Annotated in this window: 43 protein-coding genes (2 of these 43 cut by a window edge); 24 read left to right on the forward strand and 19 right to left on the reverse strand. The window is 73.8% G+C overall.

Annotated elements, in window-relative coordinates; all coding sequences use genetic code 11:
- A protein-coding gene (locus ACIBK8_RS30215; protein ID WP_399045252.1) for an AfsR/SARP family transcriptional regulator crosses the window boundary here: on the forward strand, positions 1-2989 show its 3' portion. Its footprint begins 815 nt before the window's first position; 2989 of the gene's 3804 nt are visible here — the last part of the coding sequence; the start codon falls outside the window, past its left edge; its stop codon occupies positions 2987-2989.
- A 104-nt stretch (positions 2990-3093) separates the two neighbouring features.
- Here the strand turns inward: ACIBK8_RS30215 and ACIBK8_RS30220 are convergent, their stop codons facing one another.
- The 3 genes from ACIBK8_RS30220 to panB form a co-directional block, all read right to left on the reverse strand.
- Complete coding sequence (locus ACIBK8_RS30220) at positions 3094-3924, reverse strand: ABC transporter permease (protein WP_399045253.1); 831 nt, start codon at positions 3922-3924, stop codon at positions 3094-3096.
- Entirely contained in the window at positions 3921-4949 is a 1029-nt protein-coding gene (locus ACIBK8_RS30225; RefSeq protein ID WP_399045254.1) for an ATP-binding cassette domain-containing protein, read from the reverse strand. Before ACIBK8_RS30225 ends, ACIBK8_RS30220 begins: the two co-directional genes overlap by 4 nt.
- Before the next feature lie 96 nt (positions 4950-5045).
- Positions 5046-5924 carry a 3-methyl-2-oxobutanoate hydroxymethyltransferase gene (gene panB, locus ACIBK8_RS30230; RefSeq protein WP_393679729.1) on the reverse strand — a complete coding sequence of 293 codons (879 nt, stop codon included), beginning with the start codon at positions 5922-5924 and terminating at the stop codon, positions 5046-5048.
- 152 nt (positions 5925-6076) lie between these two features.
- Here panB and ACIBK8_RS30235 point away from each other — a divergent pair, with 152 nt between their 5' ends.
- The 4 genes from ACIBK8_RS30235 to ACIBK8_RS30250 all read left to right on the forward strand — a co-directional run bounded on the left by ACIBK8_RS30235 (position 6077) and on the right by ACIBK8_RS30250 (position 10956).
- Positions 6077-7693, forward strand: a complete 1617-nt coding sequence (locus tag ACIBK8_RS30235; protein ID WP_399045256.1) for an MFS transporter — start codon at positions 6077-6079, stop codon at positions 7691-7693.
- Positions 7690-8298 (forward strand): TetR/AcrR family transcriptional regulator, encoded by a 609-nt coding sequence (locus ACIBK8_RS30240; RefSeq protein WP_399045258.1) that lies wholly within the window; start codon positions 7690-7692, stop codon positions 8296-8298. Before ACIBK8_RS30235 ends, ACIBK8_RS30240 begins: the two co-directional genes overlap by 4 nt.
- 228 nt (positions 8299-8526) lie before the next feature.
- On the forward strand, positions 8527-9531 hold the full coding sequence (locus tag ACIBK8_RS30245; RefSeq protein WP_399045331.1) for an endonuclease/exonuclease/phosphatase family protein: 1005 nt from the start codon (positions 8527-8529) through the stop codon (positions 9529-9531).
- A gap of 183 nt (positions 9532-9714) precedes the next feature.
- A complete protein-coding gene (locus ACIBK8_RS30250; protein WP_399045260.1) occupies positions 9715-10956 on the forward strand; it encodes an MFS transporter in 1242 nt (413 codons plus the stop codon).
- A gap of 53 nt (positions 10957-11009) precedes the next feature.
- Here the strand turns inward: ACIBK8_RS30250 and ACIBK8_RS30255 are convergent, their stop codons facing one another.
- The 3 genes from ACIBK8_RS30255 to ACIBK8_RS30265 form a co-directional block, all read right to left on the reverse strand.
- Positions 11010-12764 (reverse strand): NAD+ synthase, encoded by a 1755-nt coding sequence (locus ACIBK8_RS30255; RefSeq protein WP_399045262.1) that lies wholly within the window; start codon positions 12762-12764, stop codon positions 11010-11012.
- A 171-nt stretch (positions 12765-12935) separates the two neighbouring features.
- A complete protein-coding gene (locus ACIBK8_RS30260) occupies positions 12936-14579 on the reverse strand; it encodes a multicopper oxidase family protein (RefSeq protein ID WP_399045264.1) in 1644 nt (547 codons plus the stop codon).
- Positions 14580-14665: 86 nt separating this feature from the next.
- Positions 14666-14938: a hypothetical protein gene (locus ACIBK8_RS30265; protein ID WP_399045266.1), complete on the reverse strand. Its 273-nt coding sequence runs from the start codon at positions 14936-14938 to the stop codon at positions 14666-14668.
- A gap of 472 nt (positions 14939-15410) precedes the next feature.
- Here ACIBK8_RS30265 and ACIBK8_RS30270 point away from each other — a divergent pair, with 472 nt between their 5' ends.
- The 4 genes from ACIBK8_RS30270 (at position 15411) to ACIBK8_RS30285 (ending at position 21864) form a co-directional block, all read left to right on the forward strand.
- Complete coding sequence (locus ACIBK8_RS30270) at positions 15411-16148, forward strand: DUF998 domain-containing protein (RefSeq protein WP_399045333.1); 738 nt, start codon at positions 15411-15413, stop codon at positions 16146-16148.
- Between the two features lie 94 nt (positions 16149-16242).
- Complete coding sequence (locus ACIBK8_RS30275; protein ID WP_399045334.1) at positions 16243-17064, forward strand: alpha/beta fold hydrolase; 822 nt, start codon at positions 16243-16245, stop codon at positions 17062-17064.
- A gap of 311 nt (positions 17065-17375) precedes the next feature.
- A complete protein-coding gene (gene glnA / locus ACIBK8_RS30280; protein ID WP_393679723.1) occupies positions 17376-18737 on the forward strand; it encodes a type I glutamate--ammonia ligase in 1362 nt (453 codons plus the stop codon).
- A 103-nt stretch (positions 18738-18840) separates the two neighbouring features.
- On the forward strand, positions 18841-21864 hold the full coding sequence (locus tag ACIBK8_RS30285) for a bifunctional [glutamine synthetase] adenylyltransferase/[glutamine synthetase]-adenylyl-L-tyrosine phosphorylase (protein ID WP_399045267.1): 3024 nt from the start codon (positions 18841-18843) through the stop codon (positions 21862-21864).
- A 14-nt stretch (positions 21865-21878) separates the two neighbouring features.
- Here ACIBK8_RS30285 and ACIBK8_RS30290 read toward each other — a convergent pair whose 3' ends face one another.
- Complete coding sequence (locus ACIBK8_RS30290; RefSeq protein ID WP_399045269.1) at positions 21879-22499, reverse strand: TetR/AcrR family transcriptional regulator; 621 nt, start codon at positions 22497-22499, stop codon at positions 21879-21881.
- Between the two features lie 202 nt (positions 22500-22701).
- Here ACIBK8_RS30290 and ACIBK8_RS30295 point away from each other — a divergent pair, with 202 nt between their 5' ends.
- Together ACIBK8_RS30295 and ACIBK8_RS30300 are read left to right on the forward strand one after the other, a co-directional pair.
- Positions 22702-24201 carry an APC family permease gene (locus ACIBK8_RS30295; RefSeq protein WP_399045270.1) on the forward strand — a complete coding sequence of 500 codons (1500 nt, stop codon included), beginning with the start codon at positions 22702-22704 and terminating at the stop codon, positions 24199-24201.
- 68 nt (positions 24202-24269) lie between these two features.
- Complete coding sequence (locus tag ACIBK8_RS30300; protein WP_399045271.1) at positions 24270-25919, forward strand: amidohydrolase; 1650 nt, start codon at positions 24270-24272, stop codon at positions 25917-25919.
- Between the two features lie 45 nt (positions 25920-25964).
- Here the strand turns inward: ACIBK8_RS30300 and ACIBK8_RS30305 are convergent, their stop codons facing one another.
- Both ACIBK8_RS30305 and ACIBK8_RS30310 read right to left on the reverse strand, forming a co-directional pair.
- Positions 25965-26825 carry a phosphatase PAP2 family protein gene (locus tag ACIBK8_RS30305; protein ID WP_399045273.1) on the reverse strand — a complete coding sequence of 287 codons (861 nt, stop codon included), beginning with the start codon at positions 26823-26825 and terminating at the stop codon, positions 25965-25967.
- Between the two features lie 96 nt (positions 26826-26921).
- Entirely contained in the window at positions 26922-27977 is a 1056-nt protein-coding gene (locus ACIBK8_RS30310; protein WP_399045275.1) for a LacI family DNA-binding transcriptional regulator, read from the reverse strand.
- A gap of 178 nt (positions 27978-28155) precedes the next feature.
- Here ACIBK8_RS30310 and ACIBK8_RS30315 point away from each other — a divergent pair, with 178 nt between their 5' ends.
- The gene (locus ACIBK8_RS30315) at positions 28156-29400 is read left to right on the forward strand and encodes an RNA-guided endonuclease InsQ/TnpB family protein (protein ID WP_399045276.1); all 1245 of its coding nucleotides are present in this window, start codon (positions 28156-28158) and stop codon (positions 29398-29400) included.
- Positions 29401-29440: 40 nt separating this feature from the next.
- Here ACIBK8_RS30315 and ACIBK8_RS30320 read toward each other — a convergent pair whose 3' ends face one another.
- Positions 29441-31075 (reverse strand): glycoside hydrolase family 13 protein, encoded by a 1635-nt coding sequence (locus tag ACIBK8_RS30320; protein WP_399045278.1) that lies wholly within the window; start codon positions 31073-31075, stop codon positions 29441-29443.
- A gap of 224 nt (positions 31076-31299) precedes the next feature.
- Between ACIBK8_RS30320 and ACIBK8_RS30325 the strand changes: the two genes are divergently transcribed.
- The 5 genes from ACIBK8_RS30325 to ACIBK8_RS30345 are packed head-to-tail and all read left to right on the forward strand — an operon-like array spanning position 31300 to position 37063.
- Positions 31300-32574, forward strand: coding sequence for an extracellular solute-binding protein (locus tag ACIBK8_RS30325; RefSeq protein WP_399045280.1), 1275 nt, complete (start codon positions 31300-31302; stop codon positions 32572-32574).
- Positions 32571-33506, forward strand: a complete 936-nt coding sequence (locus ACIBK8_RS30330; RefSeq protein ID WP_399045281.1) for a carbohydrate ABC transporter permease — start codon at positions 32571-32573, stop codon at positions 33504-33506. The genes ACIBK8_RS30325 and ACIBK8_RS30330 overlap by 4 nt, the downstream gene beginning before the upstream one ends.
- A 2-nt stretch (positions 33507-33508) precedes the next feature.
- A complete protein-coding gene (locus ACIBK8_RS30335; RefSeq protein WP_399045283.1) occupies positions 33509-34417 on the forward strand; it encodes a sugar ABC transporter permease in 909 nt (302 codons plus the stop codon).
- A gap of 1 nt (position 34418) precedes the next feature.
- Positions 34419-36023, forward strand: coding sequence for a glycoside hydrolase family 13 protein (locus ACIBK8_RS30340; RefSeq protein ID WP_399045285.1), 1605 nt, complete (start codon positions 34419-34421; stop codon positions 36021-36023).
- Positions 36020-37063, forward strand: a complete 1044-nt coding sequence (locus ACIBK8_RS30345; protein ID WP_399045287.1) for a LacI family DNA-binding transcriptional regulator — start codon at positions 36020-36022, stop codon at positions 37061-37063. Before ACIBK8_RS30340 ends, ACIBK8_RS30345 begins: the two co-directional genes overlap by 4 nt.
- Before the next feature lie 25 nt (positions 37064-37088).
- Here ACIBK8_RS30345 and ACIBK8_RS30350 read toward each other — a convergent pair whose 3' ends face one another.
- From ACIBK8_RS30350 to ACIBK8_RS30375, 6 genes are all read right to left on the reverse strand, one after another.
- Entirely contained in the window at positions 37089-37784 is a 696-nt protein-coding gene (locus ACIBK8_RS30350; protein WP_399045288.1) for a TetR/AcrR family transcriptional regulator, read from the reverse strand.
- 35 nt (positions 37785-37819) lie between these two features.
- The gene (locus ACIBK8_RS30355; protein ID WP_399045290.1) at positions 37820-38935 is read right to left on the reverse strand and encodes a PDR/VanB family oxidoreductase; all 1116 of its coding nucleotides are present in this window, start codon (positions 38933-38935) and stop codon (positions 37820-37822) included.
- A gap of 1 nt (position 38936) precedes the next feature.
- Entirely contained in the window at positions 38937-39851 is a 915-nt protein-coding gene (locus ACIBK8_RS30360) for a metal-dependent hydrolase (protein ID WP_399045292.1), read from the reverse strand.
- Between the two features lie 131 nt (positions 39852-39982).
- A complete protein-coding gene (locus tag ACIBK8_RS30365; RefSeq protein ID WP_399045294.1) occupies positions 39983-41965 on the reverse strand; it encodes a hypothetical protein in 1983 nt (660 codons plus the stop codon).
- Positions 41966-42048: 83 nt separating this feature from the next.
- Positions 42049-42279, reverse strand: coding sequence for a DUF397 domain-containing protein (locus ACIBK8_RS30370; RefSeq protein WP_399045295.1), 231 nt, complete (start codon positions 42277-42279; stop codon positions 42049-42051).
- 49 nt (positions 42280-42328) lie between these two features.
- Positions 42329-45487: an alpha-N-acetylglucosaminidase TIM-barrel domain-containing protein gene (locus ACIBK8_RS30375; RefSeq protein WP_399045296.1), complete on the reverse strand. Its 3159-nt coding sequence runs from the start codon at positions 45485-45487 to the stop codon at positions 42329-42331.
- A gap of 740 nt (positions 45488-46227) precedes the next feature.
- Between ACIBK8_RS30375 and ACIBK8_RS30380 the strand changes: the two genes are divergently transcribed.
- Positions 46228-47028 carry a GNAT family N-acetyltransferase gene (locus tag ACIBK8_RS30380; protein ID WP_399045297.1) on the forward strand — a complete coding sequence of 267 codons (801 nt, stop codon included), beginning with the start codon at positions 46228-46230 and terminating at the stop codon, positions 47026-47028.
- Positions 47029-47090: 62 nt separating this feature from the next.
- Positions 47091-48023 carry a lysophospholipid acyltransferase family protein gene (locus ACIBK8_RS30385; RefSeq protein WP_399045299.1) on the forward strand — a complete coding sequence of 311 codons (933 nt, stop codon included), beginning with the start codon at positions 47091-47093 and terminating at the stop codon, positions 48021-48023.
- 20 nt (positions 48024-48043) lie between these two features.
- Here ACIBK8_RS30385 and ACIBK8_RS30390 read toward each other — a convergent pair whose 3' ends face one another.
- A complete protein-coding gene (locus tag ACIBK8_RS30390) occupies positions 48044-48649 on the reverse strand; it encodes a winged helix-turn-helix domain-containing protein (RefSeq protein WP_399045300.1) in 606 nt (201 codons plus the stop codon).
- A gap of 348 nt (positions 48650-48997) precedes the next feature.
- On the opposite strand from ACIBK8_RS30390, the gene ACIBK8_RS30395 reads away from it, so the two are divergent.
- The 3 genes from ACIBK8_RS30395 (at position 48998) to ACIBK8_RS30405 (ending at position 52061) form a co-directional block, all read left to right on the forward strand.
- Positions 48998-49885 (forward strand): Gfo/Idh/MocA family protein, encoded by an 888-nt coding sequence (locus ACIBK8_RS30395; protein ID WP_399045302.1) that lies wholly within the window; start codon positions 48998-49000, stop codon positions 49883-49885.
- Positions 49886-50059: 174 nt separating this feature from the next.
- Positions 50060-51676, forward strand: coding sequence for an AMP-binding protein (locus ACIBK8_RS30400; RefSeq protein ID WP_399045304.1), 1617 nt, complete (start codon positions 50060-50062; stop codon positions 51674-51676).
- A gap of 112 nt (positions 51677-51788) precedes the next feature.
- The gene (locus ACIBK8_RS30405; RefSeq protein WP_399045306.1) at positions 51789-52061 is read left to right on the forward strand and encodes a hypothetical protein; all 273 of its coding nucleotides are present in this window, start codon (positions 51789-51791) and stop codon (positions 52059-52061) included.
- Positions 52062-52165: 104 nt separating this feature from the next.
- On the opposite strand, the gene ACIBK8_RS30410 is transcribed toward ACIBK8_RS30405, so the two are convergent.
- Together ACIBK8_RS30410 and ACIBK8_RS30415 are read right to left on the reverse strand one after the other, a co-directional pair.
- Entirely contained in the window at positions 52166-52726 is a 561-nt protein-coding gene (locus ACIBK8_RS30410) for a PadR family transcriptional regulator (protein WP_399045308.1), read from the reverse strand.
- A gap of 64 nt (positions 52727-52790) precedes the next feature.
- Entirely contained in the window at positions 52791-54812 is a 2022-nt protein-coding gene (locus tag ACIBK8_RS30415; RefSeq protein WP_399045309.1) for an FAD-dependent oxidoreductase, read from the reverse strand.
- Positions 54813-55204: 392 nt separating this feature from the next.
- Here ACIBK8_RS30415 and ACIBK8_RS30420 point away from each other — a divergent pair, with 392 nt between their 5' ends.
- Positions 55205-56074: an arpA protein gene (locus ACIBK8_RS30420; protein WP_399045310.1), complete on the forward strand. Its 870-nt coding sequence runs from the start codon at positions 55205-55207 to the stop codon at positions 56072-56074.
- A 73-nt stretch (positions 56075-56147) separates the two neighbouring features.
- Positions 56148-57671: the 5' portion of a choline/carnitine O-acyltransferase gene (locus tag ACIBK8_RS30425; RefSeq protein ID WP_399045312.1), read on the forward strand. It continues 321 nt past the right edge of the window; the window shows 1524 of its 1845 coding nt (coding positions 1-1524); the start codon lies at positions 56148-56150; its stop codon lies off the right edge, out of view.

Raw genomic sequence — 57671 nt, forward strand, 5'->3', positions numbered from 1 at the left:
CGACCGTCACAGACCCGTCGGCCCAGGCCCCGGCCCCGGCTCCAGCTCCCGCCCCGGCCCCGCCTCCGACGCGGGTGACGGCTCGGGCCCGGACGCCGCTCCCGGCCGCCCCACCCCGGACGCCCGCCCCCGCGGCATCCCGCACGACGAGGCCGGTCGCAACGGCTCCCCGTACCCGTACGACACCTCCCGCACCTCCCGCCCTGGCGGCGCCCCGGACGACACCCTCCGCCACGGCGCCGCCGCGGACGGCGACGGCGCCCGTCGCCATCCCACCCGCGACGAGGACGCCACCCGCCACGACCCCACCCCGGGCCACCCGGGAGAGAGCACTGCCACCACCGCTCACGGCGTCACCCACCACAAGGGAACCGACACCGGCGGCCACAGAGAGCCCACCGCCCCCACCGCCCCCACCACCTTCGGCACCCTCGGATCCGGTGGCGGGCCGCCCGGGAATCTGCGGGCGCGGCTGACGTCGTTCGTCGGGCGGGACAGCGATCTGGAGGCGTTGCGGGGTGACCTGGCGGCGCACCGGCTGGTGACGCTGCTCGGGCCCGGTGGCGCGGGCAAGACGCGGCTGTCGCAGGAGGGCGCGGAGCGGGCCGCCGCCGCGCTGCCCGATGCCTGGCCGCACGGGGTGTGGCTGGCGGAGCTTGCGCCCGTCGACGATCCGCAGACAGTCGCCGAGAGCGTGCTCACCGTGCTCGGCGCCCGGGAGACCGTGGTGCGCGGCACCACCGCCGAGGGGCTGCGCGCCGCGGCCGACCCCACCGCGCTCGACCCGCTCGGCCGGCTCGCCGAGCACTGCGCCGACCGTCGGATGCTGCTGGTGCTCGACAACTGCGAGCACGTGATCGGCGCGGCAGCCGAACTCGCCGAGCGGCTGCTGGCCGCCTGCCCCGGCGTCACGGTGCTGGCGACCAGCCGCGAGCCGCTCGCCGTACCGGGCGAGGTGCTGCGGCCGGTGGAGCCGCTGCCCGACCCCGTCGCCCTGCGGCTGCTCGCGGACCGCGGTGCCGTCGCACGCCCCGGGTTCAGGACCGACGACGACCCGGCGGCCTGTGCCGAGATCTGCCGGCGCCTGGACGGCCTGCCGCTGGCCATCGAACTCGCCGCCGCCCGCCTGCGGATGCTCTCGCCGCGGCAGCTCGCCGACCGGCTCGACGACCGTTTCCGGCTGCTGACCAGCGGCAGCCGCACCGCGCTGCCCCGGCAGCAGACGCTGCGCGCCGTCGTGGACTGGTCCTGGGATCTGCTGGACACGCCCGAACGGGCCGTGCTGCGCCGCCTGTCGGTCTTCGCCGGCGGCTGCGATCTGGCCCTCGCCGATGAGGTGTGCGCCGACGTGGACGTCGACGGCCGTGAGGTCGCCGCGCTGCTCGGCTCGCTCATCGACAAGTCGCTGGTGGTGGCGGCGCCCGCGCCGGACGGCCGGATGCGCTACCGGCTGCTGGAGACCGTGGGGGAGTACGCGGGCGAGCGGCTCGACGAGGCCGGTGAGCGGGCCGGGGCCGAGCGCCGGCATCTCGTCGCGTACCGCGAACTCGCCCGCGCCGCCGACCCGTTGCTGCGCGGCCCGGGGCAACGGGAGTGGCTGGAGCGGCTGGAGCTCGAACACGACAATCTGCGCACCGCGCTGCGCCGTGCGGTGGCGGCCGGCGATGAGCACGAGGCGCTGTGCCTGGTGCTGTCGTTGCAGTGGTTCTGGTCCCTGCGTGACCACCGTGCCGACGCCCGTACCTGGTCGCGGGCGGCCGGGGCGCTGGGCCCCGACCCGTTCCTGCCGCCCGTCGAGCTCGCCCCCGAGCTGCACGAGCGTCCCATCGACGCGCCGCCGCCGATGAGCGCGGAGCTGCTCCAGGAGGCCCGCCGTGAGGTCCGTCTGGTGGCGATGGCGAGCGTCGAGAGCGACATGGAGGCGCTGCGCAGTCCGCAGATACAGGCGGAACTGGCGGGTGTCCTGGCCGCCTACCGCAGCGGGATGCCGCAGACCTGCCGGGTGCCCGGGGTGATGTGGTACTACGCGGTGCTGCTGTCAGGACGGATCGACCGGCTGGCGGAGATGGCCGACGACGCGGTGCGCGCCTGCCGGGAGTTCGGCTACGAGTGGGAGCTGGCCTTCACCCTCCAGCTGCGTTCGAAGATCCTCAACGACCGTCCCGGCGGGCTGGAGAAGGCGAGCCGGGACGCCGACGAATCGCTGCGGATCTTCGTCGGGATCGGGGACGACTGGGGCGCGGCCGAGGCGCTCGCGGGCCGCGCCGAGGCCCGTGAGGCGCGCGGTGAGTACGCGCGCGCCGCCCAGGACTACCGTGCCGCGATGGCGTACGCCGAGGATCTGGGTGCGCACGATCAGACGCTGCTGCTGCGGACCCGGCTGGCCGGGGTGCTGATCGAGGACGGTCAGGAGGACACCGGTGAGCGGCTGCTGCGGGAGGTGCTGGCGCAGGCCAAGGAGCACAACAGCGGCCGGGACGCGGTGCCGTTCGCGCAGCTGACGCTGGCGATGCGGCTGTCGGTCGCGGGCCGTGTCGACGAGGCGCGGGAGCAGTTGCTCGCGGTGCGGGACGCGTTCGCGCAGCGGGCTCCTGAGCTGTTCCTGGGGCTGGTGGAGTCGGCGCTCGTCGGGACGGACCTCGATCAGGGGCGGCTCGACGGGCTGCCGGAACGGCTCCGTGCGGCGCTGGCGAAGATGCAGGGCGACCTGACCCGGATGGTCGCGCCGGACCTGCCGGTGAGCCAACTGCTCACCGGTGCCCGGCTGATGGTGGCGGTGCGGGGTGCGGCAGCGGGCCCGGACGCGGCGCGGCTGGTGGGTGCGTACGACGCGCTGCGGTCGGCCAGTCATGTGCCGCCGCGCGTCATGCGGGACAGCCGGGCGGCTGCCGAGGCGGCGGCGCGCGGAGTGCTGGGCGATGCCGCGTACGCGGGGGCGTATGCCGAGGGCGGCGGCCTCTCGCTCGAAGAGGCCACCGCTCTCATCTGACGCGAGCCGGGCGAAGGCTGTGACTCCCGGGGGCTCCCCGGCCCCCGGGCGCGTCAGGTTCTGTGGGCGGATCCGGGGAGCCCTCGGACCCGCCGTCCGGCCGGTCAGGTCTTCTTGCGGAACTTGGCGACGGCGAGCGGCATGGTCACCGCGGTGATGGCGACGGCCCAGCCGAGCGTGATCAGGGTGGGGTGCAGGACGGCGCCCTGCCCGTTGATCAGTGCGCGGGCCGAGTCCGCCAGGTTGGAGAGCGGGTTGACCTTGGTGAAGCCCTCCAGCCAGCCGGGCATCGACCGCGTCGGGGCGAAGATCGACGAGCCGAACTGGAGCGGCATCAGGACGAGCATCGCCACGCCCTGCACCGCCTGCGGGGTCTTCATGGCCAGGCCCAGCAGGATGAAGATCCACATGAGGGCGGCGCCGAAGGCCGTGGACAGGGCGATCGCGCCGAGGAACGGGAAGAAGCCGCCCTTGACCTCCAGGCCGAGCAGGAAGCCCATGCCCAGCAGGATCGCGGTGGCGATCAGCATCCGGCCGACCTCGACGACGATCTTGGCTATCAGCACCGACGACCGGGCGATCGGCATCGTACGGAAGCGGTCCATGACTCCCTTGCGGAAGTCCTCGTTGACGCCCGTGCCCACCGCCATGGCGATGTTCATGCCCATCATCGCCATCATGCCGGGCACCAGGTACTGGACGTACTCCTGCTGATTGCCCTTGCCGGCGATGGCGCCGCCGAAGACGTACACGAACAGCAGGATGAAGATGATCGGCATCAGCAGGGCGTCGAACATCGACTCCGGGTCCTGCTTGATCTGCAGGGCGTTGCGCCGGGCCAGTGCGCCGATGTGCCGGACGTTGGCCCGCAGGCCGATCCGGCCCTCGTCGGCGCGCGGCTTCGCCGTGGGCGCCGTCATTGTCGCGGCACTCATGCCGATACCTCCGCGTGCTGCTGGTCCGAATCGTCATCGGGGGAGCCCGCGTCGGAGGTCTTCTGGCCGGTGATGGCCAGGAACACCTCGTCCAGGCTGGGCAGATGGGTGCTGATGCCGGCGAGGGCGAAGCCGCGCGCTCCCAGGAGGGCGATGACCGCGGTGAGCTGTTCGTCGCTGATGATCGGGACGTTGACGACACCTTCGGTGTGGTCGGCGGTGGCGCCCGAGATGCCGTCGAGTCCGGCCTGGGCGACGGCGTCGACCATCCGGTCCAGCTCGCCGGGTTCGGCGGGGCGGATCTGGAGGGTGCGCCCGCCGACCTTCGCCTTGAGTTCGTCGACCTGGCCCTCGGCGATCACCCGGCCGCGGTCGATGACGGTCAGCTCGCTCGCCAGCTGCTCGGCCTCTTCCATGTACTGGGTGGTGAGCAGCACCGTCGCGCCCTCGCGGACCATCCGCTGCACCTCGGCCCACACCTCGTTGCGGGTGCGCGGGTCGAGTCCCGTCGTCGGCTCGTCCAGGTAGAGGACGGCGGGCTGCCCGATCATGGAGGCGGCCAGGTCCAGGCGGCGGCGCATGCCGCCGGAGTACTTGGCGGCGGGCCGCTTGGCGGCCTCGGTGAGGGAGAAGCGTTCCAGCATGTCGTCCGCGCGCCGCCGGGCGTCCTTGCGGGACAGGTCGAGCAGCCGCCCGATCATGTAGAGGTTCTCCCGGCCGGAGAGCTTTTCGTCGACCGAGGCGTACTGCCCGGTCAGGCCGATGGTGCGGCGCAGCGCGCGGGGCTGGCGCACCACGTCGTAGCCGGCCACGAAGGCGGTGCCGGCGTCGGGTGCGATGAGGGTGGACAGGCAGCGGACGAGTGTCGTCTTGCCGGCGCCGTTGGGGCCGAGCACCCCGAGCACGGTGCCTTCCCGCACGTCCAGGTCCACCCCGTCGACGGCTTTCACATCGCCGAAGTGCTTGACCAGACCGCGCACCTCCACGGCGTTCCCGCCCTTGGTGGGTTGTGTCTTTCGCGTCATGCGCACCAAGGTGCCAGCGGCCACCGACAGCGCACCGACAGACTGCCGACAGGGCGGCTGCGGGGGCGGGCGCACCGCCCCCGCAGCCCGTCCCTGCTAGTGGAAGGTGTGCTGCTCGGCCGGGAAGGACCCGCCGACGACCTCGTCGGCGAACTCCTTGGCCGCGCCGCCCAGCAGGTCGCGCAGGGCGAGGTACTGCTTGGCGAAGCGCGGCGCCCGGCCCGCGGTCAGGCCGGCCATGTCGGTCCACACCAGGACCTGGGCGTCGCAGCCGGCTCCCGCGCCGATGCCGACGGTCGGGATGTGCAGCGAGCGGGTGACCTCCGCCGCCAGCTCGGCCGGTACGGCTTCCAGGACGACGGAGAAGGCGCCCGCGTCCTGGACGGCCTTCGCGTCCCGCAGCAGTTGCTGCGCGGCTTCCTCACCGCGGCCCTGGACGGGGTAGCCGCCGAAGGCGTGCACGGACTGGGGGGTGAGGCCGATGTGCGCCATCACCGGGATGCCGGCCGAGACCAGCAACTCCACCTGGTGGGCGGAGCGTTCGCCGCCCTCCAGTTTGACGGCGCCCACACCGGCTTCCTTGACCAGCCGGGTGGCGCTGCGCAGGGCCTGCACGGGCCCTTCCTGGTAGGCGCCGAAGGGCAGGTCGGCGACGATCAGGGCGTGCCGGCTGCCGCGTACGACGGCGGCGGACAGCAGGGTGATCTCGTCCATGGTGACCGGCACGGTGGACTCGTAGCCGAGGTGGCAGTTGCCCATCGAGTCGCCGACGAGGAGGACGGGGATGCCGGCGTCGTCGAAGACCGACGCGGTCATCGCGTCGTAGGCGGTGAGCATCGGCCACTTCTCGCCGCGCTCCTTGGCGGCGGCGATGTCGCGGACGGTGATGCGGCGGGAGCGGGTGCCCCCGTAGAGGGCGGTGTCCCGGCCGGCGGGCCGTGCGGCCGGCTTCAGGGCAGGGGAAAGCTGCGTCATGGTGACGGCTCCTGTTCTCATCTCGAGGCGCCCTGACGGCGTCCCCGGAATCCCCTCCATGCTGGCATGCGGTGGTGCGGCGCGGAAGGGCGTCCCCCGGAATCCGGCGATTACGGAACGGAGTCGTATCGTTACGCTCTACGCTGTGCCGCATGGCCACCTCACCACCCCGCCCGGGTGCCCCCGAAGCCGGCGGTATCCCCGCGCACATCCACCGCCGCCGCTGGGTGGCCCTGTCCGTGCTCATGCTCAGCCTGCTGATCGTGGTCCTGGACAACACCATCCTCAACGTCGCCATGAAGACCATCGCCACCCCCGCGCCCGTCGGTCTCGGCGCCAGCCAGAGCGAGCTGGAGTGGGCGATCAACGCCTACACGCTGCTCTTCGCCGGGCTGCTGTTCACCGCGGGGCTGCTCGGCGACCGCATCGGCCGCCAGAAGATGCTGCTGTTCGGCCTGGCGGTCTTCGGCTTCGGCTCGCTGCTCGCCGCGTTCGCCGCCTCGCCCGCCCAACTGGTCGCCTTCCGCGCCGTGATGGGCCTCGGCAGCGCCTTCGTGATGCCCGCCACCCTCGCCATCCTGATGAACATCTTCGAGCCCGCCGAGCAGCCCAGGGCCATCGGGTTCTGGGCCGGCGGCGTGGGCCTGGCCATCGCGGTCGGGCCGATCGCCGGCGGGCTGCTGCTCACCCACTTCTGGTGGGGCTCGGTCTTCCTCATCAACGTCCCCATCGTGCTGGTCGCGCTGACCGCGGTGGTGCTCCTCGTCCCCGACTCCAAGGACCCCGCACCGGGCAGGCTGGACCCGGTCGGCGTGCTGCTCTCCGTGGTCGGCCTGGTCCTGCTGGTCTACGGGATCATCAGGGGCGGCCGGCTCGCCGACTTCGCCGCCCCCGAGGTCGTCGGCACGACCCTGGGCGGTCTCGTCGTGCTCGCCGTCTTCGTGGCGCACCAAAGGCGCAGCGACCACCCGTCGATCGACATGGGCTACTTCCGCAAGCCCGCCTTCTCGGCCGCCGTCACCGCCATCGCGCTGGTCTTCTTCGCGCTGGTGGGGGTCACGTTCCTGATCGTCTTCTACGTGCAGAGCGTGCGCGGCTACACGCCGCTCCAGTCGGGGCTGCTGATCCTGCCGCTGGCCGCCGCCCAGTTGATCTTCGCGCCGCGGGCCCGGCACGTCGTCGACAGGTTCGGCTCCCGCGCGGTGTGCACCGTCGGCATGCTGGCCATCGTCGCCACCATGGCCGGGCTGCTGCTCCTGGACACCACCACCCCGATCTGGGTGCTGGAGGCACTGTTCTTCCTCCAGGGCATCGGCATGGCGCACATCACGCCGCCGGTCACCGTCTCGATCATGCAGTCCCTGCCGCGCGAGAAGGCCGGCTCGGGCTCCGCGATCAACAACACCTTCCGGCAGGTCGGCGGCACCCTCGGCGTCGCGGTCCTCGGCTCGCTGCTGTCCACGACGTACCGCGACGGCGTCCAGGACACGCTCGACGGCATCCCCCGGCTGTCACCCGGCGCCCGGCACGCGGCCGGTGAGTCCGTCGAGGCGACGCTCGCCCTGGCCGACCGGATGGGCCCGGCCGGAGCGCCGCTGGTGTCCACGGCGAAGGACGCCTTCGTGCACGCCATGCACGTCACCGCGGTCGGCTCGGCGTGCATCGCGCTGGCCGGCGCGGTGGTGGTCGCCGTCTTCCTGCCCAGCAGGTCCCGTGACGAGGCGCCCGCGACGCAGCCGCAGGAGGAACCGGCGGCGGAGGCCGGGTGACGAGCGGGCGGGCGCCGGCCCCCGAGCGCCGCGGGCGTCCGCGCAGCGCAGCCGCCGACCGCGCCATCATCGAGGCCGTCCTGCGGCTGATCGAGGAGGGCGCCGGCATCGGCGAGCTGGCCATGGAACGCATCGCCCGGGAGGCCGGGGTGGGCAAGGCCACCGTCTACCGCCGCTGGCCCGGCAGGGACGCGCTGTTCCTCGACGTGATCCGCTCCCTGGAGGAGGAAGTCCCGCCGCCGGGCGGCGGATCGGTGCGCGACGAACTGGTCCGGCTGCTGGAGTTCCTCCGCAGACACGGGCTGGCCAAGCGCCACTCCGCCGTCCTGCGCACGGTGCTGACGCACGTCCAGGCGCAGCCCGCGGTGTGGCGCGAGTACCAGGAGACGGTGATGCGCGCCCGCCGTGAGGCCCTGCTCGCGGTGCTGCGCCGCGGCATGGCGGGCGGCGACATCCGGGCCGACCGCGATCTCGACGTCCTCGCGGACCTCTTCATCGGCCCGATGCTGTCCCGGGCGCTGCTCGACGCGTCGAAGGCGCTGCCCGACGGTCTCGCCGAGCAGATCGTCGACACCGTGCTGGAGGGGGTGCGCCAGGGCCCGTGACGGGGAAGGAGGGCGGGTGGCGGATCCGTGCGGAGGGCCCACGGCAGGGAGCGGAATATGCCCGTTCTGTGACACCTGGCGCCGAGGCGCCGCTCAGCGGAACCCGGGCCCGTCGCCCGTCCGTCTCCACTTCTAAGAAAGCGCATCACAAGGCATCGCCTAGGGTCGTGAACCACAGGCGAGGCAGCGGAGCAAGGCAGTGAGGACAGCGGAATGGCGCAGGCATACATGACGGAGCCGGGACAGGGCCAGGACCCTGAACGGACCGGTTCCGGAGCCGCCCGCCTGAAGAACTGGTGGCGCCCTGAAGGGATGTGGCGGCGCGGCATCATCCTGGCCGTGCTCGCGGTGCTCGTCGGGCTGTTGATGCTTCTGCACGGCCGGGTTCCCAACACCGTGGGAAACCTGGGCAGTCTGCTGGAGACGTTCCTCCCGTGGGCCGGCATCACCGTCCCGCTGCTGCTGATCCTGGCGCTGCTGCGCCGCTCGGCGACCGCGCTGATCGCGCTGCTGCTGCCGGTCGTCGCCTGGGTCAGCCTGTTCGGCGGGCAGCTCACCGGCAAGTCGGGCAGCGGCGGCGATCTCACCGTCGCCACCCACAACGTCGACGCCGACAACCCCGACCCGGCGGGCACCGCGAAGGACATCGCGGCGGCGGGCGCCGACGTCGTCGCCCTGGAGGAGCTGACCGCCGAGGCGCTGCCCACGTACAAGAAGGGGCTGGCCGCGGCGTATCCCTACAGCGCGGTCAAGGGGACCGTCGGGATCTGGAGCAAGCGACCGCTGTCCGACGCCGCCCCGGTGAACATCAAGATGGGCTGGACCCGGGCGCTGCGGGCGACGGTGACCGCGGCGGACGGCCAGAAGGTCGCCGTGTACGTCGCGCACCTGCCGTCGGTACGGGTCAAGGTCGCGGCGGGCTTCACCGCCAACCAGCGGGACGAGAGCGCCGCCGCGCTGGGCCGGGCGATCTCCCACGACCCGGCGGGCAAGGTGGTGCTGCTCGGCGACCTCAACGGCACCATGAACGACAGGTCGCTGGCGCCGGTCACCTCGCAGATGCGCTCGGCGCAGGGCGCGGCGGGCGACGGCTTCGGCTTCACCTGGCCGGCCGGGTTCCCGATGGCCCGCATCGACCAGATCATGGTCAGGGGCCTGGAGCCGGTGTCGGCCTGGTCGCTGCCGGCCACCGGCAGCGATCACCTGCCGGTCGCGGCGTCGGTCAAGCTCTGAGCCGCCGGACGGGCTCCGGGGCGGGCGCGGGCCGCCTCCCGGAGCCCGTCCGACCTCGGGATTTCACACCTCGTTGACCTGCCGGAATACTGGGCAGGAAAGACTTTGTTCCGTATCAGAACTTACGGACCTCCTTCCTGCCGCGTGTGACGACCCCACGCACCCGTTCCCGAAAGGTTTCTCATGCCCTTGGCTCTGCTCGCGCTCGCGATCTCGGCCTTCGGTATCGGCACCACGGAATTCGTGATGATGGGCCTGCTGCCCAACGTCGCGGACGACCTGGGCACCACCGTGCCCGCCGCCGGCTACCTCGTCTCCGCCTACGCGCTCGGCGTCGTCATCGGCGCCCCGCTCCTGACCGCACTCGGCTCCCGCATACCCCGCAAGCGGATGCTCGTGCTGCTCATGGCGGTCTTCACGGTCGGCAACCTCGCCTCCGCGCTGGCGCCCACCTTCGGCCTGCTGATCGCCGGGCGGTTCCTCGCCGGGCTGCCGCACGGCGCGTTCTTCGGCGTCGGCGCCGTGGTGGCCGCCCGGCTGGTGCGCGAGGGACGGCAGGCCCGCGCGGTCGCCACCATGTTCCTCGGCCTGACCGTCGCCAACATCGTCGGCGTGCCCGCGGCGACCCTGCTCGGCCAGCACCTCGGCTGGCGCGCGACCTTCCTCGTCGTCGCCGCCATCGGCCTGGCCGCCATGGCCGCGCTCGCCCGCCTCGTCCCGCAGCTGCCCGCGCAGGAACGCACCGGGCTCGGCCGCGAACTGCGCGCACTCGGCGACCGCCAGGTCCTGCTCGGCCTGCTCACCACGGTCTTCGGCTTCGCCGGCGTCTTCGCCGTCTACAGCTACCTCGCCTCGACGGTGACCCGGGTGACCGGCTTCTCCCAGGGCACCGTCCCCCTCGTGCTGGCCCTCTTCGGCATCGGCATGACGCTCGGCGCGCTGGTCGCGGGGCCGCTGACCGACCGGGCGCTGCGCCCGGCGCTGTACGGCTCGCTGGCGGCGCTCACCATCGTCCTCGCCGCCTTCCACTTCGTCGCCGAGGTGAAATGGGCGGCCCTGGCCTGCGTCGCCCTCATCGGCGCCGTCGGCTTCATGACCACCACGCCCCTCCAGATGCTGGTCATGAACAAGGCCCGGCAGGCGCCCACCCTGGCCGCCGCCTCCAACCAGTCCGCCTTCAACCTCGCCAACGCGGGCGGCGCCTGGGTCGGCGGCCTGGCCCTGACCGCCGGCTGGGGCTGGACCTCACCGACCCTGGTCGGCGCGGTCCTGGCCGCCGCGGGACTGGCCGTCGCCGTCACCGCGGGACTGCTGGACCGCGGTGAGAGCGCCGCCGCCCACGAGACCTCCCGGATCGTGGCGCGCGGCGGGGAGAGCGCCCCAGAGACCGCGGACAACGCCCCGGCGGGCGGCCACACCGGCTGAACCGGGGGCCGGGCCGGGACCGCGACGACCGGACCCGGGTCACCGGACGCCGGTCAGGCGCCCTCCCGCCAGCGGTTGGTGACCGGCAGCCGCCGGTCCTTGCCGAAGCCCTTGGCGGAGATCTTGGTGCCCGGCGGGTACTGGCGGCGCTTGTACTCGGCGGTGTCGACCATCCGCAGCACCCGGGTCACCAGCTCCTCGTCGAAGCCGTCGGCGATGATCTCCGAGCGCCCGCGGTCACGGTCGACGTACAGCTCCAGGACGCGGTCGAGCACGGCGTAGTCGGGCAGCGAATCGGTGTCGACCTGCCCGGGGCGCAGTTCCGCGCTGGGCGGCTTGGTCAGTGTGTTCTCCGGGATCGGCGGGGTGCCGCCGCGGTCCGCCGCCGCCCGGTTCCGCCAGCGGGCCAGCTGGAAGACGACGGTCTTGTAGACGTCCTTGATGGGCCCGTACGCGCCCACCGAGTCGCCGTAGAGCGTCGAATAGCCGCAGGCCAGCTCGGACTTGTTGCCCGGCGCGAGGACGAGATGGCCCTCCTGGTTGGAGATCGCCATCAGCGTCGTGCCGCGCAGCCGCGACTGGAGGTTCTCCTCGGCGAGCCCGGTCAGGCCGAGCGCCCCCATGTACGCGTCGAACATCGGGCCGATCGGCACCGTACGGAACGCCAGGCCGGTACGGAGCGCGAGGTCGGCGGCGTCGCCGAGGGAGTGCTCCGACGAGTAGGCCGACGGCATGGCGACGCCGTGCACGTTCTCCGCGCCCAGCGCGTCGCAGGCCAGCGCGGCGACCAGCGCGGAGTCGATGCCGCCCGACAGGCCGATGACCACGCTGCGGAAGCCGTTCTTGGTGACGTACGCGCGCAGCCCGACGACCAGCGCCGTGTAGATCTCCTCCAGGTCGGACAGCCGCTCGGCCTCGCCGCCCGGCTCCCGGGGCGGGTAGGCGGGCAGCGGCTCGGGGGAGAGGGTGACGTGGTCGATGCGCAGCCCGTCGTCGACGGTGCCGGACGGGGGCTCGGGGGCGGCGGCGGGCAGGTCGAGGTCGATCAGCACGCATTCCTCGGCGAACTGCGGGGCGCGGGTGAGCACCTCGCCCTCCCGGTCGACGACGATCGAGTCGCCGTCGAAGACCAGGTCGTCCTGCCCGCCGGTCATCGCCAGATACGCGGTGGTGCAGTCGGCTTCCCTGGCCCGCCTGCGGACCAGCGCCAGACGCGTGTCGTCCTTGTCCCGCTCGTACGGCGAGGCGTTGACCGACACCAGCAGCCCGGCCCCCGCGCTGCGGGCGGCCGGCACCCGGCCGCCCTCCTGCCACAGGTCCTCGCAGATGGCGAGCGCGACATCGACGCCGTGCACCCGCACGACGGGCAGCGTGTCGCCCGGCACGAAGTACCGGAACTCGTCGAAGACGCCGTAATTGGGCAGATGGTGCTTGGCGAAGCTGAGGGCGACCGCGCCGCCGTACAGCACCGCCGCCGCGTTCTGCGGGGATCCGGCCGGCCGCCCGTAGCGCGGCAGGTCCTCGGCGCAGCGGTCCAAGTAGCCGACGACGACGGGCAGTTCACCGCATCCCTCGGCGGCGAGCCGCGCCGCCAGGGCGGTCAGCGCGGCGCGGCTCGCCTCGACGAACGAGGGGCGCAGCGCGAGATCCTCGACGGGGTAGCCGGTCAGCGTCATCTCGGGGAAGGCGACCAGGTGCGCGCCCTGCCCGGCGGCGTACCTGGTCCGGCGCACGATCGTCTCGGCGTTCCCCGCGAGGTCACCGACGCAGGAGTCGATCTGTTGGAGGGCGAGGCGTAGTTGGGGCACCCGGCCAGTGTATTCGTCTTTCTGACGCAATGGGGTGTGCGGAAGGCGACGGGCGAGCCGGAACGCACACGGCCGGGGGGGGGGGGGGGGGGGGGCGGGGGGCCGCCCCCCGCCCCCCCCCCCCCCCCCCCGGCGTCCGCCCGCCGCCTCCGCAGGCCCGGAGGCGGCCGGCTACTTCAGGTATCCCAGGACCGTCATCATCCCGGACTCCGAGTGGTACAGGTTGTGGCAGTGCATCATCCACAGGCCCGGGTTGCGCGCCTCGAACTCGACCGAGACCCGGTGTCCCGGCCGCACGATCACGGTGTCCTTGACCGCCCCGCCGTCCAGCATCGCGAACAGGTGCCCGTGCAGGTGCATCGGGTGCCACATGGGGCTGTGGTTGCGGAACACCATCCGGACCCGCTCGCCCTCCCTGATCGGGTAGCGCCGCGACTGTGCGTACGTCTCCCCGTTGATCGACCAGTTGAACTTCTCCATCGACCCCGTCAGCTTGAAGTGCAGGGTGCGGTCGACCTCCCCGGACGGCACCCGCACCGAATCCGCGGCCTCCAGGTCCGGCGCGATGAGCACCTTCCCGTACAGCTCGTCGGGCCGGGTGCCGGCCTCGGGCGCCGCGCCGCCGCCGGTGCGCAGGATCGCCATGCCGGTGCGGTCCTTGCCCTCGGCGAGCGCGGTGAGCGGGAAGACGCCGTCCTCCGCCGTGACCAGGACGTCGTAGCGCTCACCCATGCCGATCAGCAGGGCGTCGGTCGTGGCGTGGTTGACGGGGTTGCCGTCGGTGTGCGTGATGGTCATGGAGTGGCCGCCGAGCGCCACGCGGTAGGCGGTGTCGCCGCTCGCGCAGATGAACCGGATCCTGATCCGGTCGCCCGGACGCGCGGTGAAGGTCTGCGGATCGTCCTCGGTACGGCCGTTGACCAGGTGGTACGGGTAGTCGACGTCGCCCGCCTCGCCGCCGAGGAGTTTGCTTCTGGCGCCCCACAGCATCCGCGAAGGACCCTCGGGCTCCCGGTGCTTCCCGTCGTCCTGCGTGCCCGTACCGCCGTGGCCCATCCCGTGGCTCATCCCGCCGGGGTTGTGGTTGCCGTAGCCGCCACCGCCCTTGGTCAGCTCGGCCAGGACCCCGTCCGGAGTGCTGCCTTCCACCCCGTCGACCCAGTCGTCCAGGAGCACCACCCACTCCTTGTCGTAGGAGAGCGGCTCCTTGGGGTCCTCGATGATCAGCGGTGCGTACAGGCCGCGGTCCAGCTGCATGCCGTAGTGGGAGTGCAGCCAGCACGTGCCGGGGCGGGTGACCATGAACCGGTACGGGAAGGACGCGCCCGGCTGGACGGGGCGCTGGGTGAGCCCGGGGGCGCCGTCCATGTCGTTGCGCAGCGTCAGGCCGTGCCAGTGCACGGTCGTGGGCTCCGGCAGATGGTTGGCGAAGTCCACCGCGAGGATGTCGCCCGAGGTGACCCGGACCTCCCGGCCCGGCAGCTCGTCGCCGTACGCCCAGGAGTCGACGGTGCGTCCGCCGAGGTCGAGCTGGGTGCGGGCGGCGATGAGCCGGATGTTCCGTACGGGGCCCGAACCGCGCCCCTTCTCGGCGCCGGCGACCTCCGGGCCGTCCGGGGTGACGTAGCGGTCGGGCGCGTCGTCGCCGGGGGCTGACGCGCTCTTGCGGTCGACGGCCGGGCCGGTGGAACAGGCGGCGAGCAGGCCGCTGCCCGCGGCGGCGACACCGGCGCCGAGCACGGCGCGCCGCGCGGGCGCCGGCGCTTCGGACGGCGCGGATGCGGAGGGGTGGGAAGACGTGCGGATACGACGCATGGGGAGCACCTCGTGAGGGTGTCGGCGTGTGCCGGGCGGCGGGCGCGGGGCCGCGGACGCGCGCAGGCGCCGGGGCCGGGCGCCCCCTACCCGGGCAGGAGCGACAGGCGGGTGAGGAGAGGGGCGCGGAGCGGCGGGGATATCTCCCGTCGCACGCCGGGCAGCCGCGCGGCGCGGACCGCCGGGGTGCCCGGGGCGCGGTGGCCGGGCGACGGAGCGGCCGGCCGGGCCGTGGCGAGAGGTTCGTGACCGGGGGCCGGGTGCCGGGACGTGTGCCCGGCGGCGACGCCGGTACCGGTCGGCCCGTCGCACAGCGGCAGCCGGCCGCACCGGGCGGCGGCCGGGGGCTGTGCACGCATCGCTGGCCTCTCGTCGGGGACGGCGGGCGGGTGCTGACGGAGCGGCACGGCGGTACGGCCGGGCACCTGGATCCCGCACCCTACCCCTGTGGGGTATGACGCCCTTGTAATGGCCCGCAGGACACCGGAGCCAAGACGCCATGCGGGGCACCCGGGGCCGACGGGAGCCCCGGCGCGGCCCGGGAACCGCCCGCTTCCGGGCACCGCCCACCTCCCGTGACACCGGCGCCGCCCCCGCCCGCCGCGCACCCGTCGCGCCCCGCGTCCTCGGCCCGTCGCACCGCGGGGCCGCCGCCTATCCTGACCTGACCCGACCGTGCCCGTTCCCGCCCGGCGCCGGTACGCGGACGGCCGTGTCCGGCCGCGCCGGGGCCGCCCGTCGCGGCCGGGCCGTGCGGGAGCCCCGACCACCAGGATGTCCGTGACCGCGACCGCGCCCCCGTCCCTCCCCGCTGCGGACCGCAGCCCGGCGGTGCGTGCCCGCCGGCGGACGGCCGCCGCGCTGCTGCTGCTCGGCGCCGTCGCGTACACCGCGTGGGTCCTGGAGCTGGTCGTCGCCACCGGCCTCGACCCCGTCGACGCGTACGTCAGCGAACTGGCCGCCGCCGACCAGCCGCTCGGCGGTCTCTTCCGCGCCACCGACCTGGCGGCCGGGCTGCTGGTGCTGGCCGGCGCGGTCCTGGCGCTGAGCCTGCCGGGACGGCGGCCGTGGGCCACGGCCGGCTGGGGCGCGCTGGCCCTCTTCGGCGCCGCCACCGCCCTGGACTCCCGGCTCCCGCTGAGCTGCGCGCCGACCGACGACCCGGAGTGCGCGGCCCGCGAGACCGCGGGACTGGTGCCCGCCACGCACACCGCGCACGCGGTCAGCAGCTCGCTGGCGATGCTCGGCGCGCTGGCCGCCCTGGCCCTGCTGACCTTCACCGCCCGCCGCTACGCCTGGTGGCCGCCGCTCGGCCGCTGGGGCCCGCCCCTGCTGCTGGCCGAACTCGCCGCCACCTTCTGGACGCTGGCCGCCGTCGCCGCCTTCACCACCGGCGCCGGCACCTGGGCGCTGGGCCTGGGGCAGCGCCTCCAGGTCCTGCTCGTCGCCCTCTACGTCGCGCTCGTCGCCCGCTGCCTGGCACGCGCCGGACGGTCACCGGGCACCGGCGGGCGCCCCGATCGCCGCCCGGCGGGAGAATCGGAGCGGGAAACGCGAGGTCACGGATGACGGGAGGCCACGGATGATCCGGAGCGCGGGGAGCAGCCGCGGTGACGAGGGCCAGGGCGGTACGGGCCGTCGCGGGCGGCCCGCGCCGGGCCGCATGCTGCGGGTCGGCGGCGTACCGCTGCACGTGCTGAGCGAGGGCAGCGGCCCGGTCTGCGTGCTCAGCGGCGGGCTCGGCATGGCCTGGTTCGACTGGGAGAAGGTCGCCGCGCTGCTCGCCCCGTACCGCACCGTCGTCCGCTTCGACCGCCCGGGACTCGGCCTCAGCGCCCCGGCACCCGGGCCGCCCGCCCTGGCCGCCGAGGCGGACCGGATCGCCGAGGTGCTGGACGCGCTCGGCCACCGGGGCCGCTGCACCGTCGTCGGCCACTCCCTGGCCGCCTTCCACGCCGAGGCGTTCGCCCGGCTGCACCCGCACCGCTGCGCGGGACTGGTGCTGGTCGACGGCAGCGTCGAGGAGAAGGCCGATCCGCGGCTGCCGCGCGCGGTGCGCAGCGCCTGGGCGAGCGGCCTGGCCGGCGCGCTGGCCGCCGCCGGGCTGCCGCGCGCCCTGGGCCCCGCGGGCCGCAGGCTGGCGGGCCGGGCCCAGGCCATCGGCCACCACGCGCCGCACCACTGGGAGCGCGCCGCCTACCGCACCAGCCGGGTGCTGCGCGCCTGCGTGCTGGAGAACGCGAGCTACCCCTACCAGGCCGCCGACCTCGCACAGCTGCGTCCACAACGTCCGATGCCCGACGTCCCGGTGACGGTCCTGGCGGCCTACGACGGCGGCGAGACGGCCCGCGGGCTGCGGTGGCTGGGCCGCCAGCGGGCCCTCGCGGCCGAGCTGCGCGGCCGGTTCGTGGTGGCCGCGCCCTCCGGCCACCTGGTGATGGCCGACGCACCGGAGTCGGTCGCGCAGGCGGTACTCGGCCTGTAGAGCGGCCGTGGCTCGCGGCTGCGGCTCGTCAACACGCGGTCAACGGTTACTCAGTTGCGTTCCAAGAGTGGGCCAAGCCGCCCGTTCCGCCGTTCCGTGGCAGCGGGGCGGCCGGGATCGTGGGAGGTGGGGGCAGGAATGCGCGGCGGAAAGGGGTGCGCGGGCGACCCGCGGGAGGTTACGGCCCGACGGTTCTGATTCAGGCCAAGGGTGCGTAATGTGACGGTAACCCCCGCGCGTGATACTGGTGTGCCACGCCGTTTTTCCCGCGTGCGTGGACAGGCCGATTGACCTGCAAGGATTGGTGAGCCATGGACAAGCAGCAGGAGTTTGTGCTCCGCACGCTGGAGGAGCGCGACATCCGCTTCGTACGGCTGTGGTTCACCGATGTGCTCGGGTTCCTCAAGTCCGTGGCCGTCGCCCCCGCCGAGCTGGAGCAGGCGTTCGACGAGGGCATCGGCTTCGACGGCTCGGCCATCGAGGGCTTCGCCCGGGTCTACGAGTCGGACATGATCGCCAAGCCGGATCCCGGCACGTTCCAGATCCTGCCCTGGCGCGCGGAGGCACCCGGCACCGCCCGGATGTTCTGCGACATCCTGATGCCCGACGGCTCCCCGTCGTACGCCGACCCGCGCTACGTGCTCAAGCGGATCCTGGCCAAGACATCCGACCTCGGGTTCACCTTCTACACGCACCCCGAGATCGAGTTCTTCCTGCTCAAGGACAAGCCCGTCGACGGCACCCGGCCCACGCCCGGCGACTCGTCGGGCTACTTCGACCACACCCCGCAGAACGTCGGGATGGACTTCCGCCGGCAGGCCATCACGATGCTGGAATCGATGGGCATCTCGGTGGAGTTCAGCCACCACGAGGGCGCCCCCGGCCAGCAGGAGATCGACCTGCGGTACGCCGACGCGCTGTCGACCGCTGACAACATCATGACGTTCCGGCTGGTCATGAAGCAGGTGGCGCTGGAGCAGGGCGTGCAGGCGACGTTCATGCCCAAGCCGTTCTCCGAGTACCCGGGCTCCGGCATGCACACCCACCTCTCGCTGTTCGAGGGCGACCGCAACGCCTTCCACGAGTCCGGCGCCGAGTACCAACTCTCCAAGGTGGGACGGTCGTTCATCGCCGGACTGCTGCGGCACGCGGGCGAGATCTCCGCCGTCACCAACCAGTGGGTGAACTCCTACAAGCGCATCTGGGGCGGCACCAACCGCACCGCGGGCGCGGGCGGCGAGGCGCCCTCCTACATCTGCTGGGGCCACAACAACCGCTCCGCGCTGATCCGGGTGCCGATGTACAAGCCGGGCAAGATGGGGTCGACGCGGGTCGAGGTCCGCTCCATCGACTCCGGCGCGAACCCGTACCTGACGTACGCGGTGCTGCTCGCGGCCGGACTCAAGGGCATCGAAGAGGGCTACGACCTGCCGGCCGGCGCCGACGACGATGTCTGGGCGCTGTCCGACTCCGAGCGCCGCGCGATGGGCATCGAGCCGCTGCCGCAGAACCTCGGCGAGGCCATCGAGCTGATGGAACGCAGCGAACTGGTCGCCGAGACCCTCGGCGAGCACGTCTTCGACTTCTTCCTGCGCAACAAGAAGCAGGAGTGGGAGGAGTACCGCTCCGAGGTCACCGCGTTCGAGCTGCGCAAGATGCTGCCCGTGCTCTAGGGCTCTTCGCGGTGTCCGCACCGTCTCCGTTCCGTCCTGCCCGGGGCGGCCCGCGCTATGGCGTGCGGGCCGCCGGCCGGGTGAGTTCCGAGAGGCGCACGCCATGGCACAACCCGCTCCGCAGGGCCGGCGGAGCAGCACCTTCACCCGGCTGCTGAGGCACGGTTTCACCGATGCATCGGCGGCCGGGCGGCTGCTCGACGCGCCCGAACTCGCTTCCGTACGCGACGACTCGCAGCTCCTGGAAGCGCTCGCCGGCACCGCCGACCCCGACCTGGCGCTGCTCGGCCTGGTCCGGCTGGTCGAGGCGCAGGACCCGGACGAGCAGCAGCTGCTGCTGAGCACGCTGGTCACCGCGAAACCGCTGCGCGACCGGCTGCTGGGGGTGATGGGCGCGTCCGAGGCGCTCGCCGACCACCTCGCCAGGCACCCGCACGACTGGCGGTCGCTGGCCACCTACGAGGCGGCCGATCTGCACCCCGCCACCCCCGAGTTCGAAGAGGCGCTCGCGGAGGGTGTCTGGGGCGAGCGGGGCCGTGACCTGTCGCGCGCCGACGCGCTGCGGATCGCCTACCGCAGGTCGCTGCTCGGCATCGCGGCCCGCGACGTGTGCGGGACGACGGACGTCAGCCAGGCCGCGGCGGAACTGGCCGACCTGGCCACCGCCACGGTCCGCGCCGCCCTCCAGATCGCCTCGGAGGAGGCACCGGGCGACGCGGCCGTCTGCAAGCTGGCCGTCATCGGCATGGGCAAGTGCGGTGGCCGCGAGCTGAATTACGTCTCGGACGTCGACGTCATCTTCGTCGCCGAGGCCAAGGAAGGCACCGACGAGGACAAGGCACTTCAGGCCGCCACCCGGCTCGCCGCCCGGCTGATGCGGGTCTGCTCGGACATCACCGTCGAGGGCACCATCTGGCCGGTCGACGCCAACCTCCGCCCCGAGGGCCGCAACGGCCCGCTCGTCCGCACCCTCAGCAGCCACCTCGCCTACTACCAGCGCTGGGCCAAGACCTGGGAGTTCCAGGCGCTGCTCAAGGCCCGCCCGATGGCCGGCGACCCCGACCTCGGCAGGGCGTACGTGGACGCGCTCGCGCCGCTGGTGTGGCAGGTCGCCGAGCGCGACAACTTCGTCGCCGACGTGCGGCAGATGCGGCGCCGGGTCGTCGAGAACATCCCCGCAGCTCAGGTCGACCGGGAGCTGAAGCTGGGCCCCGGCGGGCTGCGCGACGTCGAATTCGCCGTCCAGCTCCTCCAGTTGGTGCACGGCCGCAGCGACGCGACGCTGCGCAGCGCCACCACCCTGGACGCGCTGGCCGCGCTCGCCGCCGGCGGCTACGTCGGACGCCAGGACGCCGCGGCGCTGGACGCCGCCTACCGCTTCCTGCGCACGATGGAGCACCGCATCCAGCTCTACCGGATGCGCCGGACGCACCTGATGCCCGAGGACGACGCCGACCTGCGCCGGCTGGCCCGCTCGATGGGGCTGCGCACCGAACCGGCCTGTGCCTTGCGCAAGCAGTGGCGGTGGCACGCCCGCGAGGTGCGCAGGCTGCACGAGAAGCTGTTCTACCGGCCGCTGCTCGACGCCGTCGCGCACCTGGAGCCCGTCGAGACGCGGCTCTCCGCGAAGGCGGCGGGGCACCGTCTCGAAGCGCTCGGGTACGCCGACCCGGTGGCGGCGCTGCGTCACCTGGAGGCGCTGGCGTCCGGGGTGACCCGTAAGGCGGCGATCCAGCGGACGCTGCTGCCGGTGCTGCTGGGCTGGTTCGCGGACTCCGCCGACCCGGACGCCGGGCTGCTCAACTTCCGCAAGGTCTCCGACGCGCTCGGCAAGACGCCCTGGTACCTGCGGCTGCTGCGGGACGAGGGCGCGGCGGCGGAGAACCTCGCCCGGGTGCTGTCCGCCGGGCGGCTCGCCCCCGACCTGCTGCTGCGCGCCCCCGAAGCGGTGGCGCTGCTGGGCGCGGCCGACGGGCTGCGGCCACGCGGCCGGGCGGCCCTTGAGCAGGAGGTGCTGGCCGCGGTCGGGCGGGCGAGCGGCGCGGAGGCGGCGGTCGCGGCGGCCCGCGGGGTGCGCCGCAGGGAGCTGTTCCGTACCGCGGCGGCCGATGTGATCGGCGCGTACGGCACGGAGGGCAGCCCGGCGGAGGAGGACCGGGGCCGGGCGGTGGACGGGGTCGGCGCTGCGGTCTCCGACCTGAACGCGGCGACCCTCGCCGGGGCGCTGCGGGCCGCGGTCCGCGAGAGCTGGGGCGACACCCTGCCCACCCGCTTCGCCGTCATCGGCATGGGCAGGTTCGGCGGCCACGAGCTGAGCTACGGCTCGGACGCCGACGTGCTGTTCGTGCACGAGCCGTGGCCTGGCGCCGACGAGCAGGAGGCCGCCAGGGCCGCCAAGGCGGTCGCCGACGAAATGCGCAGACTGCTCCAACTCCCGTCCGCCGACCCGCCGTTGCCGATCGACGCGGACCTGCGGCCGGAGGGCAGGTCGGGTCCGCTGGTGCGCACCCTCGCCTCGTACGCGGCCTACTACCGGCGCTGGTCGCTGGTGTGGGAGGCGCAGGCCCTGCTGCGCGCCGAACCGGTCGCCGGGGACGCCGGTCTGGGGCAGCGGTTCATCGAGCTGATCGACCCGCTGCGCTATCCCGTCGAGGGCCTCGGTGAGGACGCGGTGCGCGAGATCCGCCGGCTCAAGGCGCGGATGGAGACCGAGCGGCTGCCGCGCGGCGCCGATCCGACCACCCACGCCAAGCTGGGGCGCGGCGGTCTGAGCGACGTCGAGTGGACGGTGCAGCTGCTCCAGATGCAGCACGGCTGGGAGATCCCGGGGCTGCGGACGACGCGGACCCGGCAGGCGCTGGCCGCCGCGCACGCCGCAGGCCTGATCGGCACGGAGGACGCGCAGATCCTCGACGAGGCGTGGGTGCTGGCGGCGCGGGTGCGCAACGCCGTGATGCTGGTGCGCGGCAGGCCCGGCGACACCTTCCCCGCCGACGGCCGCGAACTGGCCGCCGTGGGCCGCTACTTGGGCTACGAGGAGGGGCACGTCGGCGAGATGCTGGACGACTACCGGCGGATCACCCGGCGGGCCCGCGCGGTGGTGGAGGAGCTGTTCTACGGCGGGTGAGCCAGGCCGCCCGCTCAGGTACCGGCCGGGCCGCCCGCCGGTATCTCGCGGACCCGGGCCAGCACGCCGGCCAGCGCCAGTTCGAAGGCGGTTCCCGCCCGTCCAGGACCGGTGGCGGCGAGTGCCCGCGCGAGGTGCGGCGTCCGGTCCGCGTCGGCGACGTCCCACATGGCCTCCGGCGCGGCCAGGTCGAGGGCCGAGCCCAGCACGACGTTCTCCAGCGCCACGATCACCGGGATGACGTCGGACGGCGCGAACCCGGCGTCCAGCAGCAGCGCGGACACCCGCTCGTAGAGGGCCAGCACCTTCGGGGCGCGTACCGGTGAGACGGTCAGCAGCGGGATGGCGCGCGGGTGGGCGGCGAACGCGGCGAGGTAGGAGCGGGCCCAGGCTTCCAGGGCCGCGTCCCAGGGGGCGGTGTCGAGGGCCGAGGCGTCGATGGAGTCGTTGATGCGCTCCCGCAGCAGTTCGATGATCCCGGTCCTGCCGTCCACATGGTGGTACACGGACGCGGTCTGCACGCCGAGCGCGCGGGCGATCTGCGGGACGCTGAAGTCGCCCTGCTCGTCGACGAGGCGCAGCGCGGTCTCGCCGATCCGCGCCCGGTCCAGCAGCGGTGTGCGCGGCCTCGCCATGTCATCTCTCCCGCTCGTGAGTCTTCCCGAATGGTACGGGCGGGGGTTACATTGCAAAAACCGAAAGGCTTTAGGTTTCTGCACAGGTTTCCTGGTTCTCACCCCGTGGACCACCGACCGCCCGGCGCCGTGCCACCCCTCCACAGCGCCGGAACGGAGCCGGTGCCGCGTCCGCTCCCCGCCGCAGAAGGACAGCACCTCCATGGCCGCAGCCCCCGAGACCCGAGACGGGTCGCCGACCCGCACCGCCGCACCGTCCGACACCCCGCCGCAGCCCGCCGCCGGCCTGCGCCGCGGCACCCTCGGCGTCGCGGACATCGCCTTCTTCGTCATCTCCGCCGCCGCGCCGCTCACCGTCATGGCCGGCACCTCGCCCGTCGCCATCGGGGCGGGCGGCGTCGGCGCACCCGTCGGCTACCTCGTGGCCGGCGCCACCCTCGCCCTGTTCGCCGTCGGCTTCACCACGATGGCCCGGCACGTACGGCACGGCGGCGGCTTCTACGCGTTCATCACCCGCGGCCTGGGCCGCCCGGCCGGCTTCGGCGCCGCCACCCTCGCCCTGCTCGCCTACAACGGCATGCAGATCGGCGTCTACGGACTGCTCGCCACCGCCACCCAGGACGCCCTGGAAGCCTTCTGGGGCATCCACGTCCCCTGGCCGCCGATCGCCCTCGCCGGCGTCGCCGTCATCTGGTACCTCGGCCACCGCAGCATCGACTTCGGCGCGAAGGTGCTGGGCGTCCTGCTGGTCGCCGAGACCGGCATCCTCGTCCTGCTGGCCGGCGGGGTGCTGCTGCACGGCGGCGCGCACGGCCTGACGGCGGAGTCCTTCGCCCCGCAGCACGTCCTGGTCCCCGGCACCGGCGCGGTACTCGCCTTCGCGTTCGCCGCCTTCACCGGGTTCGAGTCCACCGCCATCTACCGCCGCGAGGCCCGCGACGCGGCCCGCACCATCCCGCGCGCCACCTACGCCGCGGTCGCCTTCCTCGGCCTCTTCTACGCCTTCATCATCTGGATCATCATCCAGGCGTACGGCGGCGACGCGATCGTCAAGGCCGCGCTCCACGACCCGGCCGGGCTGTTCTTCACCGCCACCGAGCGCTACGTCGGCACCTGGGCCGCCGACCTGATGCACCTCTTCATCATCACCAGCGTCCTCGCCTCCCAACTCGCCTTCCACAACGCCATCACCCGCTACGGACTCTCCCTCGCCCAGGAAGGCGTGCTGCCCGCCGCGCTCGGCCGCATCCACCCGCGCAACCGCTCCCCGCACGTCGCGGGCGCCGTGCAGAGCGCCATCGCGGTGCTCGTCGTCCTCGGCTTCGCGCTCGCCGGAGCCGACCCCTACCGGCAGCTGCTGCTGTGGATGAACACCCCGGGAATGCTGGGCCTGCTGGTGCTCCAGGCGCTCACCGCCGCCGCCGTGCCCTGCTACTTCCGCCGCATCAGCCACCGGGAAGGCATCCTGCGCACCCGCGTCGCCCCGGTGGCCGCCGTCCTGCTGATGGCCGGCGCGATCTGGCTGGTCGTCGCCAAGATCGGCCTGATGACCGGCGCGCGGATGCCCGCCAACACCGTCCTGGTCCTCTCCGTCCCCGCCGTCTTCGCCCTCGGCCTGCTCCTCGCCCGCAGGACCCGCAGGTCCGCCCCCGCCGTCTACGCGGGATTCGCCGCGGAACCGGAGAACGAGAACGCCGACTGAACCCCCGCCGACCGAACCCCCCGCCCACCCCACCGCACCCGCACCACCCGCATCCCGAAGGAGCCCCCGTGCCGTCCGCACCCGCCACCCCCGCCCCGGCCGCAGCCGACACCGTCCTGACCGGCGCCCGCGTCCGCACCCTCGACCCGGCCCGCCCCTGGGCCACCGCCGTCGCCGTCCAGGACGGCCGGATCACCGCGGTCGGCGACGAAGGGGACGTACGCGACCTGCGTGGCCCCGCCACCAAGGTCATCGACCTGGGCGGCGCCACCCTCACCCCGGGCTTCGTCGACGGGCACAGCCACCCCGTCTGGGGTGTCGACATGGCGACCGGCACCGACCTCTCCGGCTGCCGCGGCCTCGACGACCTGCGCGCCGCGCTCGCCGCCGCCGCCCGCGAGCTGCGCCCCGGCCAGTGGGTCACCGGCTGGGGCCTCGACCACAACGTCTTCGGCGACCGCCCCGTCCACCGCGATCTCATCGAGGACGCGCTCGGCGGCGCCCCCGCCTTCCTGCGCCTCTACGACGGGCACTCCGCCCTGGCCAGCGGCGCCGCCCTGGCCGCCGCCGGCATCGAAGGGCCGCGCACCTTCACCCAGCGCGCCAGCGTCGTCTGCGACGATCACGGCCGGCCCACCGGACACCTCGTCGAACACGCGGCGATGGACCTGCTGCTGCCCGTCGTCCCCCGCCCCTCCGCCGCCGAACGCCGCACCCGGCTGCTGGCCGCCCTCGACGAGATGGCAGCCGCCGGGCTCACCGGCGCCCACGTCATGGACCTCCAGAGCCCGGACGCCGTGCAGCTCCTGGACGGCATCGAGGCCGAAGGACACCTCCCGCTGCGGCTGCGCCTCGCGCCCTGGTGCATGCCGGGCATCGGCACCGAAGGGCTCGACCACCTCGTCGCGCTCCAGCAACAGGGCGGCCGTCAATGGCGGGTGGACGGCGTGAAGTTCTTCATGGACGGCACCATCGAGGGCGGCACCGCCTGGCTGGAGCGCCCGGACTGCCACGGCGAGGGCACCGAGGCGTTCTGGCCCGACCCGGCCGCCTACACCCACGCCGTGCACCACCTCGCCCGCGCCGGGGTGCGCACCGCCACCCACGCCATCGGCGACGCCGCCGTCCGGCACGTCCTGGACACCGTCGAACTCCTCGGCGACACCGGCGCCCAGGGCCGCCACCGGCACCGCATCGAGCACATCGAGACGGTGCCCACCGACCAGCTCGCCCGCTTCGCCGCGCTCGGCGTCGTCGCCTCCATGCAGCCCCTGCACACCGGATACACCCGCGCCGACCACACCGACGCCTGGTCGCAGCGGGTCGGTACGGAGCGCGCCGGGCGGGCCTGGCGCTGCCGTGACCTGCGCGACGCCGGCGCCGTGCTGGTGCTCGGCTCCGACTGGCCCATCGCCCACCACGACCCGCGTGCCACCCTGGCCGCCGCCCGGCTGCGGCGCCCCGCGGGCGAGCTGGGCACCGCACCGGTCACCCCGGAACAGGCACTGACCGGGCTGATGGCGCTGGAGGGCCTCACCTCGCACGCCGCGCTGGCCGCGGGCGAAGAGGCACAGGCAGGACGGATCGCGCCCGGCTTCCGCGCCGACCTCACCGCCCTGGCCGTCGATCCGGTGACCGCGCCGGCCGACGACGTCGCCGCCGCCCCCGTACGGCTGACGATGAGCGGCGGCCGGGTCACCCACCGGGGCGTGGCGTAACGGGCCGCGCGGGCGGGCGGTACGGCCGTCCGCCCGCAGCGGTCCTCAGCCCGCGACGGCCGCGCTCCGGGCCGGGCCGCCGACGTGCCGCGCCAGATGGTGCGGCAGCGTGCCGTACCAGAGGCAGGCGAGGGCGAAGCCGAAGAGCAGGCAGAGGACGCCGCCGAGCGCGTCCAGCCAGAAGTGGTTGGCGGTGGAGACGATGACGAGCAGGGTGAAGAACGGGTAGAGCAGCCCGATGACCTTCGCCCACACCGGGCGGGCCAGCAGCGCTATGGTCAGGCCGCACCACAGCGACCAGCCGATGTGCATCGACGGCATCGCCGCGTACTGGTTCGACATCGAGGCGAGATCGCCGGACGCCATCGAGCCCCAGGTGTGGTGCGCGGGCAGGGTGTCGACGAAGCCGCCGCCCGCCATCAGCCGCGGCGGCGCCAGCGGATAGAAGTAGTAGCCGACCAGTGCCACGCCGGTGGTCGCGAACAGGGCGAGCCTGGCCGCGGTGTAGCGGCCGGGGTGCCAGCGGTAGAGCCAGACCAGGACGCCGATGGTCACGATGAAGTGCAGGGTGGCGTAGTAGTAGTTCATCGGGACGATCAGCCACGTCACGGCGTTCACCGCGTGGTTGACGGCCTGCTCGACCGCGATGCCCAGGGAGTGCTCGGCCTGCCAGACCCAGTCGGCGTTCCGCAGCGCCTTGGCCTCCTGCTCGGGGACCGCGTTGCGGATGAGGGAGTAGACCCAGTAGCTGATCGCGATCAGCAGGATCTCGAACCACAGGCGGGGTGCGCGAGGGGAGCGCAGACGGGCGATCCGGCCCTTTGCCGAAGGACGTTCCGCGGTCGCGCCGTGGGGCGGCGGGGGAGCCGTCCGGTCGTCCAAAGTCCTCACATGCGCTTCACCCATAGGCAGACAGTCTGCCAGAAAGCGGTAACCCGGCGATCATTCCCCAGTCGGGTATCCGACGCCCCCGCGTAGGACTCAAGAGGGACGGCGGACCCCCTACTTCTCAGGGGTGCAGGCCGGTTTGGGGAGCTTTGCCCCTTTTGGTGCCGAGGCGGTGGACCCGCGGACCACCAGTTCGGGGTGGAAGACGAACTCACTGTGCGGCGCGGGGGTGCCGCCCATCTCCTCAAGGAGCGCGCGCACCGCCGCCTGCCCCATCGCGGGCACCGGCTGCCGGATCGTGGTCAGCGGCGGATCGGTGAAGGCGATCAGCGGGGAGTCGTCGAAGCCGACCACGGACATCTCGCGCGGTACGTCGAGCCCCCGCTGCCTGGCCGCCCGTACCGCGCCGAGCGCCATCATGTCGCTGGCGCAGACCACCGCCGTCGCACCCCGCTCGATCAACGCGGCGGCTGCGGCCTGGCCCCCCTCCAGCGTGTACAGCGAATGCTGCACGAAGCGGTCGGCCTCGTCGGGGGTCAGGCCCAACTGCTCCCGCATGCTGTGCACAAAGCCCTCGATCTTGCGCTGGACCGGCACGAACCGCCGTGGCCCCACCGCGAGACCGATCCGCCGGTGCCCGAGCGCCACGAGATGGGTGACCGCGAGCCGCACGGCGGCGCGGTCGTCGGGCGAGACGAACGGCGCCTGCACCCGCTCGGAGAAACCGTTGATCAGGACGAACGGCACGCCCTGGCCGCGCAGCCTGGCGTAGCGCTGCATGTCGGCGGAGGTGTCGGCGTGCAGCCCGGAGACGAAGATGATGCCGACCACCCCGCGGTCGACCAGCATCTCCGTCAGCTCGTCCTCGGTGGAGCCGCCGGGTGTCTGCGTCGCGAGCACCGGCGTATATCCCTGGCGGGTCAGCGCCTGCCCGATGACCTGCGCGAACGCCGGGAAGATCGGGTTGTCCAGCTCCGGGGTGATCAGCCCGACCAGACCCGCGCTGCGCTGCCGCAGCCGCACCGGACGTTCGTAGCCCAGCACGTCGAGGGCGGCCAGAACGGACTGGCGGGTGGTCGCGGAGACACCGGGCTTCCCATTGAGCACCCTGCTGACGGTGGCTTCGCTGACACCTGCCTGAGCTGCGATATCGGCGAGCCGGGCGGTCATCGGATCTCCTTCGTGGATGCGCCCGGCTTCGGCCGGGTGAGGAAACGAAGCTCCTGCGGAGCAGGGCAAAGGGCTGTGATGCGCTGCCAGGGCGGATCGCAGTACCCACCGGATCGGCGAGGAACCCACACAGGGGCGGGTCCTTCAACTGTCATACCTCGCCGATAGGTTGCTGTTCATGGCGACGGAAGCGAAGGCGGGCGAGGGGGCCGGGCATGCCCGGTACACCTACCGTCTTCGTCTCTCCCGCACGGCTCGTGCCGCACTGGAGGCGGAGTGGGACCGGTGCCGGTGGGTGTGGAATGAGTGCGTCGCCAAGTCGAAGGCCGTGCACCTGCGCAACAAGGCGACCGGCGATAGAGCGACGTGTGGGCCGGTGCAACTCGCCGCGATGCTGACGGAGGCGCGTGCCCGTATGCCGTGGCTGCGTGAGGGGGCGTGCGTTCCGCAGCAGCAGCTGATACGCGACTTCGGCAGGTCCCGCGCCAAGGCGCTCAAGGACATCAAGGCCCGGCTTCCCCTGCGGCAGCGGGCGGGGATGCCGAGGTGGAAGAAGAAGCGCGAGGCGCTGCCGACTCTCGAATACACCAGGCGTGGTTTCCGCCTCAAGGACGGTCGTCTGCACCTGGCGGGCGGCATCGTGGTGACGGTGGTGTGGTCGCGGGCGCTGCCCGAGCCCCCGTCGTCCGTGCGGGTCTACCAGGACAGCACCGGAGCGTGGTACGCGTCCTTCGTCATCCCTACCGTGGCCGAGGAGCTGCCTGCCACGGGCCGTGTGATCGGCGTCGACTGGGGCGTACGCGAGACCGCGACCACCACGAGCGACGCCCACGACCTTCCCCACCCGCAGCACGGGAGGACCGCAGCGCAGCGCCTGGCCAGGTACCAGCGGATGATGGCCCGCAGGAAGCCCAAGCGGGGGCAGGCCGCGTCCAAGGGCTACCGCGAAGCCAGGCGGCAGACCGCGAAGCTGCACAAGAAGGTGGCCAGGCAGCGTCAGGACACCGGCCGCAAGTGGGCCAAGAAGGTTGTTCGCGACCATGACGCGTTGGCTGTCGAGGACTTCCGGCCGAGGTTCCTCGCCAAGTCGACCATGGCGCGCAAGGCGGCCGATGCCGCGATCGGTGCCACCAAGGGCGCGTTGGTCGAGATGGCCAGGAAGCACGGCCGGGCTGTGCATCTGGTGCACCCGGCGCACACCACGATGGACTGTGCGCAGTGCGGAGCGAGAACCAAGCACGCACTACCTCTCTCGGAACGAACGTATGCCTGCACCGCGTGCGGAGCCGTGTCCCCCAGGGACAAGAACTCCGCTCGCGTGATGCTGGTCCGGGCTGGTCTCAACCCGGCTGGTGCTGATCGTGCAAGACCTGACGGGCCGCCGGTCCGCAGGCGACGTGAGCCAGGAATCCCCCTGACTTAGCTGGGGGAGGCGTCAAGGACCGGACTTTACCTTTCGCTCCTCAGATTGCCCACCACGTGCAGCTGTCGCCCGGCAGCAGTGCGCTGCCGTCCTCGGTGGCGACCGGCGCGCTGGACAGCAACGGCCGTCCCGGCAGCGGGATTTCGACCGGATCCGGCAGGGTGTTCACGGTGCACAGCACGCCGGGGCGGGCGAAGGTGAGCACCCCGTCGGGGGCCGGGCGCCAGTTCATCGGGCCGTCGCCCAGGCCGGGCAGCGTGCGGCGCAGGGCGAGCGCCGTGCGGTACAGCTCCAGGGTGGAGTCCGGGTCGCCGGTCTGCGCCGCCACGGAGAGGGCGCCCCAGTCGGCCGGTTGCGGCAGCCAGCTGCCGCCGGGGCCGAAGCCGTACGGCGGCCGGTCGCCCGCCCAGGGGAGCGGCACCCGGCAGCCGTCCCGCATGCCGTCCTGGCCCCCGGCGTCGGCCGTGCCGTCCGGTGCGGGCCCGGCGGACGCGGCGCCGCGGAAGAACGCCGGGTCCTGGCGCACCTCGTCGGGCAGGTCGGTGACCTCGGGCAGGCCCAGCTCCTCGCCCTGGTAGAGGTAGGCGGAGCCGGGCAGGGCGAGCATCAGGAGGGTCGCGGCGCGGGCCCGCGCGAGGCCGCCGCCGAGGCGGGTGGTGTGGCGGACGACGTCGTGGTTGGAGAGCACCCAGGTGGTGGGGGCGCCGACGGACGCGGTGGCGGCGAGGGAGGCGTCGATGACCTCGCGGAGCCCGTCGGCCCGCCAACCGGTGCCCAGGAACTGGAAGTTGAACGCCTGGTGCAGCTCGTCGGGCCGTACGTAGAGCGCCAGTCGCTCCGGGGTGGGTGCCCATGCCTCCGCGACGCCGATGCGGGCGCCGTCGTAGCCGTCCAGCAGGGTGCGCCAGGCGCGGTGGATGGCGTGCACCCCGTCCTGGTCGAAGAACGGCAGGTGCTGGCTGCCGATCAGGGTGGCCTGCCGGCCGTGGCCGATGTCCGGCAGGCCCGCCGCCTTGACCATGCCGTGCGCGACGTCGATCCGGAAGCCGTCCACGCCGAGGTCGAGCCAGAACCGCAGGATGGCCGTGAACTCGGCGTGCACGTCCGGGTTTTCCCAGTCGAGGTCGGGCTGCTCGGGGGCGAAGAGGTGGAGGTACCAGTCGCCGCGCCCGGTGCGGGTCCAGGCGGGGCCTCCGAAGATCGACTCCCAGTCGTTCGGCGGCAGTTGGCCGCTGTCGCCCTTGCCGGGGCGGAAGATGTAACGCTGCCGGGCCAGCTCCGGGTCCTGGAACCACGGGTGCTGGTCGGATGTGTGGTTGGGCACGATGTCGACGATGACCCGCAGGCCCGTCTCGTGGGCGGCGCGGATCAGTTCGTCGGCGTCCTGGAGGCGGCCGAAGAGCGGGTCGACGGCGCGGTAGTCGGCGACGTCGTACCCCCCGTCGGCCTGCGGGGACGCGTAGAACGGCGTGAGCCAGACGGCGTCCACGCCCAGCTCCTTGAGGTACGGCAGGCGGCTGCGCACGCCTTGCAGGTCGCCGATGCCGTCGCCGTCGCTGTCCGCGAACGAGCGTACGTAGACCTGGTAGATGACGGCGTCGCGCCACCACCCGGGACCGCGGCCCGGTCCTGGTGCCTGGCGGGCGGGGCTGGGGGAAGTGAGCTCCTGGGTCATCTGCCGTCCCTGTCGTGTGAGGAGTCGGTCGGTCTCCACCGGAATCAACGCTCGGGCGGCCGTGCGGTGACGGGGCGGGCGGCCGGGTGCCGGGTGGCCTTCCGGTCATCTCCCCGCACTGCCTTCCGGTGAGCTTGCAGAAATTTACCGCAAACTCTTTCCGTTTCCTTGCGGCGCTGTTACGTTCCTGACCGCCATCTCAGGCGATTCCCAAAGGAGTTCACATGCGGCGTGGCATACGTGGCGGCACCGCCGCCGCGCTGATAGCGGGCCTGGCCCTGACGGCGACGGCATGCGGCGGCGGGGACGGTGGCACGAACGGCGCGGGCGGTGAGATCGCGGGCACCGTCACCTTCTGGGACACTTCCAACGACGCGGAGAAGGCGACGTACAAGAAGCTCGCCGAGGACTTCGAGAAGCAGCACCCCAAGGTCCACGTCGCCTACGTCCACGTGCCCTTCGGGGACGCCAACGCCAAGTTCAAGAACGCCGCGGGCGGCAACGCGGGAGCCCCCGACGTGATGCGCACCGAAGTCGCCTGGGTCGCCGACTTCGCCCACCTCGGCTACCTCGCCCCGCTCGACGGCACCCCCGCCCTCGACAGGACATCCGACTACCTCCCGCAGGCACTCGGCTCCGCCAAGTACCGGGGCAAGACCTACGCCGTGCCCCAAGTCATCGACACCCTCGGCCTCTTCTACAACAAGAAGCTCCTCAAGAAGGCCGGTGTCGAGGTCCCCAAGACCTTCGCGGAACTCGCCGGCACCGCCGGGAAGATCAAGAAGAGGACCGGCGCCACCGCCCTCTACCTCCGCGGCGACGACCCCTACTGGTTCCTGCCCTACCTCTACGGCGAGGGCGGCGACATGGTCAGCGCCAAGGACAAGGCCGTGCGGATCGACGACGCCGCCGGTATCCGGGCCTTTCGCACCATCAAGAAGCTGGTCGACTCCAAGGCCGCCGTCACCGACGCCACCGACGGCCAGGAGAACCAGCTCAAGGCCCTCAAGGACGGCGACGTCGCGATGGCCGTCGACGGACCCTGGGACATCGAAGGCGCCCGCGCGGGAGGGGAGTTCCAGGACAAGGGGAACCTCGGCGTCGCCCCGGTACCCGGCGGCTCCGCGGACCGGGGCTCCCCGCAGGGCGGCTGGAACCTCTCCGTCTACGCCGGATCGAAGAACCTCGCCGCCTCCTACGCCTTCGCGAAGTACATGAGCTCGGCGTCCGTCCAGCAGCGGACCACCGCCGAGCTCAGCCTGCTCCCGACCCGCAAGTCCGTCTACGCCCTGCCGGACGTCAGGAAGAACGAGATGGTCAGGTTCTTCAAGCCCGCCGTCGACGGCGCCGTCCAGCGGCCCTGGATCGCCGAGGGCAACTCCCTCTTCGAACCGGTCAAGGTGCAGATGAACAAGGTGCTCAGCGGCGCCGCCTCGCCCGAGCAGGCCGCCAGGGCGACCGGCGACGCCTACCGGAAGCTGCTCAAGGACTACAAGTGACCCCCGTCGCACGGCTGCGCCGGGCCCTGGGCACCCACTGGTACGCCTGGACGATGACCGCCCCGGTCGTCCTCGTCATCGGGGTGATCATCGGCTACCCGCTGGTGCGCGGCGCCTTCCTCTCCCTCACCGACGCCGACGAGGCCAACGTCGCACGGGACATCGGCGTCAACCACATCCCCGCGACGTACCACTTCACCGGCCTGGACAACTACCGGGCGGTGCTCACCGACGGCGTCTTCTGGGGCCGCCTGGGCTGGACCGCCGCCTGGACCGTCGCCTGCGTCACCCTGACCTTCACCATCGGCCTGGCCCTGGCGAGCCTGCTGAACCGCACCCTGCGGGGCCGCACCTTCTACCGCCTGGCCCTGATCCTGCCCTGGGCCATCCCCGCCTTCATCTCCGTCTTCACCTGGCGGATGCTCTACAACGAGAAGAACGGCCTGCTCAACAAGGTCCTCACCGGCGGCGGCATCGACGCCGTCCCGTGGCTCAACGACCCTTCCTGGGCGAAGCTTTCGGTCATCGCCGTCAACGTCTGGCTCGGCGTCCCCTTCATGCTCGTCGCCCTGCTCGGCGGCCTCCAGTCCATCCCCGGCGAACTCCACGAAGCCGCCGAGACGGACGGCGCGAGCCCCTGGCAGCGCTTCGTGCACATCACCGTCCCCGGGCTGCGCGCCGTCAGCGGCACCGTGATCCTGCTCTCCACCATCTGGACCTTCAACATGTTCCCGGTGATCTTCCTGCTCACCCGGGGCGGCCCCGGGGACGCCACCGAGATCCTGGTGACCTACGCCTACCGGCTCTCCTTCGTCGACAGCCCCCGCGACTTCTCCGCCTCCGCGACCTGGGGCGTCCTGATCCTGCTGCTGCTCTCGCTGGTCGCCGTCGTCTACCGCAGGGCGCTGCGCAAGCAGGGAGAGGAGTGGTGACCATGACGCCGACCACGACCCGCACACCCCGGACGGGCACCCAGGACACCGCGGACCCCCGCGGGCCGCGCCGCGCCGCCCGCCGCCGGGGCCACCGCGGCCCGATGGCCTCCGTGGCGCTCCACCTCACCCTGCTGGCCGCGGCGGCCATCGCGGTCTTCCCGCCGTTCTGGCTCCTGGTGACGTCCTTCAAACCCCGCAACGACGCCTTCTCCACCGGCCTGATCAGCCACTTCACCTTCGGCAACTACACCCACGTGCTGGCCGACACGGAGTTCCTCACCTGGTTCGGGAACTCGGTGGTCGTCGTCGGCGCGACCACCGTCATCGGCGTCCTGCTCTCCGCCACCACCGGCTACGCCGTCAGCCGCTTCCGCTTCCCCGGCATGCGCCCGCTGATGTGGCTGCTGCTGATCACCCAGATGTTCCCGGTCGCGGTGCTGATCGTGCCGCTCTACAACCTGATGGCCACCCTCGGCCTGCTCAACCAGCCCGTCGGCCTGATCGTCACGTACCTCACCATCGCCGTCCCGTTCTGCGCCTGGATGATGAAGGGCTACTTCGACACCATCCCCGTGGAGATCGACGAATCGGGCCGGGTCGACGGGCTCAACCCCTTCGGCACCTTCTGGCGTCTGGTCCTCCCGCTCGCCCGCCCCGGCCTCGCCGTCACCGGCTTCTACACCTTCGTCACCGCCTGGGCCGAAGTCGCCTACGCCTCCGCCTTCATGACCGGTGAGCAGCACCTCACCCTCGCCGGCGGCCTCCAGACCTTCGTCAACCAGTACACCAACGACTGGGGCTCGATGACCGCCGCCGCCGTGATCATCGCGGTGCCCGCCGCCCTCGTCTTCGCCCTCGCCCAACGCCACCTCGTATCCGGCCTGACCGCCGGCACGACCAAGGGATGACATGACCCAGGACACCCACGGCCCCCAGCGCGCCGCCACCCGCACCGACTGGTGGCGCGACGCGGTCATCTACCAGGTCTACCCGCGCAGCTTCGCCGACGGCGACGGCGACGGCATGGGCGACCTGCAAGGCGCCAGAAGCCGGCTGCCGTACCTCAGGGACCTGGGGGTGGACGCCGTCTGGCTCAGCCCCTTCTACGCGTCGCCGCAGGCCGACGCCGGGTACGACGTGGCCGACTACCGCGCCATCGACCCGATGTTCGGCACCCTGCACGACGCCGCCGCCCTGCTCGGCGACGCCCACGAGCTGGGCCTGCGCGTCATCGTCGACGTCGTCCCCAACCACTGCTCCGACCAGCACGCGTGGTTCCGGCAGGCGCTGCGGGAGGGCCCGGGATCGCCGCTGCGCCGGCGGTTCCACTTCCGTGCCGGGCGCGGTGCCCAGGGTGAACTGCCGCCCAACGACTGGGAGTCGATCTTCGGAGGGCCCGCCTGGACCCGGCTCCCCGGCCCAGGCGAGGAGTGGTACCTGCACCTCTTCGCGCCCGAACAGCCCGACTTCAACTGGGACCACCCCGCCGTCCAGGACGAGTTCCGCTCCATCCTGCGCTTCTGGCTCGACCTCGGCGCCGACGGCTTCCGGGTGGACGTCGCGCACGGCCTCGTCAAGGCGCCAGGACTGCCGGACATGGGCAGCACGGGCCAGCTCAGGCTCCTCGGCAACCACCTGCTGCCGTTCTTCGACCAGGACGGCGTCCACGAGATCTACCGCTCCTGGCGCACCGTGCTCGACGAGTACGCGGACGACCGGATCGCGGTCGCCGAAGCCTGGACCCACACCCCCGGACGCACCGCCCGCTACGTCCGCCCCGACGAACTCCACCAGGCGTTCAACTTCCTCTACCTGACCACGGGTTGGGACGCCGCCGCGCTCCGCGAGGTCATCGACTCCTCCCTCGACGCGATGCGCCCGGTCGGCGCCCCCGCCACCTGGGTGCTGTCCAACCACGACGTCGTACGCCACCGCACCCGCCTCGGCGGCGGCCTGGCGCGGGCCCGCGCGGCCACCCTGCTGATGCTGGCGCTGCCCGGCTCCGCCTACGTCTACCAGGGCGAGGAGCTGGGCCTGCCCGAGGTCACCGACCTGCCCGACGAGGTGCGCCAGGACCCGTCGTTCTTCCGGGAGTCCGGGCAGGACGGCCTGCGCGACGGCTGCCGCGTCCCGCTGCCCTGGACCGCCGCAGGCCCCTCGTACGGCTTCGGCACCGGCGGCAGCTGGCTCCCGCAGCCACCCGAGTGGGCCGCCCTCGGCGTCGAGGCGCAGACCGGCGACCCGGACTCCACCCTGGAGCTGTACCGCGCGGCGCTCGCCCTGCGCCGCGGCCACCCCGGGCTCGGCGCGGGCGACGCCGTCGACTGGCTGGCCGCGCCCGAAGGCGTCCTCGCGTTCCGCCGCCCCGGCGGCCTGGTCTGCACCGTCAACACCACGAGCGCCCCGGCCCGCCTCCCGGCACCCGGCCGCGTCCTCCTGTCATCGGGTGAACTCCCCACCCACGACGGCGAGTTCATCCTGCCGCCCGACACCACCGTCTGGTGGGAGGCGTGAGCGTACCCGCGGCCCGCGGCACCCCGCGGCTGTCCGACATCGCAGATCAGGCCCGCGTCAGCGAGGCCACCGCGAGCCGGGTGCTGAACGGCAGGGCGGGGGTCGCGGCGGGCACCAGGCAGCGGGTGCTCGCCGCCCTCGACGTCCTCGGCTACGAACGCCCCACCCGGCTGCGGCGGCGCAGCGCGGGCCTCGTCGGCCTGGTCGTCCCGGAGCTGACCAACCCGGTCTTCCCCGCCTTCGCGCAGCTCATCGAGCAGTCCCTGGCGGGTCACGGCTACACGCCGGTGCTCTGCACCCAGCTGCCGGGCGGGACGACCGAGGACGAACTCGTCGAGCAACTGGAGGAGCGCGGCGTCACCGGCATCGTGTTCCTCTCCGGGCTGCACGCCGACACCGGCGCCGACCCGGACCGCTATACCCGCCTGGCCCGCCGCGGCGTGCCGTTCGTCCTGATCAACGGCTACCGCCCGGACATCGAGGCGCCGTTCGTCTCGCCCGACGACCGCGCCGCCGCCCGCATCGCCGTACGGCACCTGGCCGAACTGGGCCACGAACGGATCGGTCTCGCCGTCGGCCCGGCCCGCTACGTCCCCTCGTACCGCAAGGCCGAGGGGTTCGCGGCGGCGATGGCCCAGGTGTTCGGCCTGCCGGCCGCCGAGGCCCAACGGCGGGTGCGGCACACCCTGTTCAGCGTCGAGGGCGGTCACGCGGCGGCCGACGCCCTGCTGGACGACGGGTGCACGGGCCTGGTCTGCGGCAGCGACCTGATGGCGCTCGGCGCGGTCCGCGCGGCCCGCGGGCGCGGCCTGGCGGTGCCGCGCGACGTGTCCGTGGTCGGCTTCGACGACTCCCAGCTGATCGCCTTCACCGATCCGCCGCTGACCACCGTCCGCCAGCCCGTCCAGGCGATGGCGACGGCCGCGGTCGGCGCCCTCGTCGAGGCGATCCGCGGTAACCCCGTCGCGCACACCGAGTTCGTCTTCCCGCCGGAGCTGGTGGTGCGGGGCTCGACGGGGCCCGCACCGGCGGGGGACTGAGCGGAAGGGCGGCCGTCTCCCGCCCTCAGACCGCTCCGGGCAGCGCCATCAAACGGCTGACCAGGTCCGCGAACATCCCGTCCGGCGGCTCGTCCGCCAGGAAACGGCGGACCACCGCCGCGGTCTCCGGGTCGTACGCGGCGCTCACCGACGCGAGCGCCGCGAAGTCGTGCACCAGCTGGCGCTCCAGCTCGGGACGCGGGATCCGCCGCCCGTCCAGCCACAACAGCGCCGTCGTCTCGGCCAGCGAGATCCAGGAACGCACCACCAACGCCAGCCGCGGCGCGGGCGAGGAGACGCGCAGGTGGGCGAGTACCTGCTCGTAGGCGGCCTGCCGTACGCCCTCGATCATCGCGCCGGTGCGGCCCGAACCGATCGCCGGGCCGCCCCGCATCAGCGCCGAGAAACCGGGTCCGTGCTCGTCGACGAAGTCGAAGAACCGCTCCATCACCCGCAGCAGCCGGGCGCCGAGCGGACCTTCGTGCGGCTCCACGAACCGCGCCGTCAACTCGTCGGCCGCCCGCCGCAACGCGGCCTCGTAGAGCTGCTGTTTGCCCGGGAAGTAGTGGTACACCAGCGGTCGCGATATCCCGGCCGCCTCGGCGATCTCGTCGATCGACACGTCCTCGGGCGAACGGTGGCCGAACTGGTCGAGTGCGACGGCGATCAGCTGCTCGCGCCGTTCCTCGACACCCATCCTGCGGCGCGCCCCGGTCGTCATGCCGCACACCCTAACGACCCGGGCACACCGGGGGATCACAGGTCCAGCACGAGAGACGCACCCCGCGCCCGGGACACGCAGATCAGCAGCGAATCGTCGCGCTCGGCGTCGGTCAGCAGCTCGTCGCGGTGGTCCACCTCGCCCGCCAGCACCCGCTGCTGGCAGGTCCCGCAGAAACCCTGCTCGCAGGAGTACGGCAGATCGGGCAGCGCCTGCTCGCGGATCGCCCGCAGCGCACTGGTGTCCGCGGGCACGTCGACGGTACGGCCGGTGCGCCGCAGCTCCACGGAGAACGGCGCGTTCACCCCGGCCGGGGCGAGGGCGGCGGGCGCGAACCGCTCGGTGTGCAGGGTCAGTCCCGGCGCCCCCTGGGGAAGCAGCGCGGCCACCGCGTCCATCAGCGGATCGGGTCCGCAGCAGTACACGGCCGCGTGCGGCGGCGCGTCCGCGAGTGCCGCCGCCAGGTCAGGCCGCCCCGCCTCGTCCTCGGCCACCACCGTCAGCCGCCCGTCGCCCGCCGCCGCCAGCTTCTCCAGCTCGGCGATGAACGGCATCGAGGCACGCGAACGCCCCGCGTACACCAGCCGCCACGGCACCCCCTCCGCCTCCGCCTGCCGCACCATCGGCAGCACCGGGGTGATGCCGATGCCGCCCGCGAGGAAGAGGTAGGCGTGGCAGTCCTCCAGCGGGAAGCGGTTGCGCGGGCCGCGCACCTCCACCTCCACCCCCTCGTGCAGCTGCTCGTGCACCTCGCGCGAGCCGCCCCTGCCGTCCTCGATCAGCCGCGCCGCGATGGTGTACGCACCGCCGTCCTGACGTCCCGCCTCGGACGGCTCCCCGCACAGCGAGTACTGCCGCACGGTGCCGGACGGCAGCACCAGATCGATGTGCGCGCCCGGCTCCCAGCCCGGCAGCCGCTCCCCGGCCAGCCGCAGCGCCACCACCCCGTCGGCCGCCTCGCTCCGCTCGGCGACCCGCAGCCGCAGCGGCGCGGCGGGCCCGCGGACCTGCCCCCGGCCCGAAACCGGCTGCTCCAGCGCGGGCATCGGCCACAGCGGCGACCGGCCGATCCGGCTGCGCAGCGCCCGGCGGGCGAGCAGGGCGGCACCGGCCACCATCAGCACGGTGCGGATACGCGGCAGTGCGGGCATGTCAGAAGCCTCCGGGGGCAGTGGCGTCGGCCGCGGTCGCGGCGGGGGACCGGTCGAGGTAGGCGGCGGCCTGCTCGGTGCTGCCGTACTTCGACGGGTGGTACGTCCGGCTCAGGTACTGCGGGATGGACCGCAGCATGCCGCCGGGCGTCGGCAGTACGCCCTGCCGGCCGCCGCGCAGGAAGTCCCCTGCCGAGGCCCTGCGACCGGGCAGCGAGGGGTCGTTGGCGACGAAGAAGCGGGTGCCGCGCTGCCACAGGAACACCAGCGCGGCGAAGGCGGTGGCCCAGGTGCGCACCCGCCGCCGGTAGTCGCCGTCGAGGTGCTGGAAGAGGTCGAAGGCCACCGAGCGGTGCTCGACCTCCTCGGCGCCGTGCCAGCGCAGCAGGTCAAGCATCACCGGGTCGGCGCCCCTGGCGTCCAGCGCGTCGGCGTTGAGCACCCAGTCGCCCAGGAACGCCGTGTAGTGCTCGATCGCGGCGATCATCGCGATGCGTTCCTTCAGCCACCACACGCGCGCCCGGCCGGGCGGCAGCGTCCGGTCGCCGAGCAGCTTCTCGAAGAGCCAGTCGACCTGCGCGGTGTACGGCTCCGGGTCCAGGCCCTGGGCCCGCAGGTGGGGCAGGACGTCGTCGTGCGCCTGGGAGTGCATCGCCTCCTGCCCGATGAAGCCGATCACGTCCTCGCGCAGCCGCGGATCCCGGATGAGGGGCAGCGCCTGCTTGTAGACGTGCACGAACCAGCGCTCCCCGGCGGGCAGCAGCAGATGCAGCACGTTGATGGTGTGGGCGCTGGCCGGGTCGCCCGGGATCCAGTGCAGGGGGGTGTCCGCCCAGTCGAACGTGACGTTGCGGGCCTTCAACGGGATGCGCTCGGACGCGACCGGCTCCGGCCGCGGCGACGTCTTATTAGACATGGCGTCAATGTACTGGGAGGTAAGTCAGGGGCAACAGCCCTGTGCACACGGAAAATTCCGCCGGACACACGACGACGGCGCGGGGCCGCCCCGCGCCGTCGGCAAGCACCGGAAAGCCGCCGCCGCGGCCGTCAGCCCAGCCCCGAGATGCTGCCGCCGCCCACCAGCCGGCCCGACAACTCCGCGCGGACGCCCGGCCGCGCGGGCAGCGCCATCAGCCGCCCCGCCACCCGGCCCCGCACCCCGCCGCTCGCAGCGATCCGGCCGACCTGGTCGCTGCCGGCCGCCAGCAGCCACCACCTGCCGCCGCCGCCCTTCCACAACACCCCGGCCAGCACCCGAGGACCGCGCGGCCCGCACGCCGTACCGCCGTCGGCCGCCGCCGTCACCGCGCCCGTCGCATACGGCTGCCCGCCCGCCGCGGGCGGCTGGAACACCGCGAGGGCCCGGCTGCCGGTACCGCGCCAGGTCTCGGCGCGGGCACACAGCCACGCCGCGCTGCCCGCACCGCCGGGCAGCACCTGCCGGGCGAACGGCCAGGCGTTCACGCTCTGCACCCCCTGCCCGCGCAGCGCGGGCAGCCGGCACGCGGTCCGCGCCCACGCCGTGCGCCCCTGGGGGCCGTCGACCTCACCCGGCGCGCGCGGAGCGCCGTACGTCAGCCGGGCCGGGGTCAGCTCACCGAGATCGGTCAGCAGCCGGCCGCCCGTCCGCAGCGCGGGCCACCGGTCGCACGTGGCGTCCCCGCCGGGCGCCGGCGCGGGACCGGTCACGCCCTGTGCGTCGACGGGCAGCCGCTCACCGGCGGCGCCCGGCTTCAGCAGATCCACCAGCCGCACAGGACCCGCCCAAGGGGCCGTCAGATAGCGGACGTTGCGGTCCGTGCGGCCCACCACCAGAGCCCCCGCCGACGCCGCCTGCGCGCCGTCCGTCCTGGCGAAGTCCAGCGCGGCACCCGACCCCTCGGCACGGCCGTCGCCGTCCGCCGACTCGGCGTACCGCACCACCCGCTGCCCTTCGAGGAAGAGCACCACGGCGGCATGGTCGACGGTCCCCGCGAACAGCAGCTGCGGCGGCCCCGCCGCGGGCCCGGCCGGCGTGCCCGGTGTCGCGGACACCGCCACCCCGGCGCCCGGCCTGGCCCACACCGCCAGCGCCCGGCGCAGCAGCTCCCGGTCCCCGGTGCGGTCACCGCGGGCCGGCCAGGCGCCGAAGTCCTGCCGCGCCGCGGTCTTCCAGGCCGTCGCGTCCACCGCCGTCAACCGGCCGGGATCCAGCGCCGCCTGCGCCGCGGCGTTCTGCGCGTACGGCGGGGCCGCCGCGCCGTCCGGACCCCAGCCCTCGCCCGGCAGCCCCAGCAGCGCCCCGCACACCACCACGGCGGCGCCCGCCGCCAGCAGCGCGCGGACGTGCTGCCGCCGCCTGATCAGGTCCGTGGGCCTGGCCTGCAGCGCACACGCGTCGAACTCCGCCGACTCCAGCAGCGCGCCGTCCCGGCCGGCCGCCGGGAGGCCGACCCGCTCCGCCTCGTCCAGCGCCGCGTCCGCGTCGGACACCCCCGCGGCCTCCAGGACCGCGCGGATCTCCGGCGCCGTCAGCCGGTCGAGTCCGCGCAGCACGAACGCCGCGCGCCCCGGCCCGGAAAGCTCCGACAGGGCCTGTTCCAGGGCGAGTTCACCGCAGCCGCCGGAGCGCGGGAACAGCCGCAGCCCCCACACCTGGGGCAGCAGCGGCGGCGGCGCGGGGAACCGGCGGCGGATGCGCCCGGCGGCCAGGGCGCCGCGCAGCACCCGCAGCCGGAGGAAGGCGTAGCCGGGGTCGGACCCGGCGTCCGCGCCGCCGCGCAGCCCGGGGGTGCGACCGAGGGTGGCGGTGCGGCGGCGCGGCAGGGCACGCTGCACGACCGCGTGGGCGGCCGGCACCCGCCGGCCGCGGCCCGGCCCCGACGGCAGCACGAGATAGGCCAGCCGCACCAGCCGCGGGTAGTGCTCGACCAGCGCGGCCTCGGCCTGTTCGACGTCCATGGCCTCGCCGGTGCCGTCGGCGCCGGGGGAGCCGCCGGCCCGATCGGGGAAGGTGCGGTCCTGACGGGGGAATGTCGCCTGCTGTTCCACGTTCGGTGAAACGAGTGAATCCTGTGCGGGTCACCCGCGGGGCGCACCGGGCCCTGCGGGTGACGCGGCGGGCGGGACGCGGCTCACAGCTCCAGGTCGAACTCGCCGTCACGGGCGCCCAGGACGAACGCGTCCCACTCCGCCTTCGTGTACCGCAGCACCACATCGGGCTCCGTGGAATTGCGCATGGCGACCGCCCCGCGCTCCAGGAACGCGACCTCCACCGCTTCCACGGCGTCACCCGGCGCGCGCTGCCAGGTGGCATCGGAGATGTCGAGGGCGTAGAGCCACTCCTTCTCGGCTGCGGTACTCATCGGTCCGTCCCCTCACTGGTGTTCCGTCCGGGCCAGCCTACGCCGGAGGTCAGGTCACCCTCCAGCGGCGGAACCCGGCCGACGCGCGCTCCCCCGTACCGGAGTTGGCGGCGGACAGGTGCAGCCCGGTGTCCTGTTTCCCGGCTGCCCCGGGGACGGTGACGGTGCCGACCTCGCGCCAGGTTTCGCCGCCGTCCGTGGAGCAGGAACCGGTGTACGTGCCGGGGCCGGTGGCGGCGCGGGCGAGGCGGAGCCGGACGGGGGCGGTGACGCCGGTGAGCCGCCGGTAGGTGTCGAGGGTGCCGTCGCCTGTGGAGTCGTGGGAGAGCACCACGCCGTTGCCCGGGGTGACGGAGAGGTTGAGGAAGCCGAGGCCGTCCGGGGAGCCGGGTGCCGCGGGGGCCAGCCGGTTGCGGACGATCAGCCCGGCGCGGGCCCAGGGGGCGGTCGCGGCCAGTTCGGTCACCTCCACGGTGGCCGTGCCGCCGGCCGCCAGCGCGCCCGGCCGGTGGACGGCGCCGAACTCGGCGGTGGCTTTCCACAGGTCGGCGCCGGCCCCGTCGATGGCGAAACGGTCCGCCAACTGGCCGAAAACCGCCGCGCTGTTGGTCACCGTCCGCAGCCCCGCGTCGAGCGGCCCGGCCACGTACAGCGCGCCGTGCCATGCCGCCCGCACCCGCTCCTCGCCCCGCGGCCCGTAGTCCACGGTCAGTTCGTACGGCAGCGGACGCAGCGGGCTGTCGAGCGGCGCGGCGGGCGCGGTGACCTGCCAGCGGGCCTCGCCGGTGCCGCCCGCGGGGACGGACGGCAGCGAGAGCGGGCCGTCGGCGGTGGTGTCCGGGCCGGTCAGCGCGAAGTCGACGCGGCCGGTGGGGCGCAGGCCGCTGGTGTGGTGCAGCGCGGCGGTCACCGTGGCCAGGCCGCCGGGCGGCAGCGCGGACGGCTGCGCGGTCACCGTGACCGTGCCCTGGTAGGGAGCCGCCGCGAGCACGTCGCGGACCCGCCGCGCGGTGCGGTACGCGTCCGTGGTGGGGCGCAGCGGGTGGTCGCCGCGGTCGTGGGTCCAGGCTTCCTCACGGGCGTACCAGTCGAAGGCCCGCGGCGCGCGGCCCGCCGCCAGCGCGTCCTCCAGTTCGTCCAAGTACGCCCGCCACTGCGGGAGATGGACCTCGCGGATCAGGCCGTGCCAGTCGCGGTTGGCGTAGTTCACGAGAGCGCCGCCGTCCGCGGTGGCCCGGTCCGCCCAGGTGGTGATCAGCGCGCGGGCGCTGTGTTCGAGCCGCGCCGCCTCCCCGGGCCCCGACGCCATCGCGCGGGCCTCGGCCAGCCACGGCCCGAGCAGGAACCGCCGGTGCGCGCCGGTGACCTCGTCGCTCAGCCGCATCAGCCGCAGCCACAGCCGCGACAGCGCACGGAACGTCGGCAGGTCCTTGCGGGTGTACGCCTCCTGGAGCTGCGGGATCAGCTGCCAGGAGCGGTTGGCGACGGCCTGCCGGGCGAGGTCGGTCAGGTCGTGGCGGTAGGCGTCGCCTTCGCGCAGCCGCGGACGGACGGCCAGCAGCGCGGCGAGGGCCTTGTCGAGGGCGGCCGGGTCGAAGGCCGGGGTGTGGGTGGCGTAGGTGGTGCCGGAGCGGGCGGCCAGGCTCGGGCGGGCGGCGAAGACCGAGTCGTGCGGCCGGCCGTCCTTGCTGGATATTCGGTACGCGCTGGTGCGCAGCGCGGCGAACGCGGCGCGGGCGTGGCGGTCACGGCCGCCGTAGCGGGCGTCGGCGTAGTGCGCGAACCACGCGGTGCGGTCCACCGGGCGCTCGCGCCAGGCCAGTTCGCCGAAGAGCGCGAAGGCCGCCGGGTCGCGCTCGGCGGCCTCCGGCATGTACGCGGTGCCGACGAGCCTGCTGCCCGGCTTGTCGCGCCAGGCGGTGAACCGCTTCGCCCACACGTCGGTCTTCGCGCCGATCGTGGTCCGGCCGCCGAAGTTGGGGATGGTGCCGAACGCGTACGGCACGCCGTCCCAGTCCCGTTCCCTGTCGGTGACGGTTTCCAGGTCGCCGAGGCCGTCCACGATCAGCATCCGGTCGTGATCGACGCCGTCCAGCAGGTCACGGCGCGGGTTGCCCTGCCAGCCCAGGATCACCCAGGTCGCCCCGGGGTGCGCGGTGTGCAGCGCCCGTTGCACCGCGCGGGCCGCGTCCGGCACCGGCACGTCGCCGGGGTCGCCGCCCTCGTGCAGCAGGTCCATCTTGAACAGGTCCGCCGGGCCCAGCAGTTCCCGCTGGTGCCGGTAGAAAGCGGCGGCGGCCCCGGCGAACACCTCGGTGCGCGGATCCAGCCAGTCCGGCCGCCGCAGCCCCGACCAGTCGCCCTGCGCCACGGTCCTGGCCCCCGGATTGCGGTCGGCGAAGGTGGTCGGGACGGTGCCGAAGAAGCCGGGCAGCACCGGGCGCATCCCCAGCTCCCGCAGCCGGTCGGTGATCCGCCGCCCCAACGCGGCCCGCTTTTCCAGGAGTTCCGGGCTGATCGGCCCGCCGTAGCCGCTCATGTTCTGCAACAGCCACCACGGCTGGTGCGTGGGCGCGGGGATCCAGCCGCGTGCCTCGTCGTCGCGGTAGCCGAAGCCGGTCAGCAGCCGGTGGTAGACGGCTTCGGAGCCCGGCGTCACCAGCACCTCGTTCACGCCGTGCAGCGCCAGGACGTCGATCATCCGCTCCCAGCGCGGCCAGTCGGCGTACGGGGCGGTGTAGCCGTCGTGGGTGTCGTTGAGCGCGAAGCGGTGCGGCAGTGACGTGGAGTGCTCCGACGGCGCGGGAGCGGGCAGTGGTCCTGGCGGCGGCGGCTGGTCGCCCGCCCAGGACAGGTGCGCCAGGCAGGTGTGGCGCAGGTACCAGTGGACGCCGGTCAGCAGCGTCGCGGGGCCGGTCGCGGCGATTTCTATCCGGCCGGCCGAGCCGCCGATCCGGAAGCGTTCGGTGCCGTCACCCGGCGGCAGCGGCACCAGCCGGAACTGGTCGGCGTGGCCGGGCAGCAGCCGGTGCAGCGCCGCCTGCGCCGGGGCGGTGTCGTACGGGGCGGTGTCGTCAGGGGCGGAGCGGGCGGGCCGCCCGGTGCCGGGCGCGGTCGGTTCGGGGTGGCCGGCGGCCCCGCCCAACGCGGCCCGGACACCGGCCGCTCCGGCGGAACCCAGCAGTGCGCGTCTGGACGGATGGCTCATGTGGCCCCCCACTGCTCGGCCGGTGACAGTCCGGCGGATGTGTCGGCAGGAACAACGGATCCGTGCGGGGGCACGGTAGCGGCCGGCCGGCGCCGCTCCAAGGGGGCGGGACGCGGCCGGCGGGGGACCGGGGGAGCGGTCCCGGGAGCCCGGAGCGTGGCCATCCGGGGTGCGGCAGACCAGAGTTCCGCCGACCCTCACCCGTTCGCTCCCTGGGCTTCACGCGCCCGGACGGCGGGCGCGGGGACAGTCTGCCGCGTAGGGCACCACAGGCCGTCGGACCGCGTGCGCACCCCGGGAGCACACGGCCCGACCCGTCGCTCGTCGTCGCGTCACGCCGTCCCGGGGCGCGTCCCCCGGCCGTTCCAGGGGCGTTCCAGGGGCGTTCCGCGGTGTCCCGGGAGCGTCCCAGGAGTGTTCCGCGGCCGTTCCCCGACCGTTCCGCAAGCCTCCCGACACCGCTACCGGGCCATGTCCCCTGCGTCCCGGGCCCGTTCGTTCCCTGTCCCGCACCCGTCCCGCACCCGTCCCGCACCCATCCCGGGACCGTTCCACCTCCCCGTTCCCTCACCGGTCCCCATCCCACTCGGTCCCGTCCCACCCGTCCCGCGCCGCCCCGCCGCGCGTGCGTCCGCTCCGTCCGATCCGTCCGCCCCATCCGCTCCGCCCGTTCCGTTCGCTTCGCCGAAGGCTCCCGCCCGTCGGCCCCGCAGCCTCCCGACTCCCCATGGAGGGCTCTCATGAGCACGGCATCGACCGCTTCCGCCGCCAGGACCGCCGTCACCGGGCAGGCGGCCCGCACCGCCGCCCCCGAACCCGGCCAGGCACCCGCGTACACCACCGCCATCGCCGCCACGGACGAGCAGATCCGTGCCGCGCAACGGCTGCGCCACCAGGTCTTCGGCGAGGAACTGGGCGCCACCCTGCACTCCCCGCTCGCCGGCCACGACGTCGACACCCTCGACGCATCGTCCGACCACCTCGTGGTCACCCACACCGCCACCGGCGAGGTCGTCGGCACCTACCGGCTGCTGCCGCCCGGCCGCAGCCCGCAGCTCTACTCCGACGGCGAGTTCGACCTGACCGCCCTGGACCCGCTGCGCCCCGCCCTCATCGAAGCCGGCCGCTCCTGCGTCCACCCGGGACACCGGGACGGCGCGGTGATCCAGCAGATGTGGGCCGCGCTGGCCCGCTACACGCTGCTCTCCGGCCACCGCTACCTCGCGGGCTGCGCCTCGGTGCCGCTCGCCGACGGCGGCACCGCAGCCGCCCACGCCTGGGCACTGGCCGCCACCCGCTACGCGGCGCCGCCCGCCATGCGGGTCACCCCGCACCGGCCGTGGCAGCCCACCGTGGCGCTCCCCGGGCGGCCGAGCCTTGCGCAGCTGCCGCCGCTGCTGCGCGGCTATCTGCGGATCGGCGCCCGGATCCACGGCGCGCCCGCCCACGACCCGGAGTTCGGCGTCGCCGACTTCTTCGTCGTCCTGGACATGGAACAGCTCGGCGACCGCTACCGCCGCTACTTCCTGGGGCAGGCGTGAGGGGCCCCTGGGACGTGGTGTCCGACTGCGCGGCACCCTGCGCGCGGCACGCCCTGCCGCGTGTGTCCGCCGCCGAAGTGGCCGGTCGCTGCGCCGCGTTCGCCCGTACGGTGCGCCGCGCGCTGGCGGACGGCGGACGGCCGGAGGCGCAGGACGGGCGGCGCGGCCACGCCCGTGCGCTGCTGGCGGCCCTGGACATCCGCCTGGACTTCCGCCCGGACGCGCACCCAGCCGAAGCGGCACCGGCCCGCCAGGACGGCGCGGACGGCGCGGGCGGCCCGCTGCGGGTGCCGTCCGGCGGGCCCGGCTCGCTCATCGTCGCCAACCACATCTCCTGGCTCGACATCCCTGCCCTGCTCGCCGTCGAACCGGTGACCCTGCTCGCCAAGCGTGAGGTCGGCGGCTGGCCGGTGGTCGGCGGCCTGGCCCGCGCCGCCGGCACCCACTTCATCGACCGCGGCAGCCCGCGCCAACTCCCGCGCGTCGTGGACGAACTGGCCGAGCTGCTGGCCTCGGGCCGCTCGGTCGCCGTCTTCCCGCAGGCCACCACCTGGTGCACCGCGTCCCGTGGAGCCTTCCGGAGCGCCACGTTCCAGGCGGCGGCCGACGCCGGCGCCCCGGTGCGCCCGGTCACCGTCGATTACACCCAGCACGGCGTCGCCAGCACGGTGGCCGCGTTCTGCGGTGACGACACCTTCGCCGCCTCGCTGCGCCGGGTGATCACCGCCCGCGGCCTGGGCGTGCGGGTCACCGCGCACCCGCCGCTGCTGCCGGGGCACCCGGGGACCGGGGACCGCAGGGCGCTGGCGGCCCGCGCCCAGGCCCTGGTGCAGGGGACAGCGCCGCCCGGACGCGGACTGCCGGGGCCGCGGGAGGCAGCCGCCCGGCAGCCGGAACACCCGGCCGTGCCGAGGGCGACCGCGGCACGGCCGGGTGTTCCGGCCCGGCGGGAGAGCGGACCCGCCGGGCCGCGCACCGTGACCGGCGGGCCGTGACGGCCCGCCCGCCAGGAACGTCAGCTGCTCGGCACGTACTTGTACCCGACGCGCCGCACCGTCACGATCGACGCCCGGTGATCCGTCCCCAACTTGCGGCGCAACCGGGCGATGTGGACATCGACCGTACGTCCGTCGCCGACGTGCCCGTACCCCCACACCGTGGTCACCAGCTGATCGCGGGTGTGCACCCGGTGCGGATGGGCCACCAGGTGGGCCAGCAGCTCGAATTCGAGGTAGGTCAGGTCCAGCGGCCGGTCGTGGACCCGCGCCGTCCGCTGTTCGGCGTCGATCCGGACGACCGCGTCGCCGAACCGCTCGGCGGGCGCCGCGGTGGCGGCCGGGCCCGCCGCGGGCCGGTCCTGCTGCTGCGCCGACTGCTGGGCCGCGGCGGCCTGTTCGGCGGGTACCAGCACGAGGTAGCCGACCATCGGGGGGTGTCCCGGCAGCGCCGGCAGGCTGTGCTGCGGCGCCGGAAGCCAGGTGGCGCCCGCGTTCAGCAGCTCGGCCACGGGCGGGACCTCGTCGGGTGCCACGGCGCGCAGTCTCTGGCGGGCCGGTGCGGGGTGGGTGGTGGGCAGGGCGGCCGTCGCTGAAGTGGCAGGCAGGGTACGGACGTTCGTCATGAGGGTCAGCTCTTTCGCGCAGTGGGGCGTCGGGGGACGTCGTGCGCGCGGGCAGGGCTGGGACGCCGGGTCAGCGGCGTCGCGGAGGAGTGTGCGGGCCCGCGCTCAGTGCGCGCGGCAACACAGACGGTCGAATGCGTGCGCCTGCCGGGACGGCCAGAAGGGCTCCAGGTCGCTGCGACCCGTCGCGGTGTCTGTAAGGCTGGCCATGACTCCATTCAACCAGACGGCCGTTGATATGTCCTTCACATGGTTGCCGGTGTGAGGTGGATCGCCGCCCCGGGGCACGCGCCGCCTCCGTCGGCGCCGTCACCCGTGCCGTACGCCGCGGCGCGGCACACTGGTGCCATGACGACCCCGCGCATCGGACTCCTCGGCACCGGCTTCTGGGCGCAGCGCGTCCACGCCCCCGCACTCGCCGCCCATCCCGGCGTCGAACTCGCCGGTGTCTGGGGCCGCAGGCCGCAGGCGGCGGCGGAACTCGCCGAGGCGTGCGGCACCCGCCCGTTCGCCACCCCCGACGAGCTGATCGCCGCCTGCGACGCCGTCGCGATCGCCCTGCCGCCCGCCGTCCAGGCCCCGCTGGCGGTGCGCGCGGCGCAGGCCGGCTGCCATCTGCTGCTGGACAAGCCGGTCGCCCTCGCGCCGGACGACGCCCGCGCGGTGGCCGAGGCCGCCGAGGGGGCGTCCGTCGCCTCCGTCGTCTTCTTCACCGCGCGCTTCGGTGAGCCCGAGGCGACGTGGATCGACAGCCGGGCGGCGGAAGGCGGATGGTTCACCGCGCACGCCGACTGGCTCGGCTCGGTCTTCGCCGAGGGCAGCGACAGCCCGTACGCGGCCTCCGCCTGGCGGCGCGAGAAGGGCGCCCTGTGGGACGTCGGGCCGCACGCGCTGTCCGTGCTGCTGCCGGTGCTCGGCGACGCGGACGAGGTCGTCGCGGTGCGCGGCCCCGCCGACACCGTGCTGCTGACCCTGCGGCACCGGGGCGGCGCGGCGAGTTCGGCGACCCTGAGCCTGACCGCGCCCGCGGCGGCGGCCGGTGTCGCCGTCACGCTGCGCGGCGCCGCCGGGACCAGCGTGCTGCCGCGCCGCCAGGACGGTCCGCTGCCCGCCTACCACCGTGCCGTCGACGCGCTGCTCGCCGCCGTCCGTACCGGCCGGCCGCACGCCTGCGACGTCCACTTCGGCCGACGGGTCACGGACCTTCTGGCGCGGGCGGAGGCGGCCCTGGGGTGAGGCCGCGGGCGATGCCTCCGCGGCCCTGCGGGACGACGGACTCATAGCGTCAAAGGCATGAGCATATGGCGGAATTGGTCGTGGATGGCATCAACCGGGCCGTTTTAGCGTGCAGGGGCACCACCCGAGCCGCCGCCCGTCAGGGGCCGCGCCGCGCGAAGGAGTCCCGCCCTGATGAACGCCACCGCCGCCCCTCCGGGCCCCGACGCCCCCTACGGGGACGTCCTCCTTGCCGCCCTCCGGCGCGACCCCTCCCGTACGGCGCTGATCACCGCCGACGGCACGGAGGTCACCGCGGGCGCGCTGCACGCCACCGTGCACCGCATGGCGGCCGAACTCGCCGCCCGGGGCATCGGCCGCGGCAGCACCGTCTCCCTGCTGAGCGGCAACCGCCCGGAGGTGCTCGCCGCCCGCTACGCGGCCAACCACCTGGGCGCCCGCGTGGTGTTCCTCTACGACGGGATGGCACCCGACGCCCTGGCCGCCGTCGCGCGGAGCGTGGACACCGCGCTGCTGATCGCCGACCCCGACCTGCGCGACACCGCCCGCGCCGTGCTCGCGCGGCTGGGCGGTGACCGCCCCGCCGTCCTCACCCTCGGCCCGGTGGACGGCACCGCCCCCGGCGCCCCGGAACGGCACGGCGATCCCGAACCGCCCCTGGGCGACGACCTCTTGGCCGCCTGCGCCGCCCGCGCCGACACCCCCGAGGTGCCGGGCGCCGCCCGCCCCGGGGACGACTGGTGCATCCGGCACACCGGGGGAACGACCGGCATTCCCAAGGGAGTCCGGATGGCGCACGCCCCGTACGCCCGGATGCTCGCCCGTCCCATGGAGGCCGCAGGAGACCCGCCCCGCTTCCTCGCCTGCACCTCGCTCGCGCACCTCGCCGGCATCCTGGCCGACGCCACGCTCACGGCGGGCGGCACCGTCGTCCTGCGGCGCGGCTTCGACCCCGGCGAGGTGCTGGCCGCCGTCGCCCGCCACCGCATCACCCACCTGTGGCTGCTGCCACCGCTCCTGCACCGCCTCCTCGACCACCCCGACCTCGCCACCACCGACCTCACCTCCCTCACCCGCCTCACCTACGGCGGCTGCCCCGCCTCACCCTCCCGGCTCCGGCAGGCCGCCGAGGCGTTCGGCCCGGTGCTGTACGGGTGGTACGGGCAGTCGGAGGCGATGGCGATCACCGAAGCGGGCCCGGCCGACCACGCCGTCACCGGGCCGGGCGGCCGGGTCACCGTCGGCCGCGCGCTGCCCGGCGTCGAGCTGGCCGTCCGCGACGCGGCGGGCCGCACCCTGGGGCCGGGGGAGCGCGGCGAGGTGCACGTCCGCTCGGTGGGGGTGATGAGCGGCTACTGGAAGCAGCCGGACCGCACCGCCGAAGTGCTCGTGGGCGACGGCTGGTTGCGCACCGGGGACGTCGGGATACTCGACGACGAGGGATGGCTCTTCCTCGTCGACCGCGCCAAGGACGTGATCATCGTCGTCGGCGGCCATGTGCACCCGGGCGAGATCGAGGACCTGCTGCACGCGCACCCGGACGTCGCGCACTGCGCCGTCTACGGAGCGCGCACCGCGGACGAGGGCGAGGAGGTGCACGTCGCGGTGGTCGCCGCTCCGGGGCGCACCGTCGACCCCGAAGAGCTGCGCGAGTTGGTGGTTCACCACAAAGGCGCGATGTACGCACCGGCCGCCGTCCACGTCCGCGACTCCCTGCCCCTGACACCCGTCGGCAAACCCGACAAGGTCCGGCTGCGGGACGCCGCCGCGGCCCGTGCCGGGTCCGCCTGAGGCGATCGGCCACGTTCCCTCATATCCCTGCTGGCCAGGGGCTTTTGTCAGTGGTCGGCCGTAGAATGGGAACCAGTAAGTGAGGGTTCACCACAGCATCAGGAGGTCGCCGATGGCCACTGCCACTCTCATGACGAAACCTCTCCCCACCCACCCGCTGCCCAAGCGTCCGCTGCCGGCCGGCTGGCCGCGCGAACGCTATGAATCCCACAATCGCCGGCTGAAGGCCATGCGCCTGGCCATAGCCCTGCTCGACACCGGCGTCTACCGCCCCGAGCACGCCCACAACCGCAAGATCCGCGCCATCGCCCTGGACATCGGCGTGCACCCGCCGTCCGACACGACCTGCCGTCTGGTGCGCGCCCTGCTCTACGACAACTGCTGAAGCGGAAGCGGCTGACGGGGCACAACAGATGACGGGGCACAACAGCTGAAGGGACAACGGCCGGGCCGCCCGCGGGGGCGCCCGGCCTCCCCGCCGCAGGTCCGCTACGCCCCGTCCGTCCCGTCCCCGGCCTCAGGGAACGCGGCCGTCTCCGCCAGCGCCGTCTCCAGCCAGGTGATCCAGAAGGTCTCCAGGCCGATCCCGGCCTGGAGCACCAGCCGCCGCAGCCGGTCGTCCGGCGAATCGGCGGCGGCGAAGTCGCGGTGCTCGATCGCCGTGTACTCCGCCAACTGCTCCCGGTGCAGGGCGAGATGGCGCCGCAGTTCCTCGTCGAGCCCGTCCCGTCCCACCACCGCCGCCGCCCGCAGCCGCAGCAGCAGCGCGTCCCTGGCCGGCTTGGGATCCTGCCGTCCCGATGCCCAGGCGGTCAGCTCGGCGCGGCCCGCCGGCAGCACCTCGAACTCCTTCTTCTGCCCGCGGGACGGCTGCGCGGCGGGCAGCGCCCGGATCAGCCCGGCCTGCTCCAGCTTCCCCAGCTCGCGGTAGATCTGCTGATGCGTCGCCGACCAGAAGTAGCCGATCGACCGGTCGAATCTGCGCGTCAGCTCCAGCCCCGACGAGGGCTTTTCCAGCAGGGCGGTGAGGATCGCGTGCGGCAGGGACATGGGGAAATCCTAGGGCGGCCCGCCGGAGGCATCGCGGGCACGCACCCGGCCACGGCACCGCCGCTCACAGCACGGCGGCGAGCCGGGTGCCCTGGTCGATGGCGCGCTTCGCGTCCAGCTCGGCCGCGACGTCCGCGCCGCCGATGAGACGGGCCGGGTGCCCGGCGGCGGTGAGCGCGTCGTACAGCTCGCGGCGCGGTTCCTGCCCGGCGCACAGGACGACCGTGTCCACCGCGAGCACCTGCCGCTCGCCGCCGACCGTGACGTGCAGCCCGGCGTCGTCGATGAGGTGGTAGTCGGCGCCCGCGTGCAGGGTGACCCCCCGGTGCCGCAGTTCGGTGCGGTGGATCCAGCCGGTGGTCCTGCCCAGGCCCGCGCCGACCTTGGTGGTCCTGCGCTGGAGCAGGTGGACGGTGCGCGGCGGCGCCGTCCGCCGCGGCGCGGTGAGCCCGCCGCGCGCGCCGTACCCGGTGTCGACGCCCCACTTGCGGAAGAACGCCGCCGGATCCAGGCTCGCCGCCTCGCCGTCGTCGGTGAGGAACTCCGCGACGTCGAAGCCGATGCCGCCGGCCCCGATGACGGCCACCCGCGCGCCGACCGGGGCGCCGTCCCGCAGCACGTCGAGGTAGCTCAGCACGCTGGGGTGGTCGATGCCGGGGATCTGCGGGCGGCGCGGGGTGACGCCGGTGGCCAGCACGGTCTCGTCGAAGCCGCCGCAGGTCAGGGTGGCGGCGGTGACCGCGGTGCCCAGCCGGACGTCGACCCGCCACCGGTCGAGTTGGTGGCGGAAGTAGCGCAGCGTCTCGTGGAACTCCTCCTTGCCCGGCACCCGGCGGGCGACATCGAGCTGCCCGCCGATCTGCTCCGCCGCGTCGAACAGCGTGACGTGGTGGCCGCGTTCGGCCGCCGACACCGCGCAGGCGAGACCGGCGGGCCCGGCGCCCACCACCGCGACGCGCTTGCGCAGCCGGGTCGGCGCGAGCACCAGCTCCGTCTCGTGGCAGGCCCGCGGGTTGACCAGGCAGGAGGTGATCCGGCCGCTGAAGGTGTGGTCGAGGCACGCCTGGTTGCAGCCGATGCAGGTGTTGATGGTGTCCGCCGCGCCCCGCCCGGCCTTGGCGACGAAGTCGGGGTCGGCGAGCAGCGGCCTGGCCAGCGCGACCAGGTCGGCACTGCCGTCCGCGAGCAACTGCTCGGCCACCTCAGGGGTGTTGATGCGGTTGACGGCGACCAGCGGCACCGACACCGCGCCCCGCACCCGCCGCGTCACCCAGGCGTACGCGCCGCGCGGCACCGAGGCGGCGATGGTCGGGATCCGCGCCTCGTGCCAGCCGATGCCGGTGTTGATCAGCGAAGCGCCGGCCGCCTCGATCCGCTGCGCCAGGGTGATCACCTCGGGCAGCGTCGAGCCGCCCGGCATCAGGTCGAGCATGGACAGCCGGTAGACGATGAGGAAATCCGGGCCGAGCCGCTCCCGCACCCGGCGGACGATCTCGACGGGGAAGCGCATCCGGTTCTCGTACGAGCCGCCCCACCGGTCGGTGCGCCGGTTGGTGGCGGCGGCGGTGAACTCGTTGATCAGATAGCCCTCGGAGCCCATGATCTCGACGCCGTCGTACCCGGCGGACCGCGCCAGCTCCGCCGTCCGCACGAAGTCGTCGACGGTCCGCCCGACCTCCTCGTCCGTCAGGGCGTGCGGCGTGAACGGGCTGATCGGCGCCTGGAGCGCGCTCGGCGCGACCAGCCCGGCGTGGTGCGCGTACCGGCCGAAGTGCAGGATCTGCAAGGCGATCCGGCCGCCCTCGCGGTGCACGGCTTCCGTGACGACCCGGTGCCGCTCCGCCTCCTCATCCGTCGTCAGCGCCGCGCCGCCCGGACCGGGCCGCCCCGCGTCGTTGGGCGCGATGCCGCCGGTGACGATCAGCCCGACGCCGCCCCGCACACGCGCCGCGTAGAACGCGGCCATCCGCGCGAAGCCGTCCGGTGCCTCTTCCAGACCGACGTGCATCGATCCCATCAGCACACGGTTGGGCAGCGTCACGGAGCCCAGGTCGAGCGGGCTCATCAGGTGCGGATACGGGCTCATCGTCTCTCCTCGCGCGGCGGTGGTCAGGGCAGTTGTAGGGCACGGAACACCGCTTGTGCAACAAGTTGCATAAAAGAGTGACCCACACGACGCGGCCCGTGGACGCCCCTGCGGCCACCGCCCCGAAGCCCCTCCCCGGGCTCCGGCCCGCCCGCCGCCCACCGTGTGCCGCGTCACAACCACGGTTCGCCGCCCGGGGGCGTCAACTCGGTTACTTCTCAGTAGAGTTGCCGAAGATCCGAGGACGACTCGGCGCGGCCCGCCCGCCTGCCCGGACGCGTGGCGATGCGCGAAGCCACGTCAGGACACGTGCGACGCGAGCACGGCGGGACGGCGCATCCCGGCGCCCCCGGGGCGCGCGGCACGGCGTGAAAAGACGTGGAGAGGACTGCATGAGCACTCTGGAAGCCCTCACGCTCGACCGGATGGTCGACACGGACCGGTACCCCCTGGCGGACCCGCTCGGCGCCGCAGGACAGGCCGTGGTCTCCCGGGCCCGGCACGACCTGCGCACCCTCGGCTGCACCGTGCTGACCGACTTCATCCGCCCCGCCCTCGCCGGCCTGCTGCGCGAGGAGTGCGCGGCCCTCGCACCCCGCGCCCACTTCGACGCCGAGACCGTCAACGTCTACAACATCGCGGTGGACCGCGAACTGCCGCCAGGACACCCCGGACGACGGACCTTCCGCCGGGGCAACGCCTTCGTCGCCCGCGACCGCATCCCCACCACCACCCTCATCTCCCGCCTCTACTCCCACCCCGCCTTCCAGCGCTTCCTCGCCCACTGCTTCGAGCTGCCCCGGCTGCACGAACTGGCCGACCCGCTCTCCGGCCTCGTGCTCAACGTCGTCGAGCCGGGCATGGAACACCCCTGGCACTTCGACACCAACGAGTTCACCGTCAGCATGCTCACCCAAGAGGCCGACGACGGCGGCGACTTCGCGTACTGCCCGCACATCAGGTCGGCCCGGGACGAACGCTTCGACGACGTACGGGACGTCATCGAAGGACGCGGCGGACACCTGGTCCACCGCCTCCCGCTGCGCCCCGGCGACCTCCAGCTCTTCACCGGCCGCTACTCCCTGCACCGCGTCAGCCCGGTACGCGGCGACCGCGCACGGCACTCCGCGATCTTCGCCTACAGCGAGCGCCCCGGCGTCATCGGCAGCGCGGCCCGCACCCGCCAGCTCTTCGGCCGGGTACTGCCCGCCCACCTGGCGGCCGACGGCCCGGCCGTACGGGGTGACCGGCTGCTGGACTGACGGCGCGCGGTGCGACCGCCGTGGTAATCCAAGAGGACCTGCCAGGACCCAACGCACAGAATCGAGAGCCGAATTGAAGACCCGTCAGGACGTCGCAGCCGATTCGACCTTCGCCCGCGAGGACAGCCTGCCGCGGGTGCCGCTGCCCACGCTGGAGGAGAGCTGCGAGCGGTTCCTCACCTGGTGCCGGCCGCTGCTGACCGCCGACGAGCTGGCCGCGACCGAGGCCGAGGTCGCGGCCTTTCGCCGCCCCGGCGGCCCCGGCGAGACCCTCCAGGCGGCGCTGGCCGCGTACGACACCACGGACGGCGTGCACAGCTGGCTCGACACCTTCTGGCCCTACCGCTACCTGGGCCGCCGCGACCGCATCGCCCTCAACGCCAACTTCTTCTTCCTCTTCCGCGACACCGCCCCGCAGCCGCAGTCACCCCCGCCCGCGTCGGCGGCCCTGGACCGGGCGGCGGGACTCATCGCCGGCGCCGTCGCCTACAAGTGCCGGCTCGACCGGGAAACCATCCCCCCGGTGGTGCAGCGCGGCCGTCCGCAGTCGATGGAGCAGAACAAGTTCCTCTTCTCCACCACCAGGATCCCCGGCACCGAACAGGACACCGTCCGCAGCCCCTACACCGAGGCATGGCCCGGCCCTTCCGACGCCCGGCACATCGTGGTCCTCCACCACGGCCACCTCTTCCGGCTGGACGTCATCGGCCCGGACGGCACGCCGCACAGCCTGGACGACCTCCGCGCCGGGCTGCGCGCCGTCCAGCGGGCCGGATCCGCACCGGCACCCGACGGCACATCGGTGGGCCACCTCACCACCATGGCCCGCGCCGAATGGGCCGCCGCCCGCACCGCACTCCTCGCCTGCCACCCCGGCAACGCCGCCGCCCTCGACACCGTCGAGACCGCACTGTTCTGCGTCTGCCTGGAGGACTTCGCGCCGGCCGGCACCCAGGAGGCGTGCGACGAGCTGCTGTACGGCGACCGCGGCAACCGCTGGTTCGACAAGGCCGTCTCCCTGATCGTCTTCGCCGACGGCCGCGCGGGCATCAACATCGAACACTGCGAACTGGACGGCACCACCGTCCTCAGCTTCGTCGACGCGCTCCTCGGCACCCCGCCCGACGAGCAGTCCCGGCACTCCGGCGCCCGCACCCAGGGCGCCCCCGAACCGGCGCCCGTCACCTTCACCCTGGACGACGCGCTGCGCACCCAAGTGCGCGCCGCCGCCGACGCGTTCGCCGCGTACGGCCGGGACACCGCGACCCGCACCCTCTCCTTCGACGACTTCGGAGCCGACGCGGCCAAGGCACTCGGCGTCTCCCCCGACGCCTTCGTCCAGCTCGCCTACCAGCTCGCCCACCAGCGGGCCAAGGGCCACATCGGCGCCACCTACGAGTCGATCGCCACCCGCCAGTGGCGGCGCGGCAGGACCGAGGCGATGCGCGTGATCACCCCGGAGATCCAGTCGTTCGTCACGGCGATGGAGGACCCGGCGGCGGACCGGGACACCCGCCGCGCCGCGTTCAGGGCCGCCGCCGAGCAGCACGTCACCCGCGCCAAGGAGTGCCAGGCGGGCCAGGCACCCGAACAGCAC

Source organism: Streptomyces sp. NPDC050161, assembly GCF_044460025.1.
Lineage (GTDB): Bacteria > Actinomycetota > Actinomycetes > Streptomycetales > Streptomycetaceae > Streptomyces.

Excerpts from the sequence above, each read along its gene's own strand:
- ACIBK8_RS30220 (WP_399045253.1), bottom strand. The coding sequence starts at position 3,924 with ATGAGTGCCGCGACAATGACGGCGCCCACGGCGAAGCCGCGCGCCGAC.
- ACIBK8_RS30225 (WP_399045254.1), bottom strand. The coding sequence starts at position 4,949 with ATGACGCGAAAGACACAACCCACCAAGGGCGGGAACGCCGTGGAGGTG.
- panB (WP_393679729.1), bottom strand. The coding sequence starts at position 5,924 with ATGACGCAGCTTTCCCCTGCCCTGAAGCCGGCCGCACGGCCCGCCGGC.
- ACIBK8_RS30235 (WP_399045256.1), top strand. The coding sequence starts at position 6,077 with ATGGCCACCTCACCACCCCGCCCGGGTGCCCCCGAAGCCGGCGGTATC.
- ACIBK8_RS30245 (WP_399045331.1), top strand. The coding sequence starts at position 8,527 with ATGACGGAGCCGGGACAGGGCCAGGACCCTGAACGGACCGGTTCCGGA.
- ACIBK8_RS30250 (WP_399045260.1), top strand. The coding sequence starts at position 9,715 with ATGCCCTTGGCTCTGCTCGCGCTCGCGATCTCGGCCTTCGGTATCGGC.
- ACIBK8_RS30260 (WP_399045264.1), bottom strand. The coding sequence starts at position 14,579 with ATGCGTCGTATCCGCACGTCTTCCCACCCCTCCGCATCCGCGCCGTCC.
- ACIBK8_RS30265 (WP_399045266.1), bottom strand. The coding sequence starts at position 14,938 with ATGCGTGCACAGCCCCCGGCCGCCGCCCGGTGCGGCCGGCTGCCGCTG.
- ACIBK8_RS30275 (WP_399045334.1), top strand. The coding sequence starts at position 16,243 with ATGCTGCGGGTCGGCGGCGTACCGCTGCACGTGCTGAGCGAGGGCAGC.
- glnA (WP_393679723.1), top strand. The coding sequence starts at position 17,376 with ATGGACAAGCAGCAGGAGTTTGTGCTCCGCACGCTGGAGGAGCGCGAC.
- ACIBK8_RS30285 (WP_399045267.1), top strand. The coding sequence starts at position 18,841 with ATGGCACAACCCGCTCCGCAGGGCCGGCGGAGCAGCACCTTCACCCGG.
- ACIBK8_RS30290 (WP_399045269.1), bottom strand. The coding sequence starts at position 22,499 with ATGGCGAGGCCGCGCACACCGCTGCTGGACCGGGCGCGGATCGGCGAG.
- ACIBK8_RS30295 (WP_399045270.1), top strand. The coding sequence starts at position 22,702 with ATGGCCGCAGCCCCCGAGACCCGAGACGGGTCGCCGACCCGCACCGCC.
- ACIBK8_RS30305 (WP_399045273.1), bottom strand. The coding sequence starts at position 26,825 with ATGGGTGAAGCGCATGTGAGGACTTTGGACGACCGGACGGCTCCCCCG.
- ACIBK8_RS30310 (WP_399045275.1), bottom strand. The coding sequence starts at position 27,977 with ATGACCGCCCGGCTCGCCGATATCGCAGCTCAGGCAGGTGTCAGCGAA.
- ACIBK8_RS30315 (WP_399045276.1), top strand. The coding sequence starts at position 28,156 with ATGGCGACGGAAGCGAAGGCGGGCGAGGGGGCCGGGCATGCCCGGTAC.
- ACIBK8_RS30320 (WP_399045278.1), bottom strand. The coding sequence starts at position 31,075 with ATGACCCAGGAGCTCACTTCCCCCAGCCCCGCCCGCCAGGCACCAGGA.
- ACIBK8_RS30325 (WP_399045280.1), top strand. The coding sequence starts at position 31,300 with ATGCGGCGTGGCATACGTGGCGGCACCGCCGCCGCGCTGATAGCGGGC.
- ACIBK8_RS30335 (WP_399045283.1), top strand. The coding sequence starts at position 33,509 with ATGACGCCGACCACGACCCGCACACCCCGGACGGGCACCCAGGACACC.
- ACIBK8_RS30340 (WP_399045285.1), top strand. The coding sequence starts at position 34,419 with ATGACCCAGGACACCCACGGCCCCCAGCGCGCCGCCACCCGCACCGAC.
- ACIBK8_RS30350 (WP_399045288.1), bottom strand. The coding sequence starts at position 37,784 with ATGACGACCGGGGCGCGCCGCAGGATGGGTGTCGAGGAACGGCGCGAG.
- ACIBK8_RS30355 (WP_399045290.1), bottom strand. The coding sequence starts at position 38,935 with ATGCCCGCACTGCCGCGTATCCGCACCGTGCTGATGGTGGCCGGTGCC.
- ACIBK8_RS30360 (WP_399045292.1), bottom strand. The coding sequence starts at position 39,851 with ATGTCTAATAAGACGTCGCCGCGGCCGGAGCCGGTCGCGTCCGAGCGC.
- ACIBK8_RS30370 (WP_399045295.1), bottom strand. The coding sequence starts at position 42,279 with ATGAGTACCGCAGCCGAGAAGGAGTGGCTCTACGCCCTCGACATCTCC.
- ACIBK8_RS30375 (WP_399045296.1), bottom strand. The coding sequence starts at position 45,487 with ATGAGCCATCCGTCCAGACGCGCACTGCTGGGTTCCGCCGGAGCGGCC.
- ACIBK8_RS30380 (WP_399045297.1), top strand. The coding sequence starts at position 46,228 with ATGAGCACGGCATCGACCGCTTCCGCCGCCAGGACCGCCGTCACCGGG.
- ACIBK8_RS30390 (WP_399045300.1), bottom strand. The coding sequence starts at position 48,649 with ATGACGAACGTCCGTACCCTGCCTGCCACTTCAGCGACGGCCGCCCTG.
- ACIBK8_RS30395 (WP_399045302.1), top strand. The coding sequence starts at position 48,998 with ATGACGACCCCGCGCATCGGACTCCTCGGCACCGGCTTCTGGGCGCAG.
- ACIBK8_RS30400 (WP_399045304.1), top strand. The coding sequence starts at position 50,060 with ATGAACGCCACCGCCGCCCCTCCGGGCCCCGACGCCCCCTACGGGGAC.
- ACIBK8_RS30405 (WP_399045306.1), top strand. The coding sequence starts at position 51,789 with ATGGCCACTGCCACTCTCATGACGAAACCTCTCCCCACCCACCCGCTG.
- ACIBK8_RS30410 (WP_399045308.1), bottom strand. The coding sequence starts at position 52,726 with ATGTCCCTGCCGCACGCGATCCTCACCGCCCTGCTGGAAAAGCCCTCG.
- ACIBK8_RS30415 (WP_399045309.1), bottom strand. The coding sequence starts at position 54,812 with ATGAGCCCGTATCCGCACCTGATGAGCCCGCTCGACCTGGGCTCCGTG.
- ACIBK8_RS30420 (WP_399045310.1), top strand. The coding sequence starts at position 55,205 with ATGAGCACTCTGGAAGCCCTCACGCTCGACCGGATGGTCGACACGGAC.